At 58.5% G+C, this 57671-nt stretch carries 43 protein-coding genes and 1 tRNA gene (2 of these 44 running past the window's edge); 22 read left to right on the top strand and 22 right to left on the bottom strand.

Annotation, left to right across the window (positions count from 1 at the left end; all coding sequences use genetic code 11):
- From AC3DKS_RS09005 to AC3DKS_RS09015, 3 genes are all read right to left on the bottom strand, one after another.
- Positions 1-1003, bottom strand: the 5' portion of a protein-coding gene (locus tag AC3DKS_RS09005) for a carboxylesterase/lipase family protein (RefSeq protein WP_272607750.1). 527 nt of this gene lie to the left of the window's left edge; only the first 1003 of its 1530 coding nucleotides appear in the window; it begins with the start codon at positions 1001-1003; its stop codon lies beyond the left edge, outside the window.
- A gap of 194 nt (positions 1004-1197) precedes the next feature.
- Positions 1198-1446, bottom strand: a complete 249-nt coding sequence (locus tag AC3DKS_RS09010; protein WP_272607749.1) for a hypothetical protein — start codon at positions 1444-1446, stop codon at positions 1198-1200.
- Between the two features lie 204 nt (positions 1447-1650).
- Positions 1651-3216, bottom strand: coding sequence for an arylsulfatase (locus AC3DKS_RS09015; RefSeq protein ID WP_272607748.1), 1566 nt, complete (start codon positions 3214-3216; stop codon positions 1651-1653).
- Between the two features lie 111 nt (positions 3217-3327).
- Here AC3DKS_RS09015 and AC3DKS_RS09020 point away from each other — a divergent pair, with 111 nt between their 5' ends.
- The gene (locus tag AC3DKS_RS09020) at positions 3328-4374 is read left to right on the top strand and encodes a ThuA domain-containing protein (RefSeq protein WP_272607747.1); all 1047 of its coding nucleotides are present in this window, start codon (positions 3328-3330) and stop codon (positions 4372-4374) included.
- 379 nt (positions 4375-4753) lie between these two features.
- Here AC3DKS_RS09020 and AC3DKS_RS09025 read toward each other — a convergent pair whose 3' ends face one another.
- Entirely contained in the window at positions 4754-5617 is an 864-nt protein-coding gene (locus AC3DKS_RS09025) for a DUF808 domain-containing protein (RefSeq protein ID WP_272607746.1), read from the bottom strand.
- A 155-nt stretch (positions 5618-5772) separates the two neighbouring features.
- Here AC3DKS_RS09025 and AC3DKS_RS09030 point away from each other — a divergent pair, with 155 nt between their 5' ends.
- Both AC3DKS_RS09030 and AC3DKS_RS09035 read left to right on the top strand, forming a co-directional pair.
- Complete coding sequence (locus AC3DKS_RS09030; protein WP_272607745.1) at positions 5773-7530, top strand: tetratricopeptide repeat protein; 1758 nt, start codon at positions 5773-5775, stop codon at positions 7528-7530.
- A gap of 261 nt (positions 7531-7791) precedes the next feature.
- A complete protein-coding gene (locus tag AC3DKS_RS09035; protein WP_272607744.1) occupies positions 7792-10068 on the top strand; it encodes a hypothetical protein in 2277 nt (758 codons plus the stop codon).
- A 162-nt stretch (positions 10069-10230) separates the two neighbouring features.
- Here the strand turns inward: AC3DKS_RS09035 and AC3DKS_RS09040 are convergent, their stop codons facing one another.
- From AC3DKS_RS09040 to AC3DKS_RS09060, 5 genes are all read right to left on the bottom strand, one after another.
- The gene (locus AC3DKS_RS09040) at positions 10231-10893 is read right to left on the bottom strand and encodes an SDR family oxidoreductase (protein ID WP_272607743.1); all 663 of its coding nucleotides are present in this window, start codon (positions 10891-10893) and stop codon (positions 10231-10233) included.
- A gap of 274 nt (positions 10894-11167) precedes the next feature.
- Positions 11168-11241 (bottom strand) — tRNA-Pro (locus AC3DKS_RS09045).
- 214 nt (positions 11242-11455) lie between these two features.
- On the bottom strand, positions 11456-14020 hold the full coding sequence (locus tag AC3DKS_RS09050) for a DUF7133 domain-containing protein (RefSeq protein ID WP_272607742.1): 2565 nt from the start codon (positions 14018-14020) through the stop codon (positions 11456-11458).
- A gap of 113 nt (positions 14021-14133) precedes the next feature.
- Entirely contained in the window at positions 14134-15471 is a 1338-nt protein-coding gene (locus AC3DKS_RS09055; protein ID WP_272607741.1) for a GntP family permease, read from the bottom strand.
- A gap of 30 nt (positions 15472-15501) precedes the next feature.
- Positions 15502-17253: an IlvD/Edd family dehydratase gene (locus AC3DKS_RS09060; protein WP_272607740.1), complete on the bottom strand. Its 1752-nt coding sequence runs from the start codon at positions 17251-17253 to the stop codon at positions 15502-15504.
- A 190-nt stretch (positions 17254-17443) separates the two neighbouring features.
- Here AC3DKS_RS09060 and AC3DKS_RS09065 point away from each other — a divergent pair, with 190 nt between their 5' ends.
- From AC3DKS_RS09065 to AC3DKS_RS09075, 3 genes are all read left to right on the top strand, one after another.
- Positions 17444-18190, top strand: a complete 747-nt coding sequence (locus AC3DKS_RS09065) for an SDR family NAD(P)-dependent oxidoreductase (protein ID WP_041327293.1) — start codon at positions 17444-17446, stop codon at positions 18188-18190.
- 44 nt (positions 18191-18234) lie between these two features.
- Positions 18235-19302, top strand: a complete 1068-nt coding sequence (locus AC3DKS_RS09070) for a sugar phosphate isomerase/epimerase family protein (RefSeq protein WP_041327294.1) — start codon at positions 18235-18237, stop codon at positions 19300-19302.
- A gap of 85 nt (positions 19303-19387) precedes the next feature.
- A complete protein-coding gene (locus AC3DKS_RS09075; RefSeq protein WP_430930940.1) occupies positions 19388-20134 on the top strand; it encodes an SDR family NAD(P)-dependent oxidoreductase in 747 nt (248 codons plus the stop codon).
- 132 nt (positions 20135-20266) lie between these two features.
- Here AC3DKS_RS09075 and AC3DKS_RS09080 read toward each other — a convergent pair whose 3' ends face one another.
- The gene (locus AC3DKS_RS09080; RefSeq protein WP_474731214.1) at positions 20267-28786 is read right to left on the bottom strand and encodes a T9SS type B sorting domain-containing protein; all 8520 of its coding nucleotides are present in this window, start codon (positions 28784-28786) and stop codon (positions 20267-20269) included.
- Between the two features lie 127 nt (positions 28787-28913).
- Between AC3DKS_RS09080 and AC3DKS_RS09085 the strand changes: the two genes are divergently transcribed.
- Positions 28914-30032 (top strand): PQQ-dependent sugar dehydrogenase, encoded by a 1119-nt coding sequence (locus tag AC3DKS_RS09085; RefSeq protein WP_272607737.1) that lies wholly within the window; start codon positions 28914-28916, stop codon positions 30030-30032.
- 9 nt (positions 30033-30041) lie between these two features.
- Here AC3DKS_RS09085 and AC3DKS_RS09090 read toward each other — a convergent pair whose 3' ends face one another.
- On the bottom strand, positions 30042-30854 hold the full coding sequence (locus AC3DKS_RS09090; RefSeq protein ID WP_272607736.1) for an N-acetylmuramic acid 6-phosphate etherase: 813 nt from the start codon (positions 30852-30854) through the stop codon (positions 30042-30044).
- A gap of 32 nt (positions 30855-30886) precedes the next feature.
- Complete coding sequence (locus tag AC3DKS_RS09095; protein ID WP_041327886.1) at positions 30887-31636, bottom strand: DeoR/GlpR family DNA-binding transcription regulator; 750 nt, start codon at positions 31634-31636, stop codon at positions 30887-30889.
- A 169-nt stretch (positions 31637-31805) separates the two neighbouring features.
- Between AC3DKS_RS09095 and nagB the strand changes: the two genes are divergently transcribed.
- From nagB to AC3DKS_RS09115, 4 genes are all read left to right on the top strand, one after another.
- A complete protein-coding gene (gene nagB / locus AC3DKS_RS09100) occupies positions 31806-33749 on the top strand; it encodes a glucosamine-6-phosphate deaminase (protein WP_015755507.1) in 1944 nt (647 codons plus the stop codon).
- Between the two features lie 103 nt (positions 33750-33852).
- Positions 33853-35118, top strand: a complete 1266-nt coding sequence (locus AC3DKS_RS09105; RefSeq protein WP_015755508.1) for an AmpG family muropeptide MFS transporter — start codon at positions 33853-33855, stop codon at positions 35116-35118.
- Complete coding sequence (locus tag AC3DKS_RS09110) at positions 35111-36715, top strand: glycoside hydrolase family 3 protein (protein WP_015755509.1); 1605 nt, start codon at positions 35111-35113, stop codon at positions 36713-36715. The genes AC3DKS_RS09105 and AC3DKS_RS09110 overlap by 8 nt, the downstream gene beginning before the upstream one ends.
- A gap of 33 nt (positions 36716-36748) precedes the next feature.
- Entirely contained in the window at positions 36749-37870 is a 1122-nt protein-coding gene (locus AC3DKS_RS09115; RefSeq protein ID WP_272607735.1) for an anhydro-N-acetylmuramic acid kinase, read from the top strand.
- On the opposite strand, the gene AC3DKS_RS09120 is transcribed toward AC3DKS_RS09115, so the two are convergent.
- Genes AC3DKS_RS09120 through AC3DKS_RS09130 form a run of 3 tightly spaced genes read right to left on the bottom strand, consistent with a single transcriptional unit; the run spans position 37867 to position 41347 of the window.
- Positions 37867-39408 carry an acyl-CoA carboxylase subunit beta gene (locus AC3DKS_RS09120; protein WP_272607734.1) on the bottom strand — a complete coding sequence of 514 codons (1542 nt, stop codon included), beginning with the start codon at positions 39406-39408 and terminating at the stop codon, positions 37867-37869. The two genes, AC3DKS_RS09115 and AC3DKS_RS09120, sit on opposite strands and share 4 nt — an antisense overlap.
- Before the next feature lie 3 nt (positions 39409-39411).
- Entirely contained in the window at positions 39412-40854 is a 1443-nt protein-coding gene (accC, locus tag AC3DKS_RS09125) for an acetyl-CoA carboxylase biotin carboxylase subunit (RefSeq protein WP_272607733.1), read from the bottom strand.
- 7 nt (positions 40855-40861) lie between these two features.
- On the bottom strand, positions 40862-41347 hold the full coding sequence (locus tag AC3DKS_RS09130; protein ID WP_272607732.1) for an acyl-CoA carboxylase biotin carboxyl carrier protein subunit: 486 nt from the start codon (positions 41345-41347) through the stop codon (positions 40862-40864).
- 171 nt (positions 41348-41518) lie between these two features.
- On the opposite strand from AC3DKS_RS09130, the gene udk reads away from it, so the two are divergent.
- The 11 genes from udk (at position 41519) to AC3DKS_RS09185 (ending at position 51956) form a co-directional block, all read left to right on the top strand.
- Positions 41519-42133, top strand: a complete 615-nt coding sequence (gene udk / locus AC3DKS_RS09135; protein ID WP_015755514.1) for a uridine kinase — start codon at positions 41519-41521, stop codon at positions 42131-42133.
- Positions 42130-42462 (top strand): FtsB family cell division protein, encoded by a 333-nt coding sequence (locus AC3DKS_RS09140; protein WP_015755515.1) that lies wholly within the window; start codon positions 42130-42132, stop codon positions 42460-42462. The genes udk and AC3DKS_RS09140 overlap by 4 nt, the downstream gene beginning before the upstream one ends.
- On the top strand, positions 42452-43819 hold the full coding sequence (locus tag AC3DKS_RS09145; protein WP_474731204.1) for a methylmalonyl-CoA mutase family protein: 1368 nt from the start codon (positions 42452-42454) through the stop codon (positions 43817-43819). The genes AC3DKS_RS09140 and AC3DKS_RS09145 overlap by 11 nt, the downstream gene beginning before the upstream one ends.
- Positions 43806-46037 (top strand): methylmalonyl-CoA mutase, encoded by a 2232-nt coding sequence (gene scpA, locus AC3DKS_RS09150; RefSeq protein ID WP_272607730.1) that lies wholly within the window; start codon positions 43806-43808, stop codon positions 46035-46037. The genes AC3DKS_RS09145 and scpA overlap by 14 nt, the downstream gene beginning before the upstream one ends.
- Before the next feature lie 150 nt (positions 46038-46187).
- Positions 46188-46961 carry a ParA family protein gene (locus AC3DKS_RS09155; protein WP_015755518.1) on the top strand — a complete coding sequence of 258 codons (774 nt, stop codon included), beginning with the start codon at positions 46188-46190 and terminating at the stop codon, positions 46959-46961.
- Positions 46961-47857: a ParB/RepB/Spo0J family partition protein gene (locus AC3DKS_RS09160; protein WP_015755519.1), complete on the top strand. Its 897-nt coding sequence runs from the start codon at positions 46961-46963 to the stop codon at positions 47855-47857. The genes AC3DKS_RS09155 and AC3DKS_RS09160 overlap by 1 nt, the downstream gene beginning before the upstream one ends.
- A complete protein-coding gene (locus AC3DKS_RS09165; protein WP_015755520.1) occupies positions 47850-48539 on the top strand; it encodes a DUF5683 domain-containing protein in 690 nt (229 codons plus the stop codon). Before AC3DKS_RS09160 ends, AC3DKS_RS09165 begins: the two co-directional genes overlap by 8 nt.
- A gap of 4 nt (positions 48540-48543) precedes the next feature.
- Positions 48544-49245 (top strand): 4-hydroxy-tetrahydrodipicolinate reductase, encoded by a 702-nt coding sequence (dapB, locus tag AC3DKS_RS09170; RefSeq protein ID WP_015755521.1) that lies wholly within the window; start codon positions 48544-48546, stop codon positions 49243-49245.
- A 52-nt stretch (positions 49246-49297) separates the two neighbouring features.
- Positions 49298-51007: a signal peptidase I gene (gene lepB / locus AC3DKS_RS09175; protein ID WP_272607729.1), complete on the top strand. Its 1710-nt coding sequence runs from the start codon at positions 49298-49300 to the stop codon at positions 51005-51007.
- Positions 51008-51013: 6 nt separating this feature from the next.
- Positions 51014-51634 (top strand): WbqC family protein, encoded by a 621-nt coding sequence (locus AC3DKS_RS09180; RefSeq protein WP_272607728.1) that lies wholly within the window; start codon positions 51014-51016, stop codon positions 51632-51634.
- A gap of 1 nt (position 51635) precedes the next feature.
- Complete coding sequence (locus AC3DKS_RS09185) at positions 51636-51956, top strand: DUF6122 family protein (protein ID WP_272607727.1); 321 nt, start codon at positions 51636-51638, stop codon at positions 51954-51956.
- Here the strand turns inward: AC3DKS_RS09185 and AC3DKS_RS09190 are convergent.
- The 7 genes from AC3DKS_RS09190 to AC3DKS_RS09220 all read right to left on the bottom strand — a co-directional run.
- Positions 51936-52940 carry an endonuclease/exonuclease/phosphatase family protein gene (locus AC3DKS_RS09190; protein ID WP_272607726.1) on the bottom strand — a complete coding sequence of 335 codons (1005 nt, stop codon included), beginning with the start codon at positions 52938-52940 and terminating at the stop codon, positions 51936-51938. The genes AC3DKS_RS09185 and AC3DKS_RS09190 overlap by 21 nt on opposite strands.
- Position 52941: 1 nt before the next feature.
- Positions 52942-53817 (bottom strand): rhomboid family protein, encoded by an 876-nt coding sequence (locus AC3DKS_RS09195; protein ID WP_015755526.1) that lies wholly within the window; start codon positions 53815-53817, stop codon positions 52942-52944.
- Positions 53818-54570, bottom strand: a complete 753-nt coding sequence (locus AC3DKS_RS09200; protein WP_015755527.1) for a rhomboid family intramembrane serine protease — start codon at positions 54568-54570, stop codon at positions 53818-53820. It abuts the gene before it with no gap.
- Positions 54571-56442, bottom strand: coding sequence for a DNA mismatch repair endonuclease MutL (gene mutL, locus AC3DKS_RS09205; protein ID WP_272607725.1), 1872 nt, complete (start codon positions 56440-56442; stop codon positions 54571-54573). It abuts the gene before it with no gap.
- Positions 56439-56732: a riboflavin synthase subunit beta gene (locus tag AC3DKS_RS09210; RefSeq protein ID WP_272607724.1), complete on the bottom strand. Its 294-nt coding sequence runs from the start codon at positions 56730-56732 to the stop codon at positions 56439-56441. Before AC3DKS_RS09210 ends, mutL begins: the two co-directional genes overlap by 4 nt.
- A gap of 96 nt (positions 56733-56828) precedes the next feature.
- Complete coding sequence (gene ribH, locus AC3DKS_RS09215) at positions 56829-57305, bottom strand: 6,7-dimethyl-8-ribityllumazine synthase (protein ID WP_272607723.1); 477 nt, start codon at positions 57303-57305, stop codon at positions 56829-56831.
- A gap of 1 nt (position 57306) precedes the next feature.
- On the bottom strand, positions 57307-57671 hold the end of the coding sequence (locus tag AC3DKS_RS09220; RefSeq protein WP_015755531.1) for a tetratricopeptide repeat protein. The gene runs 403 nt beyond the window's last position; only the last 365 of its 768 coding nucleotides appear in the window; the start codon falls outside the window, past its right edge; it ends in the stop codon at positions 57307-57309.

Here is a 57671-nt window from a genome sequence, read left to right on the forward strand (position 1 = left end):
CGTCCCCGGTTACCCAGCCGGCAATCACCGGTACCTGGTTATGACGCCCCTCCCGGAAATAGGCCCGCATATCCGTGTCGGGTAGGAAGTGCCCGTCCAGGGTGACGCCAAAGCGCCCCACGCCCGGAAGGTTGCTCACAGCCTGGATGCTGTCTGCCGGGAGTTCCCGCAAGACTCCAAGGGAACGCACCCCGGCTTTTTCCATAAAACGGACCCCGGCCGCTTCTGCCTGTTCCAGGTCCTGGCTGAGCCGGCCGGAAAGCAACCCGCCGCTCTGCAGGATTGCTTTGTGGAACAAGCCTTTTGCCAGGGGGGATGCAATTTGCGCGTTTACGCTGAAAGCCCCGGCAGACTGGCCGGCAATCGTGACATTGTCCGGGTCGCCTCCGAATGCAGCGATGTTGCGCCGCACCCAATCCAGGGCGGCTGTCTGGTCCATAAATCCATAATTTCCGGAGGCTCCATGCCCGGATTCCTCACTGAGTTCCGGATGCGCCAGAAAGCCCAGTACCCCCACCCGGTAATTCAGGCTTACAAATACGACGCCCTTCGACGCCAACTCCGCTCCATCGTAAATAGCGCAATTCGCCGATCCGCTGTTAAGCCCGCCCCCGTAAATCCAGACAAACACCGGGAGTTTTTCGTTCCCGCTTTCAGCAGGTGTCCAGACATTCAGATACAGGCAATCCTCGCTCAGGGGTTCCGGTTGGGCGATAAATTCCTCACTCCAGGCGTAAAAAGGCCTTGGTTCATTCTGGATGGGGCTGGCCGAAAATTCAGTGGCTTGCAGGGTATCCGTCCAGGCCCTGACCGGTTGCGGGGCACGCCAGCGCAGCTCTCCGACGGGAGGTGCGGCAAAGGGGATGCCCTTGAAAACGCGCAGGCCGCGCTCGGAATCGGTGGTGCCGGAGACCCAGCCTTTGTCGGTTTTTACCAGGGTTGCCTGGCCGCGGGCGACGCAGCAGCCGATCAGCAGGGCGATACCAAGTATCAATCTTGTCATCTGTGTGAATTTGAAAGCGTTTAAATTACACATAAAATTGATCGCACCCGTAAACAAAAAGAAAGCCAGCCTCTGGGGGCTGGCATTGTGCAGATTTTAGGTGCTTCGCGGATCCCATCGTTCCCGGCGTCGGACGGTCGGGGAAATGGGCCGAGGCTGCGGCTGGCTGATCTGTCGGTCCGCCGGTTCGGCGGTCAGGCCCGGAATTCCCGGGGGGCCCAGACCGAGCACATCATGCCCGGGGACGCTTTGGCCGGGTTGGCGCAGTCGTCCCGTTCGTATCTCTGGCAGCTGGTGCAATCCCGGTGGTCGGTCAATTCGGCCTTCATTTCAAAATGGTCACAGGTATAGTGGCTGGCCACCTTCACCCCGTGGACTTTACACATGCTGTCGCTCATCATGTTGTCGCAGTTCATGCAACTGCTTCCTAATCGTATCGCCATGTTTTTCTATTTATAAGTGTATTTTGATTTGTCGATATGTCCTAAAATACAGGCAAAGCGCCATAGAATCAATTTAAATAACTGGTTTTCAATTATTTAAATTTAGATTGATTTAAGATAATTGCAGGCAGGGCAAGGGGAAATATCCGGGCCGGCATTCTGTGGCGTGCCGTTTTAAGGTTTGGAGCCGCCCCTGTCTGCCCATTATCCGCCAAATCGGAATTCCGCCGATGGGGTCCGGGCTTCCCGGAGGATCTTTTCCATCTCCGCCACCACCTCCGGGTGGTCCGAAGCGATATTCTGCGTCTCCCCGAGGTCTTCGGAGAGGTCGTACAATTCAACGGGGCCGTCGGGATGCTCGAGGACTTCGTACCTGACCGCCTTCCAATCGGCTTTACGCACCGCCTGCCGACCTCCCTGTTCATGGAATTCCCAATAAAGGTAGGCGTGCTGTTCCTGTCCGTCCCCGGCCAGCAGCAAGGTGGGTAAAAAGGAAATGCCGTCCATTTCCACAGGGGGGTCCACACCCAGGATCTCCGCAAACGTCGGGAAAACATCCCAGAAAGCCGAGATGTGGTCCGTCCGGGTACCCGGTGGAATCCAACCCGGCCAGCGCACCAGCATCGGCACCCGGATCCCGCCTTCGTACAGGTCGCGCTTGTAGCCGCGGAGCGGCCCGTTGCTGTCAAAATAATCCGGATCCGCCCCGCCTTCCAGGTGGGGCCCGTTGTCCGAGGTAAACACGATGAGCGTATTTTCCTCCAGGCCCAGCTCCCGGACCTTCTCCATAATTTCCCCCACCTGCCGGTCCAGGATGGATATCATGGCTGCAAAGGCCGCGCGGGGTTCCTGTTGGGATTCATAAGGGCCCTTTCGGTATTGCGGCCCGTGGTCCGTTCCTTCATAGGGCTTTTCCGGCGGGTACCTGCCCCGGAAGCGCTGCAGGGTTTCCTCCGGGGCTGCCAGCTCGGCGTGGGGTATAATGGAGGCCACATACAGGAAGAAGGGGTTCTCCCGGTTTTCCTCGATAAAATTGAGCGTTTCCCGATGGATGAGCTCCGGCGCATAGCGGCCTTTTAATTTGCCCGCATTCTCCTCCAGGACGATGCTGTCCCGGTTGTACCACAGATGGTGGGGATAGTAATGGTGTCCCATCCGCTGGCAATTGTATCCAAAAAAGGTGTCAAACCCCTGGGCATTCGGATCGCCCTCAGATCCCGGGTATCCGAGGCCCCACTTGCCAAAGGCCCCCGTGGCATAACCGTTCTCCCGGAACATTTCCGCCAGCGCATAGGTGGAGTCCGGGATGGGGTGCTGCCCCTCCGGCTGTACTTCCCGGTTGCCCCGAACCACGGTGTGCCCGGTATGCATCCCCGTCAGCAAGGCGGCGCGGGAAGGGGCGCAAACCGTGCTCCCCGAATAGTGTTGGGTAAAGAGCAAACCTTCCTGGGCCAACCGGTCGATGTTCGGGGTGTTGAATTTTTCCTGCCCGTAGCAGCCCAGGTCGCCGTATCCCAAATCGTCGGCCAGGATGTAGATGATATTGGGCGGGACCGCGGGTGTCTGCACGGCGGCATTTTCCCTTTCCCCGCAAGCTCCCAGCAGCAGGCACGCAACGATTGGGAAGGCGATAAAAAACCTGTTCCAATGCACGGGAACACGGCTCTCCAACAGGGCTGCACGGCCTTGCAACATGGCCACCCGACTCTCCGGCAGGGCAACCCGGCTTTCCAACAGGGCTGCACGGCTCTCCAAAGGGCATTCATCCATGGGAAAAATATACGGGTTTTTCCCCGGTGTAATACGATGTTTTATATTTACAGGAGACCCGGTGCCGGCAACCGGCCCGGAAATTTCATAAAACCAACCAAACCTGAAACGATGAAACATCTCCGGTGGATAGCGGCCATCGCGCTCCTGGCGATCGCCTGCAAACAAGAAAAGAAAAACATTGCAACGCCACCCCAGGCACCTGACAAATTACAGGCCCTGATCCTGGATGGGCAGAACAACCACTATGTCTGGCCAAAAACCACTGTGATGATGCGGGATTACCTGGAGGAAACCGGGCTCTTTGACGTTTCCGTGCACCGGATGGACTCCGTGTGGCTGGGCATCAAATACAACGAGTCCCGGCCGGAGCCGTACACCTCCTTCATCGAAAATTACCCCCTGGATTCCACCGCCCGGGCCATCTCCCACGACCCGATCGAAACATCCGATTTTTCCATGGATTTTTCCCCCTACGATGTCATCATCTCGAATTTGGGTGCCTCCTCCCCCCTATGGCCGGAAGCCACCCGGAAGGCCTTTGAGCAATACGTGGCAAACGGTGGCGGCTTTGTGGTGGTCCACGCAGCCAACAACCCCTGGGGCCACTGGGAGGAATTCAACCGGATGATCGGTTTAGGCGCCTGGGGCGGCAGGGATGAAACAACCGGGCCGTATGTCTATTACAACGATGCCGGGGAGCTCGTCCGGGACGATTCGGAAGGGGTATGCGGCTCCCACGGGCCGGAGTATGAATTCGCGCTGACCATCCGGGCGCCGGAGCACCCCATTATGAAGGGCCTGCCTGCCACGTGGATGCATACCCAGGACGAATTGTACGAGCGTATGCGGGGGCCCTTTGAGAATGCCACCGTCCTGGCAACCGCTTACGCCGATGTGGAGAAAAACGCCCCGCCCTGGAACCCCGAGGTAGTCGGTATCGGGCAACACGTACCCCAGCTCATGGCCATCGAATACGGACAGGGGCGGGTCTTCCATTCCACCCTGGGGCATTTTGACTATTCCATGGAATGCGTCGGGTTTATCACCACGCTGCAACGGGGCGCCGAATGGGCAGCCACGGGGGCAGTCACCCAGGAAGTTCCGGCCGATTTTCCGACAGCGGAGCAATCCGCATCCAGGGAATGGCAGCCCTAACTCGCGCAATCGGAAAACCTGATTATGCATAGACAAACACTATGGATAATTCGCCGGGATATAGATATTCTTAATTATTCATAAACTTCCCGAATTTTCGTTAAACTCCTCTTAACGAATGAAACTTTTTTCCCTTAAATACGTCCTAGTAGTGCGTGCAATTTAACAGGGCCTATTGCCCTTATCACGCTAAACCAATTACAACTATGAGTCGTAATAAAAACACCGCAAACGAAAGCAACACAGGGGTGGACAGGATGCTGTCCCGCCATATGAGTTGGAGGAATACGCGTAGGTTTACCGGATTGAAACTCATCAGGTTTTCCTAGCAGTCTAACACATGTTGCAAAGCAGAAAAGGGGGCCTCGGGTCCCCTTTTTTATTTCCAGGCGGCTACCACGCCCTTCACCAGGAGTAACACGGCTGCACCTGCCAACAGGCCCACTATAAAATCCCGGAGCAATGCGGGCAGGGAGTGGAGGAAATCGTGCATAAAATCCAGGTTGTGCGTAAAGATGCCCCCCGCCACCAGCAGCAGGGCAATGGTCCCGATTACGGCGAGGCTCTTAATCACGTACGGAAGCGCCTGTACGAGCAGGTTCCCGACCTTGTCCGAAAAACTATCCTGCCGTTCGTTCAGGTCAATGAGCCGCAGGCCAAATTCATCCATCCGGATAATCAGGGCCACAATGCCGTAGACCCCCACCGTAGCCAGCAGGGCAATAGCCGTGGTAACCAGGATTTGCGTGAGCAGCGGCTCCTCCACCACCGTCCCCAGAGCGATAATTACAATCTCGACGGAGAGGATGAAATCCGTCAGCACGGCCGATTTGATCTTTTCCTTTTCGTAAGCCAGGATTTCCTTTTTGGAGGCGTACTTTAAAGGGACTTCCTCTTTGGCATGGGGGTGCGGGAAGAAGTATTCGTATATTTTTTCCGCCCCCTCGTAGGCCAGGTAAAACGCCCCGATGACCAGGATCACCGTGACGGCCACCGGCAGGAAAGCACTCAGGACAAAAGCCACCGGCAGGATGATGACTTTGTTCAGGAAGGATCCCTTGGTTATGGCCCAGAGCACCGGCAATTCCCGGGAGGAGATAAATCCGGAGGACTTTTCCGCATTCACCGCCAGGTCATCGCCCAGGATGCCCGCTGTTTTCTTGGCGGCCACCTTCGTCATGGTTGCCACATCATCCATCAGGGTTGCCACATCGTCCAGCAAGGCGAATAATCCGGATGCCATATTCCAATAATTTTTGATTTAGGGAGCAAAATACTAAGAAAACGGGTACGGGCCCGGCTGTATATTCTTCAAATGGATCGTTTTTCCTTTGCGTGGGATGTAAGCATTTGCAAGGAATTTTATTCCCTTTTCCTATATTTAGGTATCCAACGACTATGACAAGAACCCTTCACTTCTTTTGTTGCATTGGCCTGTTGGCGCATTTTGGTTTATATGCCCAATTCCCTGCCCATACCGATAACCCGGTTCTCGATAGTTTGCAGCAGGTTCTGGAGCAGCAGGAAGGCCTGGAGCGTGCCTATACCTACAGGGAGATCTTTTTGAACATGAGGGCCTACGATATCCAGACGGCCAAAGCCTACCTGGATTCCGCGGCAGCAATCAATGCGCAGGTTCAAAATGACACGCTGAAAGCCCGACTTTACGAATCCAGCGCAAGGTACCACTACTACATATCGGATTATAAGGAAGGTGCTGCCCAACTCCAATTGGCTATTGAGGTAAACCGCGAAATAGGCAACCGGCAAGACCTGCCAGTTAATTACAATGCATTGGGTATTTTCTACAAGTACCTCGGCAAGCCCGGCCTGGCGCTGGAATCGTTCCAGAACGCATTGAGGACCAGTGAACAACTGGGCCAGCCAAGCAGTGCCCTGGCTCCGGCCCTGATGAATATCGGCAAACTCCATGCGGAACTGGGCGATCTGGAAATTTCGAATACCTATTACCGCCGGGTCGAGGCGATTTGTGGGGAATCCGGGGTGGAATATTGCCTGGCTATTACCCGTTCGAACATGGCCACCAACCTGGCCGAGGCCGGCAACTACAGGGAAGCCCTGCAACTGTATCAGGAGGCCCTGCCTTACTTTGAATCCGAAAACCTAAAGACCGAATTGGGGGAGCAATACAACCTCATGGCGTCCGTTTACCTGAAAATGGACTCGCTGAACACTGCCAGGACCTACCTGGAAAAAGCCCTGGAGATCAACCGGGAAACCGGAGAACTCAGGGAATTGGGTATGGCCCATCGCGGGTTGGGGGATATCCATTTCAGGGAAGGGGATTACAGGCTGGCACTGGAACGCTACCAAACCGGCCTGGGCTATTTTGAGCCATCCAACAGCCTGGATGCTGTGGAGACCTACCTGCGCATATCCGAGTCCTTCGATAAACTGGGCAACATCCCCCAGGCGTATGCGTTCCATACGCGCTTTTTTTCGGCTTATGATTCAATATTCAGCCAAAAGAACCAGGACAAGATAAGCGCGCTCGAAATCCAGTACGAATCGGAAAAAAACCGGCAGGAAATCCAAATGCAACAACAGGAAATCGCCTTGTTGCAGGAGAAACAGAAGGCGGACCGCCTGCAGCGGATCGGGTTGATTTCCGGCCTGGTCGTTGTCCTGTTTTTTGCCGGCCTGGGCTATTATGCCTTGCGCCAGAAGATGAAACGCAACCGCCTGGAGCGGGAGCGGGTCAAGGCCGAACTGGCCTTCAAGAAGAAGGAACTCACCACCCACGCCCTGCACCTGGCCAAGAAAAATGAAATCCTGGAAGACCTGAAACAACAGGCCAAATCCCTTAAGGAAACTGAAGACAACAGTACGGCCTACAAAGCACTCCTGCGGACCATTTCCGCCGACCAGCAGGACGATAAGGCCTGGGAAAATTTCACCCAGTATTTTGAAGCCGTACACAAGGATTTTGCGCGGAAGGCCACCGAGAAATACCCCGAGATAACCCGGACAGAATTGCGACTGATGGCCTTGATAAAAATGAACCTTTCTTCCAAGGAGATTGCCAGCATCCTGAATATTTCTGCCGAAGGTGTAAAAAAAGCGAGGCACCGGTTGCGGAAAAAAATGGAATTATCCCGTGCCGATTCCCTGGATACGGCCATCATGTCCTTATAGCCACCTCCTTACTACATCGCCCCGGGCCCTCTATTTACGGGGCCTGCACCCCCTGTCCACTTTTTGTCCCCCCTCCTGCCGGACCCTGTCCCCTTTTCGTCCCCCATGCTTTTTTTCGCCCTAATAATCAGTGACTTAGGTTTGCCTTGTCATGCATTTGACACAGCAGTTTTGTGGTCTTGCCCGGGTATGGGTTTCTGATCCGGGCCGGGTAAGTCACACAAACAAGCTGGAGAAGTATCACCACAAAACAAAAGCATTATGGAAGCCAAGTACAACACCGGTTGGAAAACCACAAACATTACCCCCCGCATCCTCCTCTTTTTATTGGCAGCGTTCCTCCTGGCTGCCTGCAGCAAGGAAACCGCGCTGGAGCCTATCGGCACGGATACCTGCCAAACCAACCCATGCGGCAACCCCGACATATGCCCGGATGCCTGTACAGGCACTCCCCCCGCAGAAACGGTTTTTGCGCTTACACGTGACGATCTCACCCCGGAAGGCAATATTACTGAGACCGAAGAAGGTTACCTGCTGGAAGGAACGCTGACCATGGAAACGGCATCCGGCGAATCGGTTGAATTCCTGGATGCCAACCTGGACGTGCGGTTTGATGAAGAGGGTTCGCTAAAAAGCATCAGCGGATCCGTACAAATCCCCTCCCCGAAGCGATACTTTGAATTCACCGAACCCCTCCGCGCAGATATCGGATATTTTAGCGGGGCATTCCTGAATGAAAACCGGGATTTTGAAATCCTGCTGCTGGATGAGCACTCCTATTTTGTTTTTGCCATCGCGGCCTCTTTTGAGATGAAAGTAGCCACGAACGACGATCCGGATGCTACCAAGCCGTTGTCAGTAAAACCCCCCATTGGCGGGCATATCACCTACATCGCCGATTATTCGGACCCCATGTTTTTCTTCTCCAGGGGGAAGGATGGCGGCCTTGGGAACGACGGGGACGGCGGGGACGGCGGAGATAGCGGCTCGGAAATAGTAACGGGCAGTTTCGGCTATTCGCACAAGGGTAACCTGCTGTACGAACCCACACAGCCGCTGGAGGAAATCGTGCGCTTTGATGCCTATCGCGTCTACGGGGGTACCTTCCCCTTCTGGAATGTATTCGAAGCCAGCGGGTTGCGATACGAAACTAAGGGGTTCAGCGGCTCGATATTCCTCGAGGAGCTGCTGGAAAGCGACCTGACCTACGATTACCGCATGGGCATCAATGGGGAATTAGAATTTACCCTGGACATCACCTCCTTTATATCCTTCGGGTTCCCCATCGGGGCGGGCAGTACGGCCGTAGTGGCCGAAGCCGGCACGGACGGCACGCTACTGGCCAAAGCATTTGTCAACGGTTGGGTGGATCCGGATTTGAGCTGGTGGCCGGAAATGATCCCGGTAAAGCCCGGGGGACAACTCAAAACAAGCGGGTATGCCGACCAGACCGGGAAATTCGAAATCGGCCTCTCGGGCGGGTTTGAAGTGGAAATGCCCTCCGGGAAGCAGGGCCTGGAAGGGACCCTGCAGGCAGATAATGAGGCGCTTACCCTGGACGGGCAGGTGACCATCGATGATGCACAGTGGTCGGCCCATGCCGAATTTACCAAAGAGCAGACTCGTTTAATAGCCAGTCCGCCCGAGAATTTTGCTTCCGGGATCCCGGAGATGGTTACAAAGCAAATTGACGATGCCATCGCATTGACGGAACAGGCCCTGGAGGATCTGGAGGCCGCCAATGAAGCCTATGAATTTGAGCTGAGCCTGCGGGGGCTTCGGACGGCCATGCCGGCCATTATCGACCGGGCCAGGGATGCCATTGACGATGCGGTGGATGACGGGATAGAAAGCGGACGGGAAGAGGCGGATAAAATATTGAAGGAACACAACCGGGTCCTGTGCGACGACAATATCGATTCCAAGGTAAAAGGCCTGGTCAAGCCCTACCGGGACGCCCTGGACCGGCTCGAGGAAGCCGTGGCTAATTCCAATGACAACGCCCAGACCCGGGCCGCGTTGGAGGACGCCCTGCGCGACCTGGCCGGTCTCAAGCGGATCGATAAGAGCGTGACGGTAAAAATCGAACACGGCAGTAAAACATTCGGGTGCGGCTCCGCGTGGAAACTCACGGCCAACCGTACCATCCGAGTTACTAAGACCATCCTGAGCTCCAGCGAGGTAGACAAAATCCTGGAGGCGGCGGACAATGTACAATACATTGCCGAGGCGGATGGCATCCGGTTCGATGCACAACAGCTCGTAGACGAATTGCCGGTACTGGAGGAGTTGGAAAACCTGAAAAACAATGTGGAAGCTTGTGTTTCTGAGCTCACGGAAGGCATCGGCGACGTGGGGTTTGAATTCAACCACGCTACCCGGGAATTCCGTCACTTCATGTTCATCAATGGCGAGGAAAAGGAAGTTGGCGCTTTCAATATCTTCAGTGGCGACCAGTTGATTTCAAATGCCCGCCTGGAAGTAGGCGGCTGTACGGCTACAGAAGAATATGCCAAGCTGATGGGTCGGATGAAATAGTCAGGCGGACCCGTTGCCCGGGACTGCCCCCATAAACAGGAGAAGGCTGCGAAACACGCGTGGTAATCAATAAAACAGCCGGCCTCAAGTTGTTAAATCTACAACCTGAGGCCGGCTGGATTATGCTCCCTGGCGTTCGCGTGATCCAGGGTTGGGGCTTTCTCAGGAAGTTACCTTTTCAATGGCAGCCGGTATTTCCTCCCCGCCGGAGCTCATCTCGATGGTTTTCCCGTACGTCTTTTTATTTTCCAGGACCTGGAGGATGGTTTCGGCTACGGCCTTCCTGGGAATCTGGCTGCTCACCTTTCCCGGATCTACGGACATGGTAACCTTGCCGGGCGAGTCTTCATCCGTCAATTGCACGGGTCTTAGGATGGTATAATTTAGTTGGCTCCGTTTCAGGGCCTCATCGGCGTAGTGCTTGGCGATGTAATAAGGCTTCATCCCGTCCGATTCGCCCCATGACGAGCGGTCATCGGCATGGGAGGCGCTCACCATCACAAAACGTTTTACGCGATGTTTTTGGGCCGCCTCTATGGTTTTGATGGCCCCATCCAGGTCGATCTCCATGGTTTTGCCCGGACCGGTTTTCCCGCCTGAGCCGGCTGTGAATACAACGGCGTCATGGTTCTTAATGACATGCTCCAGGGCTTCGGGCGAATTTTCCAGGCTCTCTACTGCTACCTGGATGCCCTTATCCTCAAAATACGAGCGCTGCTCTTCCTTTCGGATAAAAGCGATGGGGTTATGCTTTTCTGAATTCTTGAGTTTATCGCAAACCATCCTGCCGATTTTTCCGTTGGCTCCTATAACTAATACTTCCATTTCTTTCTTTTTTTAGAAGTATCGCCATTTAATCCCGCCCCGGCAGGCTTTATCCATGAATCTTTTAATGGTTTTACTCCGGCAGTCGGGTAAGCCTGGCGGCTGGATTACGCTCGCTGGCACTCGCGTGATCCAGAGGTGGGAGTAACTGAAGCAAACCCCGACAGCGCTTTGCGCTGCTCGGTTTTGTATTTCACGCCCCTTTGGAAAGCGAGCTCTCCGCGGGGCTTTGAAATACAAAACCCCGACGGATTCTCCGTCGGGGTTTGCTTCGTCGGGATGACTGGATTCGAACCAGCGACCACACGCACCCCATGCGTGTATTCTACCAGGCTGAACTACATCCCGGACCGGGGCCGAGCGAAAAGAAAAAGTCCAGTGGACATTTTCCGCGAGGAGCCAGCCGGCGCGCGGCCTTTGGCTTCTCAAAAACTCAGACCTCGTTGGTAAAAAACGAAAGAAAACCAGCCTGGGATTTCTTTCGGCTTGCAAATATAAAATAATCTTAAGATTTCCCCGGCGTAATCCGGGGTAAAAATATGCGCGCCACATGCGGCCCGCTTCAATCGGAAAGGGAAAATTGCAAGGTGTCCAGTTCCCCGGCCGTCCAGGGCCGGATCTTCCCCTGGGTCCGGAAGCGGATCCCGGTGACCCTCCCCCGGCTGACAGGTTGGTTACTGTGTCCCCAGGCATTGCGAATATAGGTGGCGATTGCCGCGATATCCCGGTCCTGAAGGGTGGAAAAAGAAGGCATACTCGGGAGGATGTCCGGGATGTCGTATCGTTTGCCGCCTACCTCAACGGGACCCTCCATCCCGTGCAACAGGATCATGGCCAATTTATAATCCTCCCCGTTGACCCATTCGGAATCCTTCAGGGGCGGCGCAAACCGGCGCATCCCCTCCCCTTTGGTCCCGTGGCAATTGGCGCACAGGTTCAGGTATTGTTGCCGGCCCAGGGCCATTTGCTCCGGGTCGATTTCAAAGGAAGCGCCGGAGGGTTCGGGTTCAATATCCGGTTTCCCGGGCCAGGTAAACCGATGCTGTAAGGCGGCCACCAGTGGGTCGGTATCCGCGGCTTCAAACAAGGTCGGATTTTCTGGCAGGGCGATGGCCGGCAGGGAATCGTGCTCCCGGGCATTGAGCATCCCCTGGACCACGGTGCTGCGGAGCCAGTCTCCGTGGGCATCCCGGGCAACGGCCAGCAAATGTCGGATATCCCGGGTTTTTCGGGAATTGACGATTGCGGTGACCAGCATTTCGGCAAATATCTCCTCGTGCTGGACCCCCGGGGAATCGCCCCGGTTGGCGAGCAGTTGTTCGAACAATTCCATTTCCCTTCCTTCCAGGCTGCTCATGGCGACATCCCGGGCCACCGGTAGCTCCCCGTAGTCCTCCAGGAAATGGCGGGTGGCCGGCAGCGCCACATCCGCGTCAAGCGCATCGCCTGCCAGGACCATCTGCATTTGAACGAGGGGCGAAGCCCCGGCGAATTCGGATTGGACAAATCGCCCGACCGCCTCCCGGACGGTGCGGTCTTCCCGGCAAATCGGTTCCAGGATTCGCAGGGCAGCCTGTACCACCACCGGGTGGTTCGAATTAAGCGCCTCCAGGTACACCTCCGGATCGCGCCAGCCCATCCCTTCCAGCGTCCAGAGGGCGTGCAGTTGCCCCAGGGATGACCCCTGATTGGCCATCTCCCTGAGAGCCGTTGCAACCGGGGTTGCGCCTTCAGATAATTTCTTATTCCCGCCACGGGCCTGATTGGCTCCATCCCCGCCCCCGGGAGAATGACCCCAGGCCACCAGCAGCCGCTGGGCCGTATCGCGGGTCCAGCCGTCCGGGCTGTCCAGCATGCCCACCAGGGCAACGAGATCCAGTTGATCCAGCGGAACTTTCGCCCGATTGATTCCCGCGGCACTTTCCCCTTCGCTGCCACCCCCGGAATTTTCGCGGGTTATCCGCCAGATCCTGCCCATGTGGACGGGCTGGTCCAGTTTCCGATCCAGGGTGACTTCCCGCAGGTACTCCGTCATATAGGGCCCGTGCTGGATAATCCCTTTATACATATCCACGACGTACAGGGCACCGTCCGGGCCCGGGGCCAGGGAAATGGGCCGGAACCGCTCGTCCGTGGAGGCCAGGAATTCCCGGTCCGGATAGGTGGGCTGCGCCTCCAGCATAAAGCCGCTTTCCACGATATCATTTTGTTTGATCAGGTTGGCCGTGGGTTCGCAGACAAAGGCATCCCCCTGATAGGATTCCGGGAGCGCATCCCCCCGGTAGATCAGCGGGCCGCAGGCCGAAGCGAACTCCAGCAGCCTGCCTTCTGCGTCCAGCGTCCCGGGCACATAGCCCCGATTTACCGCCGTATTGCTCCGGATCGGGAAAATGGTCCGGTCCAGGGTCAGGCCGTGGTCGATGCCGCTGCCCGGGGTGTGGTTCGGGTTGTCGTCCAGGCTGTTGGGCGGTACCAGGTCTGCATGCAGTTGCGACCAGTTGTAATTATATACCAGGCGGCCTGCATTGTCGTGGGCAATGCCCCATTGCCCGCGGAATTCCGTTTCGTCCTTGATCCACTCCCCGCCTTCGCGGCGGTAGCGGTACTGGGATTTTGCGTTGTAGATCCAGTTATCCATACCGCGCCACAACCCGTTGGCGGAGTGTTCGGGCATGCCGCTCCCCCCATAGGCGGAATCCACCAGGGTTTTCCGGTCGGCCACAAAATCCCCATCCAAATCCTCTGCAAACCACAGGGGGATGCTTTCGGCAACCAGTACGCCACCGTCTACCAGGCCCACTGCCCGGGGCAGTACCAGGCTGTCCAGGAATATCGTCCGCCGGTCCATCTGCCCGTCCCCGTCGTCATCGAATAGCACGGATACGCGTCCCACCGGGTCCTGCTCCCCCGTTCCTTCAATATCCTGCATAAAACCCAGCATTTCCACCACCCAGAGGCGGCCCCCGGCGTCGAAGGTGATGGCTACCGGGTCCTGCACCAGGGGCTCCGAGGCCACCAGCTCCACGCGGAGCCCCGGGTCTGCGAGCTCAAAGCTTTCCATGGCCTCTTCGGGGCTGAGCGGGGGCGATGGTTCCACCCCCTCCGGATCCGATGCGCAGGATGTCATTGCCAGGAAAATGCAGGTGCCCGCCAAAACCCACCCGGTTGCCCGGCCCCGGGAGGTGGGCGGGAATTTTACGAGTCGGCTTCCGGGCGGGTTACAAGGCATCATCCATCGGGTTATAAAATAAAAGAAGCTGCAAATACGAGCAGGGCCGCAAAAGTCCCTACCACCAGGGTCCCAAGCGTATATACCCGATATCCGGTTTTGACATCGATGCCGGAGAACTGGGTGAGAATCCAGAATCCGCTGTCGTTGGCATGGGACACCACCATGGCGCCCGCCCCAATGGCGGAGACCACAAGTGCCTTGTCGATGGCTGTCTCGAAGCCCAGGGACCCGAGCATGGGCGCGATGATGGAGGCTGTGGTAATCAGGGCCACCGTGGAGGAGCCCTGGGCTGTTTTGATGGCGGCACAGAGCAGGAAGGGCAGCCAGATCCCCAGGTTTGCCGTGGAGAGCGAATCCGCCAGCGTACCGGCTATCCCGCTGTTTTGCAGGATGGTGCCGAAGATCCCACCGGCGCCCGTAATGAGGATGATATTCGAAGCGTCCCCCATGGCCTTGCCGACCCAGCCGGAGGTGGAGAGCAGCTTGCGGTCGAATTTTTTGGGCAACAGGAAGGAGATGAGCATCCCGATTAACAAGGCCACCACGGGTTCCCCGATAAAGAGCATCAGGCGTACCCAGGCGGCTCCCTCCTGGCCTTCCGGCAGGTTGAACTCGAGCAGGGACTTGCCCACGATGAGCACAATCGGGACCAGTATCGGCAGGAAGGATTTCAGGGCAGAAGGCGCCTGCTTGATTTTCTCCTGGATTTCCGCCTCGTCTATATCCGGATTTGGATCGATGTAATAGCGTTCGCCCAGTTTTTTGCATAAGATAACCGCCAGTACCAGGGCCAACCCGCCGATAATCAGGCCTACGAGCATCACCAGGCCCACGTCGGCCCCAATGATCCCGGCTGCCGCAATGGGCCCCGGGGTGGGCGGCACCAGTACGTGGGAGATCATCAACCCGAGGATCAGGGCGGTGGCCGTCCCGACAATGGAGAGTTTGGCCCGCTTGGTGAGGCTTTTATTCAGCGGGTTCAGGATGATAAAGCCGCTGTCCGCAAATACGGGGATGGAGACGATAAACCCGACGATCCCCATGGCAGCATGTACCCGCTTGCGGCCGATGATCTTCAGGATGATCTCGGCGAGCTTAAAAGCGCCCCCGGAGTGTTCCAAAAAGGCGCCGATGATCACCCCCAGCACGATGACGATCCCGATTTTCCCGAGGGTGCCCCCGAACCCGTCATTGATGGACTGGATGACCATTTGCAGGGACATGTCCGAGAACAGGCCGAAAAACAGGGCCGCCCCCAGCAGGGCCAGGAAGGGGTGGACATTGAACTTGGCGGTCATCAGGATGATCAGCACGACGCTGAGCAGCAACAGGAGGATGGCTATCATGTGGTTTGGTATCGTTTGTTATCTATTGGTTTAATGGGATTCCCGGTTGACCTTGTCCCCGGATTTCCCGACGAGGAAATCCAGGTCGGCACCCAGGTGGGCCTGTTGCACGGTGGAGGTATACAATTTGACGTAACCCCGGTCCGTATGGGGTTTCGGGGGCTTCCAGGCCTGCCGGCGTTTCTCCAGTTCCGCGTCGTCCACCTCCAGGTGGAGCGTCCGGTTGGGCACGTCCAGCACAATCGTATCTCCGGTTTCCACCAGGCCCAGCACGCCGCCAATGGAGGATTCGGGCGATACGTGGAGGACCACCGTCCCGTAGGCCGTGCCGCTCATGCGGCCGTCGGAAATGCGCACCATGTCGGTGACGCCTTTCTTGAGGAGTTTGACGGGCAGGTCCATATTGCCCACCTCGGCCATCCCGGGGTAGCCCACCGGGCCGACGCCCTTGAGGACCATGATGCTGTTTTCATCTATCTCCAGATCCGGGTCGTCTACCCGGGCGTGATACTCTTCAATAGTCTCAAATACCACGGCCCGGCCTTTGTGGGTCATCAGTTTGGGTGTGGCTGCGGAAGGCTTGATCACGGCGCCGTCTTTGCAGAGGTTTCCGTACAACACGGCAATACCCGCGTTCTCCAGGAAGGGTTCCTCCAGGGGGGCGATGACCTCCCGGTTGTAGCACTCGGCGTGCTGGTTGTTCTCCCCTATGGGGTTCCCGTTCACCGTCAGTGCATCCGCGTGCAACTGGTCCCGCAGCTGGTTGATGACCACCGGCAGCCCGCCGGCATCGAAGAAGTCTTCCATCAGGAATTTGCCCGAGGGCATCAAATTCACCAGCAGGGGGATATTGCGGCCCAGGGTATCGAAATCCTTGAGTTCGAGTTTTACCCCGATCCGGTTGGCGATGGCCGTGAGGTGGATGATGAAATTGGTGGAACCGCCGATGGCGGCGTTTAATTTGATGGCATTTTCAAAGGCTTCCCGGGTCAGGATTTTTGACAGCCGGAGGTCTTCCCGCACCATCCCGACAATGCGTCTGCCGGACAGTTGGGCCAGGGTGCGTTTCCGGGCATCCACGGCGGGGATTGCAGCGGCCCCCGGCAGGGTGAGCCCCAGGGACTCCACCATACACGCCATGGTCGAGGCCGTCCCCATGGTCATGCAGTGCCCGGCGGAGCGGGCCGAGCAAATCTCTGCCTCTATCTGGTCTTCCTCGGTAAATCCCTGGTTTTTAAACCGGTCTTTTAACGACCACAAAAAGGTGCCGGATCCGATCCGCTCCCCCTTGTATTTCCCGTTGAGCATCGGGCCGCCCGGGACCACTATTGTGGGGAGGTCCACGCTACAGGCCCCCATTACGGTGGAGGGGGTGGTCTTGTCGCAGCCGGTGAGCAGCACCACCCCGTCCAGCGGGTTGGCCCGGATGGTCTCCTCGGTATCCATACTCGCCAGGTTGCGGAACAACATGGCGGTGGGCCGCATGAGCGTCTCTCCCATACTGGTTACGGGAAACTCAAAGGGTACGCCCCCGGCCTCCAGGATGCCCCGCTTCACATACTCCGCAAATTCCCGCAGGTGGCCGTTGCAGGGGGTCAGTTCCGACCAGGTATTGCAGATCCCGATAACGGGCCGCTTGCGGAAATAATCGTCCGGGTAGCCCTTGTTGCGCAGCCAGGATCGGTGGATGAACCCCTGGATTTCATCTTCGGGGGTAAACCAGTCTTCGCTCCTCAGGGGCTTGCCGGAGGCGTTTTTTTTCTCGTCGGAATCTTTTGCCATTTGCTCGTAATTGGAATTGGTCCGGACGCCATGTCCGATTTGTTTTTTCGTAAATTTTAAACAGTTAAAGTATCATCTTTTTAAAATCCATCAAAATTCTCAACGATATTTGTTATCAACACACTTAAAACTGCGGATTCCACAATGGGGATTTTCTTTTTGTATATTCGGAATCGCACAATTGCTGAACATGGAAACAAAATGGGAGACCAAGCGGGCCCTGATTACGGGGGCCGCCAGCGGCCTCGGGCTCGCACTCGCCAGACGCCTCCTGAACGAGGGGACACACCTGGGTTTGATAGACCATAACCCGGAAGGGCTCACCGCGGAATACCGGGAGACTGCCGGGCGTTTCAAAACGTATGCCCTGGATGTTACTGAGCCCGGGGAGGTCCAAAAGGCCGTGGAGGATTTTGCCGGGCAGGCCGGTGGGATTGACATCCTGGTGAATTGCGCCGGGATTACGGGAAGGACCGGGATAAAAAGCCACGAGGTGGACTTCGGGGATTTTAACCGCGTCCTGGGAGTCAATGTCCTGGGGTCCTTCAATACCTTTAAGGCAGTTGCCCCCTGGATGTTGAAACAGGGTGCGGGCCGGGTGCTGCACGTGGCCAGTATTGCTGGCAAGGACGGGAATGCAGGCATGCTTGCCTATTCGGCTGCGAAGGCGGCCGTCATCGGGATGATCAAGGTACAGGGGAAAGAGTATGCGGAATCGGGAATCCTGATCAACGGCATTGCCCCGGCCGTAATCCGGACGCCCATATTGGAGAGGCAACCCGAGGAGCAGATTCGGTACATGACGGATAAAATCCCGATGAAGCGCTGCGGTACCCTGGAGGAATTTGTGGAAGCCGCCTGCTATATCATCTCGGACCAAAACAGTTTCAGTACCGGGTTTACCTTTGACCTCAGCGGGGGCCGGGCGTTGTATTAACCGCGGCCAAAACCTAACGCGCCGGGCAATTAATTAAACAAACTATGGAACGCAGGACATTTTTAAAACGTACAGCCACTACCGGGATCGCCCTTTCGATGCCCGTTTTCCCGTCGTTTCTGACGGCGGGGTCCGACAACCGGTTTGGGGTGGCCGAGGCGGGCTACTATATGCGCTGGTACCGGGACCTGCCGAGCACGGCCTTCCCGCCATTTGAATCCGCCCTGGAAATGATGGACCACTGCCATGCCCTGGGTTTTGGGGGCGTACAGGTAAACGTCCGGGGCTGGGACCGGGAGATGGTCCGCGAGGTCCGAAACCGGCAGGAGTCCCTGGGGATGTTTGTGGAAGGACAGATCCGCCTGCCCCGGGACGATGCAGATGCGGATCGGTTTGAAAAAGAAATCAGGGCCGGCAAGGACGCCGGGGTGCGAATTTTTCGCACGGTTTGCCTCTCGGGGCGGCGATACGAAAACTTCAGCGACCTGGAGAGCTTTGAAAAGTTTCGCAGGGAATCCCGGGAAGCTATCCGGAGGGCGGAGCCCATTGCGGCGAAGCACCGGGTGAAACTGGCGGTGGAGAACCACAAGGACTGGCGCGCCGGGGAAATGCTGAACCTGCTGTCGGAATTCGACAGCGAATGGATTGGGGTAACCCTGGATACGGGCAACAACATCGCCCTGTTGGAACGGCCGATGGAAGTGGTCGATGCCCTGGCCCCGTATACTTTCTCCGTCCATTTAAAGGATATGGGGGTGGAGGAATACCCGGATGGCTTCCTGCTGTCCGAAGTCCCCCTCGGGGAAGGGTACCTGGATCTCCAGGGGATGATCAACCGGATCCGGAAGGAAAACCCCTCCGTCCGCTTCAACCTTGAAATGATAACGCGCGACCCGCTGGAAGTCCCCTGCCTGACCCCGGGATACTGGGCCACTTTTAACCAGATCGGCCCGGCGGAACTGGCAGAATTCCTGCACCATATCCGCGAGCACGACACGGGCCAACCGCTCCCGCGGGTTTCCGGCTTTTCGGACGACGTCCAACTGGCCCTGGAAGTGGCCAACAACCGGGAATCCCTGGTGAAGGCCCGGGAACTTTACGGCTTTAGCTGAAATACGAAATACACATTTATCAACCCAATTAAATTCAACAACACCAATGGCAGAAACATCCCTACCCGGAATTAAATTATTCGAAATGCACGGCAAGGTCGCACTGATCACCGGAGGTTCCAAAGGCCTGGGGTATGCGATGGGTGCCGGCTTTGCTTCGGCAGGCGCCCATGTGATGCTCGTCAACCGGAACCTGGAAGACGGGCGGGAATCCGCCAAAGAGCTTTCTGAAACCTACGGGGTAACCGCCACGGCCTATTCGGCAGACGTCACAGATCTGCCGGCCCTGGAAAAAGTGGTGGCAGATATTGTCAAAACACACGGCCGCCTGGATGTGCTGGTCAACAGCGCCGGGATCAATATCCGGGGCGCCATCGACGAACTGAGCCCGGAGGAATTCAGTAAGGTGATGCGCGTGAATGTGGACGGTACCTGGAACGCCTCCCGGGCCGTCACCGCGCAAATGAAAAAGCAGGGAAGCGGGAAAATCATCAACATGGCCAGTACGCTGGGCCTGGTAGGCCTGGCCAACCGGACGCCCTATGCCACCAGCAAGGGGGCAGTGGTGCAGATGACGCGCGCCCTCGGGCTGGAGCTCGCCCCGTTCAACATCAATGTGAACGCCATCTGCCCGGGCCCCTTCCTCACCGAGATGAACATCCCGATCGCCGAAACCGAGGAGGCGAAAAAATTTATCGTCGGGGCTACGGCCCTCGGCCGCTGGGGGGAGCTGAAGGAAATCCAGGGCGCAGCCCTGTTTTTGGCCAGCGACGCGGCCACCTATATGGTGGGGTCCATGCTTACCGTAGACGGCGGGTGGACCGCAAAATAAACGCCTGCCTGGCCCAGGGCTAAAAAACAGGCCCAATCCAGGTGGCGGCCCCGCCGGGACGGATCCAAAATAAAACCGGCACCCGGGGAAATCCCCCGGATGCCGGCACCAACATGCTCCACATATCGCTGGTTATCTGTACAGGGTAAAATGCCCTACATATTGTTGTTTTTCATTGTCGTTGGCGTTCACCACATACCAGTAATCGCCGGTGGGTAATTCGGTCCCCTCGTAGGTGCCGTCCCAGTTCTTCACCTGGTCCAGGATGGCCACCACGCGGCCGTACCGGTCGTAGATCTTGATTTCGATATTAGGGAAGAATTCCCGGTTGCCCGGCGACCATTCGTCATTCATGCCGTCCCCGTCCGGGGTAAAGTAATTCGGCAATTCCACCATGCCCTCAAAGTCGAAAGGGAAACTGATTTCCACCATACAACCCATCTGGTCCACCACCCGGATCCGGACATTCGCGTCGTAATTGATCGTAAACACGTTGTCGCTGCCAAACGAATCCCCGTTAAAGTAGAATTCGTATCCGCCAAACCCGCCGCTGGCTGTAGCCGTGATCTCGTTCGGGCCCGTCTGCATGGCATCCAGGGTCAGGGGCTGGTAGTCGTCGATGGTAAATTCCTCAAAGATCGTACACCCGTTTTCGTGGTAGATATACACCGTGTGGTCGCCGGCGGGCAGGTCGCCCCAGCTGCGGACATCCGTGGCCTCTGCCGTGATGGCATCCGTGGGGTCTGCAGGGTCCAGCGCAATGAGTACCTCGTCGTACAGCCCGCTGTCTGTCAGGGTTACCTCCACGGAATTGTTCGGGAAGATGCCGTCGCAGCCGTAGCGCACGTCCACATTGGCCGTCAGGTCCACCCCAATTTCAATGGGGATGACGATGTTGGCGGTACAGCCGTTGGCGTCCCTCACAAAGACCACATAGGATTCCCCGCCCAGCAGGTTGTCGTAGAACAGCGCATCGTTGCGCACGTAATCCACATCTGCAGAGGAATTCAGGCTGGTCTCGTAGTACGGGATGCCCGATCCGTCCACAAAAGGCGTCCCCCCGGCGATGGTGAGTTGTGCAGAGCCGTCCGCGGCCCCGATACAGGTCTCGTCCGTTGCGGTAAAACTCAGTTCAATAGGCTGGGGTTCCACCACGGAAATGCTCGTGAGCTCACTGCACCCCTCGGCATCCTGTATCAGGATATCGTAAGACCGGCCCGCGCCGGGGGCTCCTTCAAGGTCCGTGAAGGTATATACGCCCGGGGTAGCCGGGTCGCTGAAGAATTCGTTGAAATTCGGGGCGATCGCGAATTGGATCAGGCCTTCCCCCCCGCTGGTCACCTCGATGGTGATGCTGCCGTCTTCTTCTCCGGCACAGGAAACCGGGGTAGCCGAAGCCGAATACACGATGGGTGCCGGCCGCATGATAGTGAGCGGACCCTCCACGTCCCCGCAGGTATTCCCGCTGGTAACCGTTACGTAGTAATCGTTTCCGTCTGTGAGTTGCTCAAAAGTCCCGTCGGGTTGCGGTCCGCGGACTACCACGGCGCCCGGCAGCGGGTTAAACGGATCCGGGCCCGGGTCCCCGCTATACAGGATAAAGCTGTTGTCCCCTACCCCGCCGCTGGCGAAGGATTCAATCCGGCCGTCTATCTCGTTGGCGCAGGAAATGTCGTCCGGCAGGTTCACCACCAGGTCCAGATCCTGGGCGTCGATGAGGGTCAGGCCATTGGCGCGCACCACGTCGCAGACATTGGAGGCATTGACCTTGCGCACGTCGAACTGGTAGAAACCGGGGCCCCCGGAAATCAATACCGAGGTGTTGCCCACCCCCATCGAAATAAACGGGTCGGAAGGCAGGGCCGTCACCGAGCGGTATTCGTATTCAAAGCCCGGTTCCGGGTTCTGGACGCTCAGGCGCATCTCGCCGAGGCCACCGCAACCCGGGGCCCGCACCTGTACCAGGCTCGGGATAATCGGGGGCGGGGGATTTACGAAATAGGGTTCGGTAATACCCACGCAATCGTAGGTGGACGATACTTCAATAGCATACCAGCCCGTGCTGATATACCCTTCGCCCCCTGCACCTGCAAATACCGGGGAATCCTGCAGGCCGCTGCGGGAGAGCTCGTCCAGGATGTCGTTGCTGCCCAGGTAGATGAGCTGGTATTTGTAACCCGCTCCCGGAACGCCCCCTGAAGCACCGGTAAGGGCCGTAAGGGCATCGCCCGTTGCCGGGTCATAGGCTTCGAGGATGGCATTGTTCCCGCCCGGGCAGATCAGTGCCTGGGGTTCCCGGATGCCCACCTGGATGGGCGGGATCGGATTTAGGGTGATATCCACGGTGGCCGTACATCCCTCAACGTCCCGGACTTCCACGCGGTAGTCCCCGCTGCCCAGGTTTTCGAAACGGTCCGTAGCGGAATAGGGCGCAACCTCCGCATAGCCGCTCCCGTCGTCGCGGAGCAGGCGGTACTCATACGGGGCAATATCCCAACCGCCGGTTGCAGAAGCCACGATGATGCCCAGGTTGTCGTTACAGGACACGTTGCCTTCCTCCACCGCCACGGGAAGCAGGGGCCCGTTCGGGGCCCGTACGGTGGCCACATTGGATTCGGCCGGGCAGCCCGGGGTATCCTGGGAAACGATGTCCACGATAAAATTGCCCCCCGGCAGGCCGGTGATCCGGGCGGGATCGCCGCTGACATCCGGGAAGTTATTCGTGTCAAAGCTGCCGCTGGCCAGGGCCGGCATGATGCGGTTGCCGCCGCTGTCCACCTGGTAGACCTGGTAATCGTACACCCCGGTGTAGTCCGCAACCTCGATAAAGAGCGCCCCGTCATTTCCGGGCACTGCACAGCGCACCGGGTTTGCCTCGCTGATGGTCACCGCCGGGTAGGTGGGCTCAAAGACCTCGTGGAGGGGGAGCGGATAAGAACAGCCGCCGATATTGTCCGTGATCTCGAGCAGGTACCCGCCGGCCAGGGGCAGGTCCATCAGCACAAAGGAGTCTCCCGGGTTGTTCGTCACCGCAGCCGGGCTGGCCGGCCCGCTGACCACGGAAAGGGTGAAATCCGTACTTCCCACCACATCCACGCGGATCCGCTCGTCCGTGGTACACGTCAGGGCTGCCTGCAGGGACAGGGTCGGTACCACATCCGTAGGCGGGTTCAGGGTGGGCAGGTCAAAGGTGGCCTGGCACCCGTTGGCGTCGATGGCGTAAATTGTAATATCCTGGGGGGAGCCGTTGTCGACAACCTCAAAGGTCGGGGAACTCTGATAGTTTCCAAACCCGGTAATACTGTACTGGTATCCCGGGGTGCCCGGGTCCACCACGTTGACCGTTACAATCGTCGAACTGTAGCGGTTGGCGCCCGGTTCGCAGGCAAAATCCGGGGCGCTGGCCGTGATGGAAAATGCCGGGGGCTCGGAGATTTCGATGTCGTCCTGGCGGGTTTCGCAATTCCGGCTGGTCACCACGGTAACGTCATAGAAGCCGGGTACCAGGCCGGTAAAGGACCCGGAACCGTTTTGCTGGACGATGGTGGAAGTCCCCGCCTCGTAAAGCGTATAGGTAATCGGGCTGTCGGCATCCGTGCCCGCCTGCAGGAAGACGTCGATGGCCCCGTCATCGGCCCCGTTACAGGAAATATCCGTGTCGATCACCGCGCTGATCACGGGCGGGATGGCCGCATCCAGGGTAATCCCGTCCACCAGGAAGAAACAATTGATCACCCCGTCATTCACGATATTGTCTGTAACAAGCACCTCGTAATCGCCCGGGGCATAGCCGGTAAAGACCCCCGTGGTATTGTCGTCAATATAGGCCCCGGCCCCCGTGCGCAGCTCAAAGGTAAAGTCCCCGCTACCGCCCAGGGTGGAAATGGAGATTTCCCCGTCGGCCGCGTTACAGGTCGGTTCCGTGGTAAAGCCGCCGGAGGCGCTCAGGAACTCGTAGACGGTGGCGGTGCCCTGGCTCGTACAGCCGTTGGCGTCTACCACGTCCACCACATAGTCCCCGGGGGTCCCTACCGTATAGGTGTATTCCCACACCCCGCCGTTGAGTACCGGGAACTGCTCGTCCCCGTTAAGCGTAAAACGCGGCGTATCTACCGTCGAAGGGATCTGTACCAGGATATCGAAGGAGGTGACCGTGTTGTCGCACTGGTTCTCCACCACAAAGGTGGGTACGGGCAGGTCCGGTTCCAGGTTGATGATCTGGGCGATGGCAAATGAGGTACATCCCGAAATATCGCGCACATAGACGTCGTAATTCCCAGCCGGCCCGATAAAGGTGGTTGCCGTATCGAAATCTCCCGGCGTGGGCGGTACGCCGGCATCCATGAAAGCAAATTCATAGGGGCCGCCGCCACCCCCGGATCCCTGGACCGTAAACTGGCCAAAGGCATTACAGTTGGCGGGCTCCTGGGCGATGATATCGATATTGGGCGTATTCTGGTCGATGACCACGGCAGTGGCATCTGTACAATTATCGGTAGATTCGGTAACGATCACCTGGTAATTCCCCGGCAGGGTTTCATAGGCTCCGGAATACGTGGGACTTACGTTGGTCGGCGAATCAATGGTGATCCGCGTCCCGTCGTCCGTGTTCAGAAGTTCAATCAGCAGGTCAGAGCCCGGGGTAAACCCGGTAACGTCGTATAATATCTGGCCAAAGCGGTTGGCGTCACAATAACCCGGGGTGCTCGTGGCGGTCACTTCCAGCGGGTTGGGTCCGTCCACGGGCGGGATTTCGTCCAGGTACACACAACCGGTGCCCAGGTCGGTGACCTCAACAGTGTACGTTACGCCAAATTGCAGGCCGTTGAAGGTATGTCGTCGAGGCGGGCTGTTTACCGGGACCGGCGGGTTCGGGTCGGTAGCCAGGCGGATCTCGAAGGGGCCCACGCCCCCCACGATTTCCACTGTATTGGTAAATCCGCCAGCGGCGCAAACCGGTGCTGCCACCGGATCCGGAACCACATCCACGGTGGTCTGGTCCACGGTCACCGTATCCTCATCCCGGCAACCCAGGGCGTCTAGGGTTACCACCGTATAGATACCCGGGACGATATTCGTAAACGTTTCCGCTGTACTGGAAGTGGGCCCGATCCGGTCCAGTTCCACGCCGAACTGGTCCTGCAGGATATATGTGTAATCGGCGGTTCCCCCGGCCACAGAGGTTACCTGGATACTGCCTTCCACAAGGCCGGCCGAACAGGTAGCCGTCACCGGCGCAACCGTTGCATCCGGCGGGGGCGTGCCGTCCAGGGGAATGGTTACGTCCTGAGGCACGGTTTCGCACCCGCGGGCATCCCGGACGATTACCGTATAGGTCTGGCCGGCGTTCAGGTTGGAAAAGACGGACTGGGAACCGAAGGCCCCGCCGTCAAAGCTTATTTCGTAAGGCGGAATGCCGCTGGTGGCATCCGGGGTAACGGTGACAATGCCGTTGTTGGTCTGCCCGCAGCTCGCAGGAGTGACCGCGATGCTGGCCGGGTCAATATTTACAGGCGGGTTCAGCGTAATCGGACTGGACACGGCCACGCAACCCCGGTTATCCGTTACCCGGAACACATAATCCCCGGGTACATTCGTGTTGTATACAAAGTTGTTGCTCGCCAGGGGTACCGGGGCGCCGTAGGTAGCCCCGCCATTAGCGCTCACCTCGTACTGCTTGGCCCCGGCCCCGGCCAGGTACCCGCCCGTCACCTGCACGCGGATCCCCCCGTCGGCACCGCCACACGGGATTTCCGCATCGATACTCGTGTTCACCCGCAACTGGGAATTAATCGTCGCGGTGACCGCATCCGTACAATTGTTCCCGTCCACCACTTCGATGGTGTAATTTCCGGGGTTCAGTCCGGTAAATACAGGGCTGGCCTGCAGGGGGCCTCCGTTGATCCGGTACTGGTGGGAAGCCAGGGGGGCCGTCCCCGCTGAGGAGCTCACCGCCAGGGTGGCGCCGGTACCCGGCACATAACAATAATCCGAAGCGCCGGCGTCCAGGGTAAGCGTCGGGGCGTCGATGGGCGTCAGGCTGAAGTTGAAGGTAGCCGTACATCCTTCGGCATCTTCCACCGTGAGGATGTAGTTGCCGCTCTGGGTCAGGTTTCCAAACGTCCGCCCGCTTTTCGGGCCGCTGACAAAGCCGTTGGGCATCTCCAGGCTGTAGCGGTAGGTACCCCAACCGCCACCGGCCGTTGCCACCACCCGTCCCGTATTCCCGTTGGCACAGGTCATGGCGGTTACATTCCCCGACAGGGTCAGCGGGCTGGCCGGCTCCTCGATGGTAATGCTTGCAGTGTCCGTACATCCCGTATCCGCATCCGTAACGGTAATGGTGTAGGTACCGGCCCCGGAAAGCGGCAGGTCTACTTCCGCGTCGTTCTGGGGTGCGCTCTCCGGCCCCCCGTTGATATTATAGGTATAGTTGTTCGTAAACCCGTCGATCAGGAAGGTCCCTGTACCGTCGGCTGCACCGGTACATACGCGGGTATCCCCGCCGGATTTAACCCGGGCGCGGATGGTGCTGATGACCGCGGGGGTAAAGCTCTCCGTATACGTACATCCATTGGCATCCGTAATGCGGAAGGTATAGGCTGTGTTGACGCTCAGACCGGAAAACGTATCGCTCCCGCCGTTATTGACCGAAATGGGGCTGATGACCTCGTATAGGACAATCGGGGCGTTGCTCGTGGGGGTGAGCTGCACGTCCGAAGTGCCGGCCGCGCAATTGATGGCGCTCTGGGCAAAGGCCAGGTCGGTAGGCGGATCCACATCGGCAATGGTGATGGCCGTCAGTTCCAGGCGGCAGCCGCCGGCATCCCGGATGATGGGCGTATAGGTGCCCGGCGCCAGGTTCGAATAGGTTTCCTGGGTACTGAAATTCACCCCGTCGATACTGAACTCATAGCCGCTCCCGGAACCCCCGGAATACGGTCCCTGGAATTCGATGATCCCCCCGTCCACGCCGCCGGCCCCGTCGCAGAGCCGATCCTGGATCTTTACGGCATTGCCGGTGATGGCCCCTACATTGGTCACCGAGATGGAAGTCGGGATCGTATAGATACAGCTGAAGGCCGCCTGCTGGTACTGCACCTGGATCTGGTTGTAGGTCCCCGTCGGCACGGTGAGTACCGGATTGGCCGACCAGGGGTCGGCGGGATCGGCGCGGAACAAGAGGTTGTACCCCTTGGCGTCGATGATGTTGATGTCGATGCGGGCACCGTTGTTGCAGTCGCCGTCCGTCCCGGAAGCGGTTACGTCCGGGGGGGTGAGTTCCTCCACGCTGGCCGTTGCCGTAGTGGTACAGCCGTTGGCGTCCGTGATAAAGAATTCATAGGTCCCCGCTGCCGTGACGTTGTAGGTAGTCTGCCCGGTGTATGTGCCTCCGGAATTCCCCCCGTCGCTCACCGTAAACGTATACGGGCCGGCCCCGCCGGATGTCCGCACGATGATATCCGCATCGTTGGCCCCGCAAACGGGGTCCGAACTCAGGCTTTCATTCACCTCCGTTGAAGCTGAAAGGGCCACCAGGCCGTCACCGATAACAATGGGGTTGCCGTTAATGTCCGTGGACTGGCGGGGGGGCGGGATACCGTTCCCCGGGTCGCCCGTACACTGCTGGGTCTCCACCTGTACGCTGTAGGTACCGAAACCAACGGCGGCAAATGTATAGGGGTTGTTCGGGATAAAGGTGGTGAACTCCTGGGGCACGCCTGAAGCGTCCAGGAGCGTGTATTTGAAAGGGCCCGGCACGTTGTTCACCGTTACGGTGATGCTGCCGGTCTCCCCGAAGCACTGGGCATCGGTGAATTCCACATCGATGTCGATCTCCTGTTCCTCGATGACAATGGGTTCGTACGGGTATTCACAGGTGTTCGAAGTATTTTGCAAACGCGCCTTCACCACGTAGGTTCCCGGGTCCAGGCTGCCGAAGATCGGGGAGGTTTGCCAGGGGCCGAACCCCGTGCCGTTGTCGATGCTGAATTCGTAAGCACTCGAGAGGTTGGTGATCTGGATCCGCCCGGGCACCCCGCAGATAAAATCCCGCTTCACATAGGTCTGGGTAATGGTACTTTTCTTAACCTTGAAGTAGTAGTAGGATCCCCCGTTGACCCGCACGCGAAATTCCGCCCCGCTGGAGGCCGGGATGGAAGCGGCATTCAGGGTAAGGGTGGAAGCCCCGGAAATCGTCTGCCAGTACGGGTTGCACTCGCTCCCGATAATGGGCGGGCAGTCTTCGTTGACGTCAAAGGTACAGCTCCCACCGGGTACCAGTTGTTGCCATTGATAACTGCTGTGGCTTCCGCTTACCGAAATAATCCGGTCGTCGTAGTCCCCGCAAAGGTTAAAGCGCGCGATGGTAAACCCGTTGTCCGCACAGGTAACTTCCTCGTCTGCATTCTGGATAATCGTAGAGAAGAGTGCCGGGGCGGCCGGAGCAGGGAAATCCGTGGTTCCTGTTGCAATACTTGCCGCAGGGTCGATGCCGACAACCCCCCGGGGCTGCTGGCTATCGGAAATTACGCTGTCGATACGGGACAAAAATCCTCCCAGGGTACCGCCAGCAATGGCTGAAGAGCTGATGATAGTGGCCACTAGCATCAACAGGGCATACCAGAGATGCCTGTTCTTTTTTGGGAGCATAGGTTAAGTCTTGTGGTCGATACCCGCGATTTGGGAAACGAATAGCGGCCGGGGTAATTATTTATCTTATAAAATCTCTTTAACTTAGGCGATAAGCCTATACTTCTTTATTTCCTAACGACACAACATGCGAAATAGTATTGTTTTATCCGCTTTTTTGGTCATTTTATCGATGAACTCCTGTGCGCAGGACCCGGAAAACCAGGCAACTGTCCCGGAAACCGTTTCGTTCACCCCCGAATTGGTGGTGGAGGACCTGGACATCCCCTGGGGAATGGCCTTCCTGCCCGACGGCTCCCTGCTGATAACCGAAAAAAGCGGGGAGATCCTTCTTTACCGCGGGGGGTCAAAAACGGAAATTTCCGGCGTCCCGGAGGTATACAACCGCGGTCAGGGCGGCCTGCTGGACATTGCCCTGGACCCTGACTACCCGGACAATGGCTGGATATACCTGACGTATGCGTCCGAAGAGGGCCCGGGGTCCGGCGGGCACACGGCCCTGGCCCGATGCAAGCTCAGCGGCACCACCCTGACGGACCTGGAAGTACTCTACAAAGCAAGCCCGAATACCACGGCGGGGCAGCACTTCGGGTCCCGGATCGAATTCGACCGGGACGGCTACCTGTATTTCAGCATCGGGGAACGGGGCGAGCGGGACGTGAACCCCCAGGATACGGGGCGGGACGGCGGCAAGGTTTACCGGTTGAACCCGGACGGCAGCATCCCCCCGGACAACCCGTTTGTCGGCTCGGACGGCCTGGACGCCATCTATTCCTACGGACACCGCAACCCCCAGGGCATGGCGCTCCACCCGGAATCCGGGGAAATTTGGGTGCACGAGCATGGCCCGCGGGGCGGTGACGAAATCAATGTGGTAAAAAAAGGCGCCAATTACGGCTGGCCCGTAATCACTTACGGGATCAATTACAGCGGGACCCCCATCACGGACCAGACCGAGATGGAAGGCATGGAACAACCCATCCACTACTGGGTCCCCTCCATCGCGCCCAGCGGTATGGCCTTTGTGACTTCCGACAACTACCCCGGATGGGAAGGCAGCCTGCTGGTGGGTTCCCTGTCTTTCCAGTACCTGGAGCGCCTGGAAATGGAGGGTAAAACCGTATTGAAAAGGGAAAAACTCATGGAGGATGTAGGCCGGGTGCGGAATGTCCGCCAGGGCCCCGACGGACTGATCTACGTGGCTGTCGAGGGTGAGGGAATCTACCGGCTCAACCCGGATCGATAACGACTGATCCTATTTCAGTGCTTCCAGCGCTTTCTGCACGGAACCATAGCGTTTGAGGGCTTCCCCGGCCGCTTCGTATTCCAGGCCAAGGCTTTCCATCAGGTACCGGGTCCCCCGGTCTATCAATTTGTTATTGCTCAATTGCATATGGACCATCTTGTTCCCCCTGACCCGCCCGACACGTACCATCAGTGCCGTGGAGATCATATTGAGAACGAGTTTCTGGGATGTGCCGCTTTTCATCCGGGTACTCCCCGTGATAAATTCGGGGCCCACGTCAACAGCTATCGGTATTTCCGCCGCTTCCGCCAGGGGCGACCCTGGGTTGTTGGTAATCCCCGCAGTAAGCAGCCCTTCCGAGCGCGCTTTGCGTATGCCCCCCAGGACATAGGGGGTGGTCCCGGAAGCTGCGATCCCCACCACAGTATCCATGGGCCCGATTTCGTATTCCCCTAGGTCTTTCCAGGCCTGCTGCTTGTCGTCTTCTGCGTGCTCCACCGCTTTGCGGATGGCCCGGTCGCCGCCGGCTATCAGCCCGATGACCCGGTCGTGGGGCATGCCATAGGTAGGGGGGATTTCCGAGGCGTCCAGGATGCCCAGCCGCCCACTCGTGCCGGCTCCGATATAGAACAAGCGGCCGCCACTTAGAAAACGGGGTTCCAGGGCCTTCACCAGCCGGGAAATTTCCGGAATACAGGCTGCTACGGCCGGGGCCACCTTTTGGTCTTCCTCGTTTATTTTCTGCAGGAGGGAGACGGCGTCCAGGTCCTCCAGGTTATCGTGCAGGGAGGCCTGCTCCGTGATTTTCTTGAATTGCGACATATTATGCGATATACTATTTGATAGGTGAGCTTCTATAAAAGATGAATTTCCCGGTCGCGGAACGGGTTGAGCCGGTTGTGGTCCGGCGGTAATTCGGTGACCAGGGTATTGATCGCACTGATATCGCAGGTGCGATACCGGTGCTGTGAATTCAGTTTCTCGGAAATACAGAGCAGAATGGCCTTCCGGGAGGAGGCGATTACGGATTTTTTGACCTGCACCACCTCCCAGTCAAACTCAGTAAGCCCGTGGAGGGCATCCACATACCCGGTTCCGATAAAGCCGTAGTCCACACGGATATCCGACAGGGCGTGGATGGCGCTGGCCCCGGTGGCAATCTGTGCCTCCCGCGAAATTTTCCCGCCGATCAACACCACCTCCACCCGTGGCTTGGCCAATAGTTGCAAGGCCACCGGCAGGCTCAGGGTAAAACAGGTCAGGTTCAGGTTCTCGGGCAGTTCCCGGGCGAGTTCCAGGCAGGTGGTCCCCCCGTCGATAAAGATGACCGAACCGTCCCGGAGGAGGCTCGTCGCTTTCCGGGCGATGGTGCGCTTTTCCTCCAGGGCGTAGGTATTTCCACTGCCCGTGGCCGGACTTACAAATCCCAGGGAAACGGCACCGCCGTGTACTTTGCGCAATTTCTGGTCCGCATCGAGTTCCTTGACATCCCGCCGTACGGTATCGATGGATACCTCGAGCATTTCGGCCATATCCGTAAGCTGGACCCGGTTGTGGAGGTCCACTTCACTGAGGATGATGCGCTGTCGTTCTTCCTTGAGCACGTAAGGCGGTTTTCCGGCAAAGATAGTAAAATCCTGAACCTGCTGTTTTTTGTTGCAGATATTTAATAAATAGTTAAATATTGCATTTAACAGCATAATAAACTGCAAGAAACTGCAATTATTGGAATTTTTTCTTATTTTTGTCCCCGCAAACAACATAAAACTACCCATGACTGAAATTGCAAGCACCGCACCCCACGGCACCATCCCGACGGATGACGAATCCCGGAAATTCGAAAAAATCCCCACCCGGATCTACGACAATTCCGATACGGCCTCCTTCCAGGTAGCCACGGAAATTTCCCAGCTTATCCGGCAACGCCAGAAGCAGGGCAAAAAAGCCGTCATTGGCCTGGCCACCGGGTCTACCCCCACCAAGGTGTACGATTTCCTGGTACAATTCCACCGGGAGGAAGGCCTGAGCTTTAAAAATGTGGTCACCTTTAACCTGGACGAATACTACCCGATGCAACCGGACTCCATCCACAGCTATGTCCGGTTCATGAACGAACACCTTTTTGACCACATCGACATCAAAAAGGAAAATGTCCATATCCCCGACGGCCAACTCGACAAGGAAGACGTCCGGGATTTTTGCCGGGATTACGAGGAGCAAATCCGCAAGGCAGGGGGGCTGGACATCCAGGTGCTGGGTATCGGACGGACCGGACATATCGGTTTTAACGAGCCGGGATCCTCCCTGAAGAGTGTTACGCGGATGGTCCGCCTGGACCGGGTAACCCGCCTGGATGCGGCCAGCGATTTCTTCGGCCTGGAAAACGTACCCACCAAAGCGATTACCATGGGGGTTGGGACCATCATGAAGGCCCGGCGCATTGTCCTGATGGCCTGGGGGGAAGGCAAAGCGGGCATTATCCGGCAGGCCGTGGAAGGAAAGATCCGGGAATCCGTGCCGGCCACCTTCCTCCAGCACCACCCGAATTGCGAGGTAATCGTGGACCAGGCGGCAGGGTCAGCCCTCACCCGGATGGCGACGCCCTGGCTGGTTTCGGAATGCGAATGGAACGACGCCCTGATCAAACGGGCCGTGCTCTGGCTGTCCGAAAAGCTGGATATCGCCATCCTGAAGCTCACCAACGAGCACTACAACGAATACGGCATGGGGAACCTGGTGGCGGAGATCGGTTCGGCCGAACATATCAACCTGCAGGTATTCAATGCCCTGCAGCGCACCATTACCGGATGGCCGGGCGGGAAGCCGAATGCAGACGACAGCAACCGGCCGGAGCGCCGGGAGCCCTATCCCAAGCGATCGCTGATCTTCAGCCCGCACCCGGACGACGACGTCATCTCCATGGGCGGGACGCTGCTGCGGCTGGTAGACCAGGGGCACGAAGTTCACGTGGCCTACCAGACATCGGGAAATATCGCCGTGTTTGACGACGAGGTGATCCGCTTCCTGGACTTTGCCACCGACGTCCAGAAAGACAACCAGGCACTCATGCAGCAGTTTAAAGAGGTACGGGAGTTCCTGGCCAACAAGGAGCCGGGGGCAGTGGACAGCCGGGAAATCCAGGAGTTCAAAGGGCTCATCCGAAAAGGGGAGGCACTGGCCGCCTGCCGCTACTGCGGGGTGGACGAGGCCAACGCCCACTTCCAGAACCTGCCGTTTTACGAAACCGGCACGGTTAAGAAAAAACCGCATTCCGAAGCGGATATTCAAATCACCTACGACCTGCTGCAACAGATAAAACCCCACCAGATCTTTGCGGCTGGGGACCTCTCGGACCCGCACGGGACGCACCGGGTTTGCCTGCAAATTATCTTCCAGGCCCTGGAGCGCCTGAAGCAGGAAGGGGCGGAATGGTTGTCGGACTGCTATGTCTGGCTCTACCGGGGCGCATGGCAGGAATGGGATATTGCAGATATGGAAATGGCTGTCCCCATCGGGCCCAAAGACATGGAGCGGAAAAAGAATGCCATCTTCAAGCACCAGTCGCAAAAGGACAGTGCCATGTTCCCCGGCAATGACGAGCGGGAATTCTGGCAACGGGCCGAACAGCGGAACAAGGAGACTGCCCGGAAATACAATGCGCTCGGGATGGCCGAGTACGAGGCGATGGAAGGGTTTGTCCGCTACCATTTCATGTAACCGAACCGGGATATTCCCCCAACTGAGCCCCGGGCCTTCAGGGTCCGGGGCTATTTTTTTATGCAACCCGGGACATGTCGGACATTTCAATTAAATTCGGGCCATGACGCCAAAAGACAAACGGGCCTGGCTATGGGTCCCCACCTTGTATTTTACACAGGGCCTCCCCTACGTCCTGGTGGTCACCGTCTCGGTGATCCTCTATAAAAACCTCGGGGTCAGCAACGCGGATATTGGCCTGTATACCAGCTGGCTCTACCTGCCCTGGGTGCTGAAGCCGCTTTGGAGCCCCTTTGTGGATTTGCGCGGTACCAAGCGGAAATGGTTTCTCTCCATGCAGCTCATCATTTCGGCAGCCTTGCTGGCTGCGGGGCTCAGCCTCCCCACCAACCAGTTCCTGGTAACCTCCCTGGCCTGTTTCTGGATTGCTGCCTTTGCCTCAGCCACCAACGACATCGCCTCGGACGGTTACTACATGATTGCCCTGAGCCAGAAAAAACAATCGTTTTTCGTCGGGATGCGGAGTACTTTTTACCGCCTGGCGATGATCACCGGCCAGGGCCTGATTGTTATCCTGGCGGGATTCCTGGAAAACTATTACGGGGATAATTCCAGGGCCTGGTCCGTTACCCTGACGGCCACGGCCGGGCTGATGCTGCTGATGACCCTCTCCAACTATTTTGCCACCCCGGCCTACGAAACCGCCCAGCCCGCCGAGGGCGACCGCAGCTTTTGGGCCATTTTCAGGAGTTTTTTCGAAAAGCCGCATATCGGGTGGGCGCTGGCCTTTATCCTCACCTATCGGCTCGGGGAGTCCCAGCTGGTTAAAATGGCCGCGCCTTTCCTGTTGGACGACCCGGATTCCGGGGGGCTGGCGTATTCCACGGAAGCCGTGGGAACCATCTACGGAACCGTCGGGGTGATCTGCCTCTCGGCAGGGGGCATCCTGGGGGGGATCCTGATTTCCCGGGACGGGCTCAGGCGCTGGATGCTGCCAATGATCCTCTCCCTGAACCTGCCCAATGTGCTCTATGCTATTCTCGCCATTACCCAGTCCGACCAGACCTGGGCAGTTGTCGGGACGGTGGTTGCCGAACAATTCGGATACGGATTTGGGTTTGCCGCCTTTCTGATCTACCTGATCTACCTGGCGGACGGACCGTTTAAGACCGCGCATTACGCCATTGCCACGGGTTTTATGGCCCTGGGCATGATGCTCCCCGGCATGATCAGCGGCTACATGCAGCAGTGGCTCGGGTACGGGGGGTTCTTTGTCTGGGTGGTGATCGCCGCCCTGCCGGCCCTGCTGATGCTTTCAAAAATTCGTTACCCCGCCGACTACGGCAAAAAATCCGCTTCCGATGCCTGACACCCGCCCGGTAGAACACATGCTGCGCCACACTACCCGGGAAGAACAGGTGGGCCAGCTCTTTATGCCCGCGGCCTTTATCAACGATACGGAGGAGGCCATAGTGCGCCTGGAGGAGTTGATCCGGGAATTCCACATCGGCGGCCTTTGCTTTTTCCACAGCCCGGCCAGCGCCGCCACCAATTTTGAGGGAAAAAAGGAAATCCCCCACAACCCGGACAGCCTGGGGACCCTGAAAGAACTGATCCGCCGCTACCAGCGGGCTGCCCGATACCCGCTGCTGATCGCCATGGATGCGGAATGGGGCCTGGCCATGCGGGTCGAAAACGGGGAGCCTTACCCGTACGCCCTCTGCCTGGGGGCCCTGTCGGATCGGGACCCGCTGCTCTACCAGGTAGGACTGCGAATGGCCGCCGACTGCCGGGATGCCGGCATCCACTGGAACCTGGCCCCGGTTGCCGACGTGAATTGCAACCCGGGGAACCCGGTGATTGGCTACCGGGCCTTCGGAACCACCCCGGAGGGGGTCGCCCGCCGCGCTTCGCTTTTTTACCGGGGCCTCAAAGACGGGGGCATCCTGGGTTGTGGGAAACACTTCCCGGGCCATGGGGATACCGCCGTAGATTCCCACCTGGCGCTTCCTGCTATCGATAAAGGAGCGGCGGAACTGGAATCCACGGAATTCGTCCCGTTCCGACGACTTGTGGCGGAAGGGGTTGACGCCATTATGACCGGGCACCTGGCCGTGCCCGCCCTGGACCCGGAAGGCCTGCCGGCCAGTTTATCCCCCGCCGTCATCGGCCAGGGCATCCGGCAAAATCTGGGGTTTGACGGGGCAGTTATCAGCGATGCCCTGAATATGCACGCAGTGAGCAAAAATTATCCGGGTCCCGGGGAGGTGGCCTGGCGGGCCTTTGCCGCCGGGAACGACATGCTCTGCTTTGCCGAAGACATCCCGGAGGCCCACCGGCGGATATGCCGGGAAGGGGAAACCGACCAGATTGAGGCTTCCTTCCGTCGGGTCTGGCAATTGAAAGAACGCGTCCGGGAAGTCGGATCCAAGCCGGTACAACCGGCCCATTCCCCGGCCGGGCTCCGCCGGGAACTCGCCGCAAAATGCCTGACGGAGGCTCGCGCAGATGGGGAACCTGCCGCCTTCCTCGGCGAAGGCCCGGTCACTGTCGTACTTGCAGGCAGGGACCTGCTGCCTTTTCATGCGGGGATCCGGGATCAATTCCAGGCGGATTTCCTGGAATGGGACCTGGCCGCAGACCGGCCGGAAGCCCTCCCCATGCCGGGCACCCAAAAAATCCTGATCGCCCTGCAACCCCCTGCCCTGAAACCTGCAGGAAATTTTGGCATCTCGGCTGCCGCCCTCCGGGCCCTCGATGCATTGATGGAGAATCACCGGGTCTGGCTCTGCCACTTCGGGAATCCGTATGCCCTGAATCTGTTGCAAACAGACCGGGTTGCAGGGATCCTGGTAGCCTACCTGCCGTTGGCGGAATTTCAACAGCAGGCCCTTGCTTATTTTCGGGGGGAGGCACGCCCGGCAGGCGAGCTGCCCATCCAACTGAAACCGTCCCGGAACGGTTAAACAACACGGCGTAAACCAATTAAATGAACTGGCATGAATGACTTTCGCATACTTGGCATGATGTCCGGGACCTCCCTGGACGGCCTGGACCTGGTCCTTGCACACCTGACCGAATCGGAAGGCGCCTGGGGGTTCAAAATCCTGGCGTCCGGCTGCCTGGATTACGAACCAAAAATGCGGCAACGGCTCCAGGCTGCCATTGAAATGGACGTGGGCGGGCTCCTGGCTTTCCACACGGAATACGGTAAGTGGTTGGGGGATCAGGCAGCGAAATTCCTGGCAGCGCAGCACGAACCGGCCGATGCGGTGGCGAGCCATGGGCATACGGTACACCACCGACCGGAAGCCGGTTTTACCTTCCAACTGGGCTGCCCCCAGGAGGTGGCCCTGCGCACCGGGGTTCCGTGTATCGGGGATTTCCGTTCCCTGGATATCCGGCTCGGCGGGCAGGGGGCACCCCTGGTACCCATTGGCGACCGGTTGCTATTCGGGTCGTACGACTTCTGCCTGAACCTGGGGGGCATCAGCAATATTTCCTTTGAACGCATGGGCAAACGCACCGCTTTTGACATCGGGATTGCGAACATGCTGCTCAACCACCTGAGTAGTGAATCTGGCCGGGCCTATGACGCCGGCGGGGCCCTGGCCCGGAGCGGAAAGGTGCTTCCCGACCTGCTAAAGGCCCTGGACAACCTGCCCTATTACCGCCAACCCTTCCCAAAATCCACAGGTTACGAGTGGTTCCGGGACCAGATCATCCCGCTATTGAATGCGCACCCGGGCTCACCGGAAGACCGCTTGCGTACAGCGACCGTCCACGTTGCCGGCACAGTGGCCCGGCAAATAGACGAACTGGCCGGGGGAAGCCCCGCTACGGTATTGGTCACCGGCGGTGGGGCGTACAACGATTTTCTCATGGAACAGATCCGGGAGGGAATGCACCCGGATATCCGGGTACATATACCCCACGACGGCCTGGTCGAAAACAAGGAGGCGCTGGTTTTTGCCCTGCTTGGGGCGCTGCGGCTCAGCGGTTCGGTAAATGTCCTTTCGTCCGTAACGGGTGCCCGCAAGGATTCCTGCTCGGGGATACTTTACCTGCCGGAGGTGTCCGGCGGCCAGCGACCGCCCGGATCCGGTATTTTGGGGGGCTAGAGCGGGATGTTCCCGTGTTTGCGTTTTGGGGCGTCCACCTGCTTGTTTTCCAGGGAAGCAAATCCCCGGATGAGTTTACGGCGGGTCTCCCCGGGCAGGATGACCTCATCGATAAACCCGCGGCCTGCGGCCCGGTAGGGGTTTGCAAATTTTTCCGCGTATTCCGCTTCCTTCTCAGCCAGCTTTTTCTCAGGGTCTTCCGCCTTGGCGATTTCCTTCCGGAAGATGATCTCACTGGCACCCTTGGCCCCCATCACAGCTATTTCGGCCCCCGGCCAGGCGTAATTCAGGTCGGCCCCTATGTGTTTGGAGTTCATCACATCGTAGGCCCCGCCGTACGCCTTCCGGGTGATCAGCGTAATCCGGGGGACGGTGGCCTCGCTCAGGGCATACAGCAACTTGGCGCCGTGCACAATGATGCCGTTCCATTCCTGGTCGGTCCCTGGCAGGAAGCCCGGCACATCCACCAGGACCAGGAGCGGGATGTTGAAGCAATCGCAAAACCGCGTAAAGCGGGCTGCCTTGCGGGAACTGTCCCGGTCCAGGACACCGGCCAGGGAGAGGGGCTGGTTGGCGACAATCCCCACGGTCTTCCCGGCCAGGCGCGCGAACCCCGTAAGGATGTTGTCTGCGTATTCCGCATGGATTTCATAAAAGGATTCCGCATCGACAATCCCTTCGATCACCGCCCGCATATCGTAAGGCTGGTTCGGGTTGTCCGGCACCAGGCTCCCCAGGTCTTCCCGCCATTCCGACCCGAGTTCAAAGGGAACGGACGGCGGGAGTTCCCGGTTGTTCTGGGGCAGGTAGGTGAGTAATTTTTTCAGGTCCTGCAGGCAGGCCGCGTCGTTGGGGGCCGTGCGGTGTGCCACCCCGGATTTCGAGGCATGGGTACGCGCCCCGCCCAACTCTTCGGAATCCACTTCTTCGTTGGTGACGGTACGGACCACGTTGGGACCGGTGACAAACATGTAGCTGGTCTGCTCCACCATCACGATGAAATCCGTGAGGGCCGGGGAATACACCGCCCCCCCGGCGCAGGGGCCCATAATGGCGGATAGTTGCGGCACCACCCCGGAGGCCTGCACATTCCGGTAAAAGATATCGGCGTACCCCGCCAGCGAACGGACGCCCTCCTGGATTCGCGCTCCCCCGGAATCGTTGAGCCCAATCACCGGGGCCCCGGCTTTTACGGCCAGGTCCATGAGCTTACAGATCTTCTCCGCGTGGGTTTCCGACAGGGAGCCGCCAAAAATGGTGAAATCCTGGGCGTAGACGTACGCCAGCCGGCCGTTGATGGTCCCGTACCCGGTCACCACGCCGTCTCCATAGTACTGTTGGTCGGCCATGCCGAAGTCCGTGGTCCGATGCGTCACCAGGCTGCCGAGTTCCTCGAACGACCCGGCATCCAGCAGATAGCGGATGCGCTCCCGGGCGGTAAGTTTCTTTTTCTCGTGTTGCTTTTCAATCCGTTTTTCACCCCCTCCTTTCAGGGCCTCCGCCCGGCGGCGGTTCAATTCCTCATGGCTTTCTTTCATCGGTCAGTGCGTATTGGTGCTTAAGTGTTCGAGGTGTTTCAGATAGGCGTTCAGGGCCACGCGCGCGGCAACGGATGCCTCCCGGTCCAGGTCGGCTTCCAGGGCTTCCGGGGAATAGTGTTCCTTGACAAAATGCGTGGTGAAATCCCCGCTCGTAAAGGCGGGGTGCCTGCACACGAAATCCCCGAAAGGCAGGGTGGTGGCTACCCCGGCCACCCGGTAATCCGCAATGGCTTCCCGCATCCGCCGGATCGCGGCCGGCCGGTCGGCCCCGTAGGTAATCAGTTTCGCGAGCATCGGGTCGTAGTAGATCGGCACCTGCATGCCCTCTCGGTATCCGTCGTCCACCCGGATGCCGGGGCCGGATGGGGGACGGTAAATCTCCAACAGGCCCACGCTCGGCATAAAATCCTGCAGGGGGTCCTCTGCGTATACCCGGAGTTCCAGGGCATGTCCGCTGATCTGAAGCTCCTCCTGCCGGACGGGCAGCGGCTCCCCCCGGGCCACGCGGATCTGCAATTCCACCAGGTCGAGCCCCGTGATCAGTTCGGTAACCGGGTGTTCTACCTGCAGGCGCGTATTCATTTCCAGGAAGTAGAAATTGTGGTCGGCATCCAGCAGGAATTCCACGGTGCCGGCCCCCAGGTAGTTGCAGGCCCGCGCTACATCCACGGCTGCCCGCCCCATGCGTTCCCGCAGTTCCGGGGTCAGCACCGCAGACGGGGCCTCCTCCACCACCTTCTGATGCCGTCGCTGGATGCTGCATTCCCGTTCAAAGAGGTGGATGGCATTGCCGTGCGTATCGCAGAGTACCTGGATTTCAATATGCCGGGGGGCGGCTACGTATTTTTCAATAAATACGGAACCGTCCCCGAAAGCCGATTTCGCCTCGCTGGTTGCCCGTTCTATCTGGGCGTGCAAATCGGCCTCCCGCTCCACCACGCGCATGCCCTTTCCGCCGCCGCCTGCAGCCGCCTTGATCAGGATCGGGTAGCCGATTTCCGCGGCGATCTCCCGAATCCTGTCCGCGTCGCTGACGGGTTCATCCGTCCCGGGCACCAGGGGGATGTCGTAGGGTTGGACCGATTTTTTTGCGGCGAGTTTATCCCCCATGGTTTGGATGGCGTCTGGTTTCGGGCCGATAAATACGAGCCCGGCTGCCTCGACGGCCCGCGCAAATGCCGCATTTTCACTGAGGAACCCGTAACCGGGATGAATGGCATCTGCCCCGGTTTCCCGGGCTGCTGCCAGGATTTTTTCCTCCTGCAGATAGGACTCGGACGACGGGGCGGGGCCGATACATACCCCCTGGTCCGCGGCCAGTACGTGCGGGGCGTCCCGGTCGGCTTCCGAATACACGGCTACCGTGGCAATGCCCATTCGGTGGGCCGTGCGCATTACCCGCAGGGCGATTTCGCCCCGGTTGGCAATCAAAATTTTCTCCATGGTGCAATTATTCAAATTCGACAAGTACAGCCTTCTTTTCCACCGCGTCCCCTTCCCGCACGGCCACATGGCCGATGACCCCGTCTGCCGGGGCCAGGATGGCATTCTCCATCTTCATCGCCTCCAGGACGAGCAGGGGGTCCCCCTCGGACACCCGGTCCCCCTCGGACACCTGTACCGAGAGGATCAGCCCGGGCATCGGTGCTTCGATCCGCGAGACCCGCTGGGCGGATTGCAGTTCAAAACCCATCCGGTCTATCTGCAGGTCCAGGTCGTCTGCCAGTCGGACATCAAAAATGCGGTTGTTGACGCCGATGCGGTAGTACTTCTCACCCGGTCGGGATTCCAGGATCCGGATGCGGCTGGAATGGTGGTCCTCGAGCAGGTGCCACTCCCCACTGCCGGCCGGGACCAAATCCAGGCGGCGCGCTTCTTCGGCGTCCAGTTCAAAGGAACGGGACCCGTCGACGGTGGCGCGAAAGGCATTTGTCATAGCAGTTCAATAAATGGTTCCCGCTAAAAATAAGCTTTCATTGGCAAATCAGCAGGCCGCATTGGGAATTTTCCCCGCTGTTGCAGGCCTTCGGGGTACCTGCGCCAGATCATGCCGGGTTCATGGGTCGAAAACCGTGTAAATTCCTAATTTTGTGCAAAACCAAGCACCATGCTGACGATCGGAATTGCGGGGGGTACCGGGTGCGGCAAAACGACCGTGGTCAATCAGATTACCGGCCAGTTGTCCGATTCCGAGGTCGGTGTCATTTCCCAGGATTCCTACTACCGGGACCTGTCGGAACTGAGTTACGAGGAGCGCTGCAAGATCAACTTCGACCACCCCAGGGCCATTGATTTCGAGCTGATGCGCAGCCACCTGGAAGCCCTCCGGGATGGCCGGCCCATCGAACAGCCCGTGTACTCCTTTAAAGAGCACAACCGCACGGACGAAACCATTCGCACCGAGCCCCGCAAGGTGATGATCATCGAGGGCATCCTGATATTCACCCACCCGGAAATCCGCGACCTTTTCGATATCAAAATCTTTGTACACGCGGATTCGGACGAACGGCTCATCCGCCGCCTCCGCAGGGACATTACCGAACGGGGGCGGGACCTGGACGAGGTGATCCGCCGGTATCAGGACACGCTTAAGCCCATGCACGACCAGTTTATAGAACCCACCAAGGAATTCGCCGACATCATCATCCCGAACAATAAATACAATACGGTTGCCATCGATATCGTCCGGACGATCATCGCCGAAAAAATCGCCTTGCCATGAACTGGAAGGAATTGCGACAAAAACCCTGGTTCCGGTTGGCCGGCAATATCTATGTGCTCGTGCTGACCGTCTTTGTAATCTGGATGGTGTTTTTTGACCAGAATTCCCTGTTGATCCACCTGGAACTCCGACGGGAAATCCGCAAATTGGAAAAACAGCAGGAGTTCCTTAAGGAACAGATTGCCAGCGACCGGGAAATAATCGAAAAACTCTCGGACCCGAAGGAACTGGAAAAATTTGCCCGGGAACAGTACCTGCTCAAAAAGAAAAACGAGGAAATCTTCCTCATCGAATTCGACAGCCTCAACGAAAAGAACGATGACCACTAACGACCTCTTCCGGGATTTTGCACCCGTATCTGCCGCCGAGTGGAAACTCCGGATTCAGGCAGACCTGAAGGGCGCGGATTACAACGAGAAAATGACTTCCGACACCCCGGAAGGCATCCGGATCAAGCCGTTTTACACGGCGGAGGATCTACCGGATACAGGTGCCCCCGCCCCCGCCCTGCCGGCTGGTTGGGAACCGGGTATGTACCTGGATGCGGCCGAGGGCGGCGAGCCCGCCGCACGCGGTCGGAAAGCCCTGGGGGGAGGCGTCACGCACCTGGTCGCCCCCATCCGGGAGGCCTCCGGCTGGCTGGAAGCTACCGGGGCGGAGCCGGGATCCGTTTGGCTGGAATGGCCGGATGTCCGCCTGGAACCCGGGGAAGTCCTGCCGGGGGACTTCGCCTCGGCATCGCCGATCCTTCCAGACCCCATCGGGAACCTGGCGGCTACCGGGAACTGGGCAGCGGGCCGGGCCGAAGATATGAAACGCCTGGAGGCCCTGTGCCGCACGTTTCCTGAGCGCGTTTCGCTAACTGTGCGCGCCGACCTGTACCAACAGGCCGGCGCGCATGCCGTACAGCAACTGGCCTATGCCGTATGCCACATGCAGGAATATTTACTGGCCACTGACCAGCACCCGGGCCTGCTACCCGCCCTGGAGCGACCCGTGTTCCGCATTGCCGTCGGCAGCGATTACTTTATGGAAATTGCCAAGATCCGGGCCCTGAGGCGTCTCTGGCACCTGGTTGCCAACGCTTACGGACAGTCCGGAGAATGCCGTGTGCTGGCCATGCCCGGGCTCCGGAATAAAACACTCTACGATTACAATACGAACCTGCTGCGCAGCAGCCTGGAGTGCATGGCTGCGGCCGTTGGCGGGGCCGACCTGATCTGCAACCAGCCCTACGACGGACTCTACCACAAACCAAACGATTTTGCCGACCGGATCGGGCGAAACCAATTGCTCGTATTGCGGGACGAAGCCCACATGGCACGGGTGGCCAACCCGGCCGACGGGGCTTATTACCTGGAAAGCCTTACCGATCAGCTCGGGCGCAAAGCCCTGGCATTACTCAAATCCCTGGAAAAAGGGGGCGGCCTGCTGGCCCAGCTGAAATCGCACAAGATCCAGACGAAAATCCGGGAGGCAGACCGGCGGGAACAGGCTGCATTTGACTCCGGGGAGCTCCAGCTGGTGGGCAGCAATGTGTTCCCGAACCCGGACGACCGGATGGCCGGGGAAATCCAGAAGGAATTGCAACCCGGGCGGCCGGTGAAGACGCTCATTGAGCCGCTGCCCCTGCGAAGGCTGTCGGTCCGTCAGGAACTCAAAAGACTCAGGGATGAAGCGAAATAAGGTTCAGGAACTGGAATGGCCGGGCAAACCATCGACTTCAACCGGGCAGAAACCGGGGGCGGGCCACCCGGCGACTCCGACCAGCCGGGAAACGGGGGCAGACCCGGAACGCGAAACCGGGAACGACCGGCAGGCAGGGTACCGCACCGTGGAAGGCATCCGCCTGAAACCCCGGTACAGCCGGGAAGATTCCGGTGACCTCAGGCACCCGGGCTTCGGGGCCGGCGTCCCCCCTTACCTGCGGGGTCCCTACAGCAGCATGTACGTGCAACGGCCCTGGACCATCCGGCAGTATGCCGGTTTTTCCACGGCCGAAGAGAGCAACGCATTCTACAAACGAAACCTGGAAGCCGGGCAAAAAGGGCTTTCTGTAGCTTTTGACCTCCCCACGCACCGCGGTTACGACAGCGACCACGAGCGGGTGCCCGGGGATGTGGGCAAAGCAGGCGTCGCTATCGACACCGTTGAGGATATGAAACGGCTCTTCGACGGCATCCCCCTGGACCGCATGTCGGTTTCCATGACGATGAACGGGGCCGTTATCCCGGTAATGGCGTTCTATATCGTCGCTGCCGAGGAACAGGGCGTCTCCCCCGCCGCCCTTTCCGGGACCATCCAGAACGATATCCTCAAGGAATTCATGGTCCGGAACACCTATATCTATCCCCCGGCACCTTCCATGCAGCTGGTGGCGGATATTTTCGAGTATACGAGCCGGGAGATGCCCAAATTCAACAGCATCAGTATTTCGGGCTACCACATGCACGAGGCCGGCGCCCCGGCACATATGGAGCTGGCCTACACGCTGGCCGACGGGTTGGAATACATCCGCACCGGCCTCGAGGCCGGTTTGGGGGTAGACGAATTTGCCCCCCGCCTGTCCTTCTTCTGGGGGATCGGGATGAACCATTTTATGGAAATTGCCAAAATGCGGGCCGGCCGCATGCTCTGGGCGCGGCTCGTCCAGCCTTTCGGCCCGGAAAACCCCAAGTCGATGGCCTTGCGGACGCACTGCCAGACAAGCGGTTGGAGCCTGACCGAACAGGACCCGTTCAACAACGTGGCCCGGACCATGGTAGAGGCCGCCGCCGCGGTATTCGGGGGAACCCAGAGCCTCCATACCAATGCCCTGGATGAGGCCATTGCACTGCCCACGGACTTTTCGGCCCGGATCGCCCGGAACACCCAACTGGTCCTGCAACGGGAAGCCGGCGTAACCCGGACGGTAGACCCCTGGGGGGGCAGCCACTATGTGGAACGCCTGACCGCGGAACTGGTCGGGAAGGCCTGGGAGCTCATTCAGGAAGTGGAGGAGCACGGGGGCATGACGGGTGCCATCGAAGCGGGTATCCCCAAGATGCGCATCGAGGAGGCAGCAGCCAGAAAACAGGCGCGGATCGATTCGGGGCGGGATATCATTGTCGGGCTCAACCGGTATCCGAGCCCGGAAGACGACATGCTTCAGATCCTCGAAGTAGACAATACCCGGGTACGCCGGCAACAGATTGAGCGGCTGGAGGCAGTACGTGCAGCGCGTGACGGGGCGGCCACAGAACGGGCGCTGCAGGAACTCACCGCCGCCGCCCGCAGGAAACAGGCCGGGGAATCCCGGGGAGCAGCCGATAATTTATTAGCTTTAGCCGTCTCGGCAGCCCGCGCGCGGGCCAGCCTGGGAGAAATCAGCAAGGCGCTGGAGGAAGCTTATGGCCGCCATCGCGCCAGCGTTCAATCCATATCCGGGGTGTATTCAGAAGAAATCCAGCAGGACCCGGCCTTTGAAAAGGCGCGGAAGATGACCGATGCGTTCGCCGCCAGCGAAGGTCGCAGGCCGCGCATTATGATTGCAAAAATGGGCCAGGACGGCCACGACCGCGGGGCACGTATCGTTGCGACAGCCTACGCGGACATTGGGTTCGACGTGGACATCGGCCCGCTGTTCCAGACCCCGGAGGAGGCCGCCAGGCAGGCAGTGGAAAACGATGTGCACATCCTGGGGGTATCCTCCCTGGCCGCCGGGCACAAGACCCTCGTGCCGGCAGTCATCAAGGCCCTGGCTGAAATGGGCCGGGAAGACATCCTGGTGATTGTCGGAGGCGTCATCCCCAAACAGGATTACGAATTCCTTAAACAGGCCGGGGCAGCAGGGATTTACGGCCCCGGTACCCGTGTGAGCGAAGCCGCGATAGAAATTCTCGGATTGCTGAACAGGGGGGAATAGGACCCCGGCGGCAGGACCTGCCGGGTGGTTCCCGACCAACTGCACCTCCGCAATGCCCCGGTAACCGGAAAGTTATCCACGCCATGTTAACAATTTCCGTTTTCCCGGTACCCAAATAATCGTATTTTTAACCCCTAACTCAAGTTGCAGATGGGCAAGACTATTGCTATAGCGAATCAGAAGGGCGGGGTCGGAAAAACGACCACTACGGTAAACCTGGCCGCCGCGTTGGGCGTGCTGGAAAAGAAGGTGTTGCTCATCGATGCGGATCCACAGGCAAATGCCACCTCGGGCCTCGGCATCGACGCGGACAACATTTCCCTGGGGAGTTACCAGTTACTGGAGCACACCCGGGCCGCCTCGGAGTGCATCATCCCGACGAATTCCCCGAACGTCGACCTGATACCCGCACATATCGACCTGGTCGCCATCGAGATAGAGCTCGTAGACCAGGACCGCCGGGAGTCCATGCTGAAGGTCGCGCTGGAAGAGGTACGTCACCAGTACGATTACGTGCTGATCGATTGCGCACCGTCCCTGGGGCTGCTGACCCTGAATGCCCTCACAGCTGCCGACTCGGTGATCATCCCGATCCAGTGCGAATACTTTGCGCTCGAAGGCCTCGGCAAGCTCCTCAATACGATTAAGAGCGTCCAGCGCATCCACAACCCGGACCTGGACATCGAAGGCATGCTGCTCACCATGTACGACGCCCGCCTCCGCCTGTCGAACCAGGTGGTGGAAGAGGTCAAAAAACACTTTGGCGACATGGTCTTCGACACGATCATCCAGCGGAATGTCCGCCTGGGCGAGGCGCCGAGTTACGGGGAGAGCATCATCAAATACGACGCGAGCAGCAAAGGGGCTGCCAACTACCTGAACATGGCCCACGAATTGCTGCAGAAAAACAGGCAAACCGTCTAATGGCAAAAGCGACCAAAAAACAGGCACTCGGCCGCGGCCTTTCCGCCCTGCTGAAAGATCCGGAAAACGACATCCAGTCGGTATCGGACAAGCACGCCGACAAGGTGGTGGGCAGCATCGTGGAACTCGACATCCGCAGTATCGAGGTGAACCCTTTCCAACCCCGTTCCAATTTCAACGACGAGGCCCTGGACGAACTGGCCTCTTCCATTAAGGAACTCGGGGTTATACAGCCCATCACGGTGCGCAAGCTCGGGTTCGACAAATACCAACTCGTTTCCGGGGAGCGGCGCTACCGGGCCTCCCAACGTATCGGGCTGGAGAGTATTCCGGCCTATATCCGCATCGCCAACGACCAGGAAACCCTGGAAATGGCGCTGGTGGAGAACATCCAGCGACAAGACCTGGACCCGGTGGAAATTGCACTTTCCTACCAACGGCTGATCGACGAGATCGGGCTCACCCAGGAAAAACTCAGCGACCGGGTGGGGAAAAAGCGCAGTACGGTAACCAATTACCTGCGTCTGCTGAAACTCGACCCCATCGTCCAGACCGGGATGCGGGACGGGTTTATCAGCATGGGGCACGGCCGCTGCCTGGTAAATGTGGACGACCGGGGGGAACAACTTCGCATCTACGAAAAAATCCTGGCAGACAACCTTTCCGTCCGGCAGACGGAAGCGCTGGTGCGCTCCCTGGGCAACAAGCCGGCATCCAAAACGGCCGCAAGGAAAGAATTGCCCGAATTTGCATCCGACGGTTTGTCCGTCCTGAAATCCTACCTGGATGCCCCGGTAAGCGTACAGGCCTCCGGGAAAGGCAAGGGCAAAATCACCATCCCCTTCCACAGCAAAGAAGAATTCAGAAGGCTGAAAAAACGCATTACCGGTGACTAGAAACCTCCTGATCGGCCTGCTCCTGGCCTGGGGGTCCTTTGGCGCCAGCGCCCAGGAAACGGATTCCACAGCCCTGCAGGCCTCTCCTGAGGCACAACGGGCCAACGATTCGCTGCAGCGGCAGGATGAACAGGCCGTACAGCGCCAGATGGCCGAAGGCGGTGTGCGCTTCGAGCAGGTGGAAAAGCGGGAAATCAACCCGCTGGCCCCCTCCAAGGCCGCATTTTATTCGGCCGTACTCCCCGGGTTGGGCCAGATCTACAACCGCAGGTACTGGAAAGCCCCCATCGTCTGGGCGGCCATCGGGACGGGTACCTACGTCTACATCTATAACGACGATCTCTACGACCGTTTCCGGACCGCTTTCAAGCGGCGCCTGGCCGGCTTTACGGACGATGAATTTTACGACCTCAACCCAAACGACGACATCACCCCTGCAACCCCGGACCTGTCCGACGAGGCCCTGCAGGACGCCCAGGAACGCTATCAGCGAGACCGGGACCTGGCCCTGCTGATCACCATCGGCCTGTACGCGCTGAACATCATCGACGCCAACGTGGATGCCCACCTGAAGCAATACAATGTGGACGAAGACCTCAGCATGGAAGTACAGCCCTACCTGGAAAACAACCCCATCGACGGCAGCCCGCACTACGGCCTGGCGGTTAACATCAAATTTTAAGCCCATGAAAATAGGATTGTTCGGATACGGCAAAATGGGAAAAATGATCGAAGGGCTGGCTCCCGGACGGGGCCATGAAATCCGCGCGCGCATCGACGCGCCCGGCGACCCTGCCCCTTTTGACCAGCTGGATGTCGCCATCGACTTCAGCAGCCCGGAGGCCGCCTTCGACAATATTGCGCGCTGCCTGGAAGCCGGGGTCCCGGTGGTATCCGGCACCACCGGTTGGCTCCACCGGTACGACGCCATCTGCCGGCAATGCGAGGAGACCGGGGGCGCCTTTATCTACGCTTCGAATTTCAGCCTGGGGGTGAACCTGTTTTTCAGCCTGAATGAGTATCTGGCAGACCTGATGTCCGGCCAGGACGCCTACAGCGCTTCCATCGACGAGACCCACCACACCGAGAAAGTGGACGCCCCGAGCGGTACGGCTATTACCCTGGCGGAAGGCATTCTGGAGCGGACCCCCTATACCGGATGGAGCAGCGGTTCCGGGAATGCAGGGGAATTGCCTGTACATTCCCATCGGGAAGGGACCGTGCCGGGCACCCACCTGGTTACCTATGCATCTGCCGTAGACCAAATCGAGATCCGGCATACGGCCCACAACCGGGAAGGGTTTGCCCTGGGCGCGCTGGTGGCAGCGGAATGGCTGATTGGAAAAAAGGGGGTTTTCACGATGAAAGATGTGTTAAACCTCCGTTAACCGTTATATGAGATCGCCTGTATTGGGCGTTATTTGAAGTCAAAAGACACCTATGGATTATACCCAGTGGATCCTGTTTATTCTTCTCGTCCAGGTGATTCATTTCCTCGGAACCTGGAAATTGTACCAAAAAGCCGGCCGGAAGGCATGGGAAGCCGCAATACCCGTCTATAATGCCATTGTGCTGATGCAGATCATCGGCAGGCCCCGCTGGTGGGTACTCTTGTTGTTTATACCGATTATCAACCTTTTGATGTTCCCGGTCATCTGGGTGGAAACCATCCGGAGTTTCGGGAAGACCCGCCTGGCAGATACCTGGCTCGTATTGCTTACCCTGGGCTTTTACATCGGCTACATCAACTATACCCAGGAGGTCACTTACCGGCCAAACCGGGACCTGCACCCAAAATCCGCCTCCGGGGAATGGGTGAGTTCCATCGTATTCGCCGTGGTGGCAGCCACCCTGGTCCATACGTACTTTATCCAGCCGTACGTCATCCCCACCGGGTCCCTGGAGCGGACCTTGCGGGTGGGCGACCTGCTCTTTGTCAGCAAGTTCCATTACGGGGCCCGGATACCCATGACCACCGTGGCAGCCCCCATGGTGCACGATACGCTGCCCGTACTCGGGGTCCGTTCCTACCTGAAAAAGCCCCAACTCCCCTATATGCGGCTCCCCGGTTTTCAAAAAGTCTCCCGCAACGACCTGGTGGTTTTCAGCTGGCCGGCAGACACGGTACGGCAATTTTTCCGGGCTGAACGCGGGGTCGATAAACCCATCGACAAGAAATCGAATTACGTCAAACGCTGCGTGGGTGTGCCGGGGGATTCCCTGAAGGTGGTGGACGGCTACGTGTATATCGGGGGGGAGCGCCTCCGCCTATCCGACCGGGCGCGACCCATGTACGACTACACGGTCTACGGCCAAAAAGGGGTTTCCAGCCGCTGGCTGGAAGAGGTGGGCGCCGACGAATTCCTGCGCACCTATGTGTCCCAGGGGCTCAGCGGCCCCCAGCTCAACGCGCTGCGGCCCTACATCTACAACTTTGACAACCAAAACGGGCAAACCGTCCTGTTGACCCCCGCGGAAGGCCTGCCCCTGGATGCGGTCCGGCAGGCGGGAATTACGCAGATTCGCGAAGTGCCCGCCAGGGAGCGGACCGTGGCCCTGACGGATGCGATGGCCGAAAAGCTCCGGGACTACTCGGGGGTCGATTCCCTGGTCCGGATAGTGGAACCGGCCGGGAAAGCCGGGGGGAATATCTTTCCGCAAAGCCCGCTTTACCCCTGGAACAACGACAACTTTGGCCCCATCTACATCCCCGGTGCCGGCGACCAGGTAGCCCTGACGCCTGAGACCCTGCCGCTGTACAAAAAGATTATCCGGGATTACGAGGGGAATACGGTACGTGTCTCCGGCAACCAGGTGCTGGTGAACGGGGAACCCACCGCTACCTATACCTTCCGCCAGAACTACTACTGGATGATGGGGGACAACCGGGATCATTCGGAAGACAGCCGGGCCTGGGGTTACGTACCCGAGAACCACATTGTGGGGAAACCCGTATTCATCTGGATGAGCTTCGACAACTTCAACCAGGGGATCGCCAACTGGAAGATTCGCGAGGACCGAATATTTACAACGGTGGGCGGATCCGGGGAGCCCAAACCCTATTATTGGCATTTCCTTTTGGCGCTGGCGGCGTATTTTGTCATCGACTTTGTGGTACGCAGGCTTAGGAAGAACCGCAAAAAAGCCTGACGCGCGATGGGCAGCCTGCTGCATCCCGTATATTTCCCGAATATCCGCACCATGGCGCATCTTGCCCGGGGCCCGGTGACCTGGGAGGTATGGGACAACTACCAGAAACAAACGTATCGCAACCGCTGTTACATCTGTGCCGACCGGGGCCGGCAGATGCTCAACATCCCGATCCGACATACAGGGAAGCAAAACGGGCGTCAATTGTACCGGGAAGTCTGCCCGGACAACAGCTACCCCTGGCAGCGTCAACACTGGCGTGGCCTGCAAACCGCGTACCGGTCCGCCCCCTTCTTTGAATTCTACGAAGCGGACCTGGAGCCCCTGTTCACCACCCGCTTTGAGTCCTTGCTGGAACTGAACCTGGCCTCCACTGCGTTGCTTTGCGACCTTCTGGGCCTCGGGATGCCGCAGGAGCAGACCGAAAGCTACCGGGAAGAACCGGAGGGCCTGACCGACCGACGACGCCTGGTGGATGCCAAATCCGATACCGGGTCCGGGCTGCCGCCATACCCCCAGGTCTTTGGCGAGCGTCACGGATTTATCGGGAATGTCAGCTGTCTGGACCTGTTGTTTAACGAAGGCCCGTCTGCCCGCGAATACTTGTTGCAACTACCAATTTCCTGATATGGCCCGGGAACTCGTGCATTACGGCATTCACCTGGGGCTCCCCGTCCTGGTGGCATTCCTCGCCTACCCCGGCAAGAAATGGTTTGCTTTGGCCATCCTGCTGGCCGGGATGGCCATCGACCTGGACCACTTGCTGGCCAGCCCGGTCTTTGACCCGAACCGGTGCAGCATTGGCTTCCACCCCCTGCACTCCTACCCCGCTATTGCCGGCTACCTGCTTTTGTTGTTCTTCCGCAAAACCCGACTGGTAGCGCTGGGGTTGGTAATCCATATACTGGCCGATGGGGCGGACTGCCTGTTACTCGCCCTGGAGGCGTAGGGTCGCCATTACGGGCCGGTGGTCGGACAGGTGGATGTCAAAAATTTTGTGGTGCAGGACTTCCATCCGGGGGTCTGCCAGGATATAGTCGATGCGATAGGGAAGGCCGCGCAGGCTGTAAGTAGCCCCGATGCCGGAGCCCGCCTGCCCGAAACTGTCTTCCAGGCCGGCCGAGAGGATGCGGTAGGTGTGGGAAAACGGCGTGGCGTTGAAATCCCCGCAGATAATGGTGGGGTACGGGGCCTCCTGCTGATGGGCCTTTACCAGCCGGGCCTGACTGACGTGCTGCCCGGCCACCACGCGGAACCGCCTGAGGAACCGCCCCCCGTATTCGCGGTACAATATGCGTTCGCTGCGAATCCGGTACGATTCCAGGTGGACGTTGTAAATCCGGATGGTGTCCCCTTTCACGGCCACATCGGCAAAGATCGCGTTGTTGCTCGTGTCCGGGAAGTCGATGGACCCCGAACGGACGATAGGGTATTCGGAGAAAATGGCCTGGGTGGATTTGCCGATGATTTCCGGAGAGAAGGCCCGGTACGGGTAGCGACTGACATCGAACGAACCGTATCTTTCGAGTTCCTGAAAGCAGAGGATATCCGCATTGATGTCTTCCATGGCCGTTCGAAGGCCGGCCGGGTTATCAGCTTCCGCAAGCACGTTGCCCGAGTTGAAACTGGCAATCCGCAGGCCTTCTGTTCCTATGCGCTCCCCGGGACCGGCCATCCGGAAATACGGCCCGAAGCTCAAAATGGAGGCAATTAAGACAAGACCCGGAAACACGGCTTTCCGGCGATTGAAAAGCAGCAGCAGCAGCAGCACGGCCAGGGCATTGGCTATCACCATATAGCGAGCTGCAATACTCAACAGGTCCAACAGCGGACTGAACAGGTGGAAATAAGAGATACAAGCCAGCAAAACGAGCAGGGCGTTGACCCCGATCAGGGCGTGCGCCGTCCAGCGCAGTAGTTTCCGCCGGCCCACCTTAGTCTTCTTTACCGGCTTTAAAAAGGAAGTCCTTTTCCGCCTGGGTCAGGCTCTCGTATCCGGATTTACTGATTTTATCGAGGATCGTATCGATTTTCCGCTGGCGCGCCTCCTTGTCGTAATCCACTTTTTTCGCCTTGCGGCCTGCCTGCTTCCTGTACACCGTCTTCAAGGGCGCTTTCCTTTCCCTTTTCTCAAAAAGCCCTGCAAACCAGTCGAGCATGCGGGAAAAACCCGCGCCCAAATCGCCGCCCTGGGCCGAGCGGCGGGCATACAGGTAACCGAGCAATGCCCCGCCCAGGTGGGCGATCCGTCCCCCCGGGTTATCGCCGGTGGGGATCAGCACCAGGTCCAGGAGTACAAAGAATGCCCCGATGTACCACAGCTTCAGGTTGAAAAAAAACAACCGGACCTCCTGCTGCGGCAGGTAGGTGCAAACAAAGATCAGTACGGCCATTACCCCGGCCGAGGCGCCGATCAGGGGCGACTGGCTCTGGTAGAAGACCGGGAAGATGTTGTAGGCGGCCAGGAAAAATGCCCCGCCCAGGATCACCCCGAGGAAATACACGTTGATAAACCTTCGCGGCCCGTAGAAATTCAGGAATATCCGCCCAACATAGTACAGCATGAGCATATTGAAAAAGATGTGGAACAGTCCCCCGTGCAAAAACGAATACGTCACCAGCGACCAGGGCTGGACCAGGAAGTCAAAAAAGTCCTTGGGGAGTTCAAACCACTGCTCCAGACTCCGGCCGGGCAGGTTCAGGAGGAACCCGGCGAGGCCAAAGACAATGAATACCGCCAGGTTTATGACGATCAGCTTCTCGGCGATGCTCAGCCGGGCAAATTGGTATTTGAGGTTGCCGTTATTCATCTATAGGTCCCATCGGTTATTGTTAAATTGATTCTGCTTCCAGTACCACATCATCAGGAAGCCGAAAATGGCGCCGCCCACGTGGGCAAAATGGGCGATCCCGGCCCCGAATATGGAATAGCCGGTCAGGCCTGAGAACAGGTCTATGGCAATCAATACCGGGATAAAATATTTCGCCTTGATCGGGATGGGCAGGAAGATCAGGAAGAGTTCGCTATTGGGAAAGGACATGCCAAAGGCCACCAGGATCCCGTAGATGGCCCCCGAGGCCCCCACGGCAGGTGTAAAATAAGATTCCAGCATGCGACTGACCACGTCTCCCGGAGCCATCTGTGCCCATCCTTCATTGTATTTGCCCTGTGCGAGCAGGTTCATGATTTCCGATTCGCTGGCCCCTGCGCTCACCAGGGCTTCCACTCCCTGGTGCACGTGGTAGTAATTGACCCCCGAATGGATCAGGGCGGCCCCCAGACCGGCGGAAAAGTAGAAGAACAGGAACTTCCGGGTGCCCCACATCCGTTCCAGGGGCGAGCCGAAAGCCCAGAGCGCATACATATTGAACAGGATATGCATGAACGTCTGGTTGCTGTGCATAAACATGTGGGAGACGATCTGCCAGATCGAAAAATTCGGGTTTTCCGGATACCACAGGGCCAGCCAGTCGTACAATTGCTCCCCATAGAGCATGGCGGCCACATAGAGGATGATGTTGATGACCAACAGGTGCTTGATGCCTTCGGTGATTCTTCCCATTTAGCTGAGTTTTTTTTCGAGTTCCTCCATGGAGAGGGTCACATAGGTGGGCTTGCCAAACGGGCTCGTCCCGGGTTCCTTGCAACCGAACAGGTCGTTGACCAGCCCGAGTTGCTCTTCTTGTTCCAGGGCCGTGCCATGCCGGACGGCCAGGGACCGTGCCAGCGCCTTTGCAATGCGGTCGCTTTGGGAAAAGTGCACCCCGTCCTCGTGACGCTGCCAGTCCGAAACGATCCCGTCCAGGATGGACTCCGCCTCGGATTCCGGGACCCCGACGGGCAATCCGGTAATTTCCACAAAATCCTCCCCGGTACGCCCAAATCCGAATCCCATGGCCTCGAGGGCCTCCTTCAAGCCTTCGAGGATATGGATCTCGGAAGGGTTCAGCGATGGTTTCAGGGGAAACAGCAAGGCCTGGGTGGCCGGCTCCCGCTGGGTAGTGCTCCGCAGGAAGCGCTCGTAGATGACCCGCTGGTGTGCCCGGCGCTGGTCAATCAGCAACAATCCGGATTTGATGTGCGACAACAGGTATTTGCGGCCCACCTGGAAGACCCCGGCCTGTTCTGGAATTTCCGCGGCATCCGCCCGGAACAACGCTCCCTCGCTTCCCCCGGAAGCCACCGTCCAACCTTCCCGGGTCTCCTCGGAAACCGCCTCCGGGTTGCCCCCGTCGTAGAGGACTTCCCAGCCGGGGCGCTTTTCGCGTGGGGCGGCCGGTTGGGCATGGCGCGCTGCCGGTTGGGAACCGCGCAGGGCGTGTTCCTCTGCAAACGGATTGAACGTTCGGTCTACGCTCACTTTCGGCACAGCCGCGTCTCTTTGCTGGTAGGCATAGGGCGTTTCCAGGTTCGGGTCCCGCTCAAAATCCAGCACCGGGCTGATACTGAACTGCCCCAGGCTGTGCTTCACCGCAGACCGAAGGATGGCGTACAGGCTCTGCTCATCCTCGAATTTAACCTCGGTTTTGGTAGGGTGGATATTGATGTCGATGGCCCCGGCGGGCACCTGGAGGTACAGGAAATACCCCGGATAGGTGTCGGGCTTTAGCAGTCCCTCAAAGGCCGTCAGGATGGCGTGGTGCAGATAAGCGCTCCGGATAAACCGGTCGTTCACAAAAAAGTACTGTTCCCCCCGGCTCTTCTTGGCGAATTCCGGCTTGCAGATAAACCCGTCTATTTCGGCCAGCTGGGTTTCCTCCCGGACCGGGACCAGGCGCGTGTTCATCCGGGAACCAAACAGGTGGACGATCCGCTGCCGGAGGTTCGCTTCGGGGAGTTGGTGGACTTCGCTGTCGTTGTGTACCATGGAAAATGCAACTCCGGGATGGGCCAGTGCCACCCGCTGGAATTCCTCCAGGACGTGACGGTACTCTACCTTATCGGACTTCAGGAAATTTCGGCGGGCCGGGATATTGAAAAACAGGTTCTTGACGCTAATGGAAGTCCCTACAGGGGCCACGGCTTCTTCCCGGGATTGAACGGTATCTCCCGAAATACGGATCCGGGTGGCCAGTTCGGCCCCATCCTCCCGGGTCTGCATTTCCACCTGGGCAATGGCCGCAATGGAAGCGAGGGCCTCCCCGCGAAAACCCTTGGTGTGCAGCCGGAACAGGTCGGAGGCTTCCGAGATTTTGGAGGTCGCGTGCCGGCGAAAACTGAGCAGTGCATCGGCCGGGCTCATGCCGCACCCGTCATCCACCACCTGTACGAGTGCCTTGCCGCCGTCCTTTACAATGAGCTGCACCCTGGAGGCGCCGGCGTCCACGGCGTTCTCCAGGAGTTCTTTCACGACGGATGCCGGACGCTGGACCACCTCGCCAGCCGCAATCTGGTTGGCTACGTGTTCCGGTAACAATTTAATACGATCGGTCATTCGCTCGGAAAAAATATCGAAAGGTCAAAGTCGAAAATGTAAAGGACGATCAAGAGCAATACTGCAAGAATGATCCAGAAACGCAGGCGCAGGTTCCGGTCGCCCTGCTGCTTGATATCGCTCATGGCGTTGTTCCAGCGGGTCTTCAGGCCGCCGGGCCCCTGGGCCGTGGTGCGGTATTTGTCGAGCTTGTGCTGAATTTTAAAGGGGTTTCCCTCGCCTTTGTCGTCGTAATACCGGGGCCTGTAACTGTATTTTTTATTCTTGCGAAGTTTTGAAAATCGTCCCATAACCCGAAACTCAAAAGTACAGAAAAAGCGAAACCCGGCCGCGGGCAGCATGCCAAAAATTGTTAACAGAAAGTGGGGCTCCGGATCGGGGAATTCTTATAGGGCAGCCATTTTCAGGGCAGCGATTGCCGCCTCGGCACCCTTGTTGCCGTGCCGCCCCCCGCTCCGGTCACGGGCCTGTTGGATGGTATCGTCCGTCAGGACGCAAAAGACAACCGGGACATCCTGCCGGACATTCAGGTCTTTGATGCCCGCAGCCGCCGCCTGGCAGACAAAATCAAAATGGGATGTTTCCCCCCGGATCACGCTCCCGATGGCGATGACTGCGTCGGGACGCTCCCGTTCAATCATCCGCTTGCAGCCAAAGGTCAGCTCAAAACTTCCCGGGACATTCCATCGCAGGATACGGTCGTCCGCCAGGCCGCAATCGATAAGCGTATCGTAGGCGCCCTTAAAGAGGGCCTCGGTAATTTCTTCGTTCCATTCGGAAACCACAAGGCCAATACGCATCCCCCCCGTATCGGGAAGCTGCTCCTTGTCGTAGTGGGAAAGGTTCTTCCCGGAGGTCGCCATCTCAGCTGCCTTTTTTGGCCATCCCGATCAGGGCTTCCACCCCGGACGCCTGTGCGGATTGCGGATATTCGTCCCGGATTTGGCTGAAATAGCCGAGGGCCGTATCGTATTCCTGCATCTCCAGGGCAGTGATCCCGGCTTTCTGCAGGTAGAGGGGCGTGGTAAAATTGTTCGTGTCGTGCGCCAGGGCTTTCTCGTAATAGCTCAGCGCTTCGCCCGATTGCCCGAGTTCCAGGAAGGCATCGCCGATGGACCCGAGGCTTACCGCTCCGAGGATGGCATCTTCAGAGGTGTATCCCTCCAGGTAACTAATGGCCTGCTCGTATTGGTCGAGCTGCAAATAGGACACCCCGGCGGCATAGCGCG

The sequence above is a fragment of the Robiginitalea sp. genome, from assembly GCF_982776155.1.

Coding starts and splice junctions, on each gene's coding strand:
- ribH (WP_272607723.1), bottom strand. CDS start 57,305: ATGGCGACCTCCGGGAAGAACCTTTCCCACTACGACAAGGAGCAGCTT.
- AC3DKS_RS09180 (WP_272607728.1), top strand. CDS start 51,014: ATGGGCAGCCTGCTGCATCCCGTATATTTCCCGAATATCCGCACCATG.
- mutL (WP_272607725.1), bottom strand. CDS start 56,442: ATGACCGATCGTATTAAATTGTTACCGGAACACGTAGCCAACCAGATT.
- AC3DKS_RS09010 (WP_272607749.1), bottom strand. CDS start 1,446: ATGGCGATACGATTAGGAAGCAGTTGCATGAACTGCGACAACATGATG.
- AC3DKS_RS09145 (WP_474731204.1), top strand. CDS start 42,452: ATGACCACTAACGACCTCTTCCGGGATTTTGCACCCGTATCTGCCGCC.
- dapB (WP_015755521.1), top strand. CDS start 48,544: ATGAAAATAGGATTGTTCGGATACGGCAAAATGGGAAAAATGATCGAA.
- AC3DKS_RS09050 (WP_272607742.1), bottom strand. CDS start 14,020: ATGACATCCTGCGCATCGGATCCGGAGGGGGTGGAACCATCGCCCCCG.
- AC3DKS_RS09040 (WP_272607743.1), bottom strand. CDS start 10,893: ATGGAAGTATTAGTTATAGGAGCCAACGGAAAAATCGGCAGGATGGTT.
- AC3DKS_RS09160 (WP_015755519.1), top strand. CDS start 46,961: ATGGCAAAAGCGACCAAAAAACAGGCACTCGGCCGCGGCCTTTCCGCC.
- AC3DKS_RS09195 (WP_015755526.1), bottom strand. CDS start 53,817: ATGAATAACGGCAACCTCAAATACCAATTTGCCCGGCTGAGCATCGCC.
- AC3DKS_RS09110 (WP_015755509.1), top strand. CDS start 35,111: ATGCCTGACACCCGCCCGGTAGAACACATGCTGCGCCACACTACCCGG.
- AC3DKS_RS09200 (WP_015755527.1), bottom strand. CDS start 54,570: ATGGGAAGAATCACCGAAGGCATCAAGCACCTGTTGGTCATCAACATC.
- AC3DKS_RS09120 (WP_272607734.1), bottom strand. CDS start 39,408: ATGAAAGAAAGCCATGAGGAATTGAACCGCCGCCGGGCGGAGGCCCTG.
- AC3DKS_RS09080 (WP_474731214.1), bottom strand. CDS start 28,786: ATGCTCCCAAAAAAGAACAGGCATCTCTGGTATGCCCTGTTGATGCTA.
- AC3DKS_RS09070 (WP_041327294.1), top strand. CDS start 18,235: ATGGAACGCAGGACATTTTTAAAACGTACAGCCACTACCGGGATCGCC.
- AC3DKS_RS09015 (WP_272607748.1), bottom strand. CDS start 3,216: ATGGATGAATGCCCTTTGGAGAGCCGTGCAGCCCTGTTGGAAAGCCGG.
- AC3DKS_RS09090 (WP_272607736.1), bottom strand. CDS start 30,854: ATGTCGCAATTCAAGAAAATCACGGAGCAGGCCTCCCTGCACGATAAC.
- accC (WP_272607733.1), bottom strand. CDS start 40,854: ATGGAGAAAATTTTGATTGCCAACCGGGGCGAAATCGCCCTGCGGGTA.
- AC3DKS_RS09060 (WP_272607740.1), bottom strand. CDS start 17,253: ATGGCAAAAGATTCCGACGAGAAAAAAAACGCCTCCGGCAAGCCCCTG.
- AC3DKS_RS09155 (WP_015755518.1), top strand. CDS start 46,188: ATGGGCAAGACTATTGCTATAGCGAATCAGAAGGGCGGGGTCGGAAAA.
- AC3DKS_RS09020 (WP_272607747.1), top strand. CDS start 3,328: ATGAAACATCTCCGGTGGATAGCGGCCATCGCGCTCCTGGCGATCGCC.
- AC3DKS_RS09075 (WP_430930940.1), top strand. CDS start 19,388: ATGCACGGCAAGGTCGCACTGATCACCGGAGGTTCCAAAGGCCTGGGG.
- lepB (WP_272607729.1), top strand. CDS start 49,298: ATGGATTATACCCAGTGGATCCTGTTTATTCTTCTCGTCCAGGTGATT.
- AC3DKS_RS09085 (WP_272607737.1), top strand. CDS start 28,914: ATGCGAAATAGTATTGTTTTATCCGCTTTTTTGGTCATTTTATCGATG.
- AC3DKS_RS09140 (WP_015755515.1), top strand. CDS start 42,130: ATGAACTGGAAGGAATTGCGACAAAAACCCTGGTTCCGGTTGGCCGGC.
- AC3DKS_RS09130 (WP_272607732.1), bottom strand. CDS start 41,347: ATGACAAATGCCTTTCGCGCCACCGTCGACGGGTCCCGTTCCTTTGAA.
- AC3DKS_RS09105 (WP_015755508.1), top strand. CDS start 33,853: ATGACGCCAAAAGACAAACGGGCCTGGCTATGGGTCCCCACCTTGTAT.
- AC3DKS_RS09035 (WP_272607744.1), top strand. CDS start 7,792: ATGGAAGCCAAGTACAACACCGGTTGGAAAACCACAAACATTACCCCC.
- AC3DKS_RS09030 (WP_272607745.1), top strand. CDS start 5,773: ATGACAAGAACCCTTCACTTCTTTTGTTGCATTGGCCTGTTGGCGCAT.
- AC3DKS_RS09025 (WP_272607746.1), bottom strand. CDS start 5,617: ATGGCATCCGGATTATTCGCCTTGCTGGACGATGTGGCAACCCTGATG.
- udk (WP_015755514.1), top strand. CDS start 41,519: ATGCTGACGATCGGAATTGCGGGGGGTACCGGGTGCGGCAAAACGACC.
- AC3DKS_RS09115 (WP_272607735.1), top strand. CDS start 36,749: ATGAATGACTTTCGCATACTTGGCATGATGTCCGGGACCTCCCTGGAC.
- scpA (WP_272607730.1), top strand. CDS start 43,806: ATGAAGCGAAATAAGGTTCAGGAACTGGAATGGCCGGGCAAACCATCG.
- AC3DKS_RS09055 (WP_272607741.1), bottom strand. CDS start 15,471: ATGATAGCCATCCTCCTGTTGCTGCTCAGCGTCGTGCTGATCATCCTG.
- AC3DKS_RS09065 (WP_041327293.1), top strand. CDS start 17,444: ATGGAAACAAAATGGGAGACCAAGCGGGCCCTGATTACGGGGGCCGCC.
- nagB (WP_015755507.1), top strand. CDS start 31,806: ATGACTGAAATTGCAAGCACCGCACCCCACGGCACCATCCCGACGGAT.
- AC3DKS_RS09185 (WP_272607727.1), top strand. CDS start 51,636: ATGGCCCGGGAACTCGTGCATTACGGCATTCACCTGGGGCTCCCCGTC.
- AC3DKS_RS09210 (WP_272607724.1), bottom strand. CDS start 56,732: ATGGGACGATTTTCAAAACTTCGCAAGAATAAAAAATACAGTTACAGG.